The organism is Pseudomonas sp. p99-361 (genome assembly GCF_003935475.1).
In the GTDB taxonomy this organism is placed as follows: Bacteria; Pseudomonadota; Gammaproteobacteria; order Pseudomonadales; family Pseudomonadaceae; genus Aquipseudomonas; species Aquipseudomonas juntendi.
This window is the reverse complement of record NZ_RHQO01000006.1, coordinates 1-55713: the sequence shown is the minus strand read 5'-3', so window position 1 is coordinate 55713 and position 55713 is coordinate 1. Positions and strand designations below refer to the sequence as shown.

The window sequence follows — 55713 nt, the reverse complement described above, 5'->3', positions numbered from 1 at the left end:
TGGTCAAGGAAAAGAACCAGAGCCTGGCCGACGACGAACTGCGCCGCATCGGCGAAGTGGTGGGTATTGGCGCGGTGAAATACGCCGACCTGTCCAAACACCGCACCAGCGACTACAGCTTCAACTTCGAGCTGATGCTCAACTTCGAAGGCAATACCGCGCCTTACCTGCTGTACGCCTATACCCGTGTAGCTGGCGTGTTCCGCAAGCTGGGCAAGCGCTTTGACCAAGCCGATGGCAAGATCGTGCTGCAGGCCGCCCACGAGCAGGACCTGGCCGCACGCCTGGCGCAGTTTGGCGAAACCCTGAACAGCGTTGCCGAGAAAGGCACACCGCACGTACTGTGCAGCTACCTGTACGACCTCGCCGGCCTGTTCTCCAGCTTCTACGAGAACTGCCCGATCCTCGCCGCTGAAACTCCCGAGCAGCAACAGAGCCGCCTGCGCCTGGCCGCCCTGACTGGCCGCACCCTCAAACAAGGTCTGGAACTGCTCGGCCTGGAAACCCTGGAGCGCATGTAAGTTGGCTGCCAAGAAAAAACCCGCACCCAAACGCGGCGCCAGCCGCCAGACAGCGCCAGCCAAGCAGCCGATCCCCGGCTGGGTATGGCTGGCGGTCGGCCTGACCGTTGGCGCGTTCATCGTGTTCCTGATGAAGCTCGAACCCGGCGGCGATGACATCAAGCGGGCCAAACCCGACCAGCAGAAGGCCGACAAAGTGGCCGAAACCAGCAAGCCTGCCCAGGCCACACCGCAACAGCCGGTGAAACCGAAGTACGACTTCTACACCTTGCTGCCAGAGTCGGAAGTCATCGTGCCGCCAGAGGCCGTACCGGAGAAAACACCCCCGGTCCCGGCCCAGCCGGTCACACCGGTTACCCCCGCTGAAGCGGCGAAAATCGACACGGCGCGGGCCCAGGCAGCACTGCTTGGCCAAACCCCGCCTCCGGCCCCGCCAGTGATCAAGCCGGCAGCGACCACCCAGTACTTCCTGCAGGCGGGCTCGTTCCGCAAACAGGCCGACGCCGACAAGGTGCGGGCCCAGATCATTCTGCTGGGGCAGTCAGTGAAGGTGGAGTCGGGTACGGTCAAGGAAGAAACCTGGTACCGCGTGATGGTCGGCCCGTTCAGCAACCGCGAACAGCTGACCGGTGCGCAGAAACAGCTCGCCGGCGCTGGTTTTGCCAACCTGTTGCTGCAACAGCGCCAGACCCGCCAGTAACCTTTGAACGGGGCGCTGTGCGCCCCCCCGTCAGACTTGAGCCGCCCCGGTGCAGCGGCCTTGCCTAGCGACAGGGCTGCAAAGCAGCCCTTGCCCTCTCAGCCCCGCCCCGCGTTGCGCTCGGACACCTGGCTATTGAGTGTCCAGAAGTCGTACAACACCCCTACCAGGAACAGGCCACCGGTCAGGAAGTAGATGATCGCGGTCACCCACTTGCCCTGATACAGCCGGTGCAGGCCGAACACGCCGAGGAACGTCAGCAGGACCCAGGCGATGTTGTAGTCGATGCGCCCAGACTGGAACCTCAGGTCCGCCTCGCGGTCCATGGCCGGGATCAGAAACAGGTCGATCAGCCAGCCGATACCCAGCAGGCCGAAGGTGAAGAACCAGAGGGTGCCAGTTATCGGCTTGCCGTAGTAGAAACGATGCGACCCGGTGAAGCCGAAAATCCACAGCAGGTAGCCGATGGTCTTGCTGTGCGTGTCGTGGTAGGGCGTTCCCTGTTGATAACTGTTCATGCCTAGCCCTCGTGGGTTATGGAAAAATTTTCTAAGAAAAAATGTGACTTTTTTGTCACAGGCCGACGTATGGCACCCTGCCAATCGACCAACGGATCATAAATTGATCAAAAAGCTGTTATAAAGTTGCGCGCCCAACACATAACTATTCATAAGAGCTTCATCTATGCCGCCTTTACTCAAGACATGGCTGACCCTCTGCCTATTATTGCCCCTGGCCGCCCACGCCACCAATCGTGAGCAACGTCTTCCCAATGGCTTCACCGGCTACACCAGCAATGCCTCCGTGAGGCATGCAGCGGTCAAGCAGACTGCGCCCCATGCTCGCACTGTCAGCGCCGCCAGCACGCGCGGTGGCAAGGTGGCCGCGATGTCGCCCAAGCAGAGCAGCGATGTGCTCAGCCGCGCGGTCAATGTACTCGGTACCCCCTACGTTTGGGGTGGCAGCAGCCCGAAAAAGGGCTTTGACTGCAGTGGCCTGGTCAAGTACGCCTTCAACGACGTGGCCAACATAGACCTGCCACGCACCTCCAATGCCATGGCCCAGGGCCATGGGGTGAAAGTGGCCAAGGGCGAGTTGAAGCCAGGGGACCTGATCTTCTTCAACATCAAAAGCCGGCGCGTGAACCACGTGGCCATCTATCTGGGCAACGACCGTTTCATCCACGCGCCACGCCGCGGCAAGCGGGTGAGCATCGACAACCTGAGCAAACCTTACTGGCAGAAGCATTACGTGGTCGCCAAACGGGTGCTGCCGAAAGAGCAGCAGCTGAGCCTGGCCAAGCGCTAAGCTTTTTCCACCTGCAATGGCCCGATCGCCGGCAAGCCAGCTCCCCCACAAATCTGTAGAACTGTGGTGAACCTGTGGGAGATCACACAGCCCTACGGGCTGGGCTGTCGCACAGAGAACTCGATTCGTAACCGCGACGCGGCCTGTGTGGGAGCGGGCGTGCCCGCGAAGCAGGCGACGCGGTGGCAGGCACCGGCTATGCCGGTGTTCGCGGGCACGCCCGCTCCCACAAAGATCCCGCTAAATCAATAAGTTATGTACTGTTCTATGAGAGCTGGTTTGCTGGCGAGAGAGCCTGTAGAGGCACTATCAATCGTCAACCAGGCCCCTCTCTCGCAACCCACGCAATGCCCCTTCCATCGTCCGCATCCCTTGCGCACCACCCGCCTGCATCACCGAACACAACTGCGCCATCCGCCCCTCGCGCACCAGGTTGCGCACCGCCGGCGTCGCCACCAACACTTCCCGCGCTGCAACCCGCCCACCGCCCACGCGGCGTACCAGCACCTGCGCCACCACCATTTGCAACGACTCCGCCAGCATCGCCCGCACCAACGGCTTTTCATCGGCTGCAAATACCTCCACCAGCCGCTCGATGCTGCTGGCCGCCGAGCGCGCATGTACCGTCGCCAGCACCAGGTGCCCGGTCTCGGCCGCTTGCAAGGCCAGGCGAATGGTCTGCAGGTCGCGCAACTCGCCGATCATGATCACGTCCGGGTCCTGGCGCAGCGCGCTGCGTAGCCCCTGGGCAAAGCCGCTGCTGTGGCGGCCGACCTCGCGCTGGTTGACCAGGCTACGCTGGCTGCTGTGGATCACTTCAACAGGGTCTTCCAGGGTAATGATGTGCAGCGCCTGTTCGCGGTTCAGCTGGTCCAGCAACGTTGCCAGTGTGCTGGACTTGCCACTGCCGGTCGGCCCACCCACCAGCACCAGACCATCGCGGTACTGGACCACCGCCTGAAACACATCGGTCAGCGCTAGCTCATCCAGCGTGGCAATACGCCCTGGGATCAGGCGGAAGGTCGCCGCAGGCCCATTCAGCTGGCGAAACAGGTTCACGCGAAAGCGCCCTAGGGCAGGCAGCGCCAGCGCCAGGTCCAGTTCAGCCCCTTGCGCCCACTGCTCGCGCTGCGTGTCATCGAGCAGGGTTGCCATGCCCTCGACCAAGGTGCCCGCGGCGAGCGGCGGCATGGCCATGCGCTGCAGCTCACCGTCCAGGCGCAGCATGGGTGTCTGGCCGGCCGCCAGGTGCAGGTCCGAAGCCTGCACCGCCACGGCCCGTGCCAACAGGTCGGTCACATCCATGAGACTCCCCAAAGGCTTTCAAGTAGGTAGAATGCCGCAAACCCAACACTAGCCGGCCACCCTTCATGTCCACCCTAGCAGACAACCTTTCCGCGATTTCCGCCCGTATCGCCAGTGCTGCACAGGCAGCCGGGCGTGAGCCGGCCAGCGTCCAACTGCTGGCCGTGAGCAAGACCAAGCCAGCCGCTGCGATCCGCGAGCTGTACGCCGCTGGCGTGTGCGATTTCGGGGAAAATTACCTACAGGAAGCCCTGACAAAGCAGCAGGCACTCGGCGACTTGCCCTTGATCTGGCACTTCATTGGCCCCATTCAATCGAACAAGACCAAAGCCATTGCCGAGCATTTCGACTGGGTGCATTCCGTGGACCGCCTGAAAATCGCCCAACGCCTTTCAGAACAGCGCCCTGCCGGGCTGGCACCGCTGAACATCTGCCTGCAGGTGAACGTCAGTGGCGAAGACAGCAAGTCCGGCTGCGCCGCCGCCGAACTGCCGGCCTTGGCCAAGGCCGTGGCGGCCCTGCCCAACCTGCGCCTGCGCGGGCTGATGGCGATCCCCGAACCGACCGACGACCGCGCCGCTCAGGAGGCCGCCTTCGCCAGCCTGCGTAACCTGCTGGAACAGCAGCACCTGGGGCTGGACACCTTGTCCATGGGCATGAGCCACGACCTGGAAGCGGCCATTGCACAAGGTGCGACCTGGGTACGCATCGGTACCGCCCTGTTCGGCGCCCGCGCCCCACTCAACCCCGGCCAGGGCTGATTGCATGCTTTACTCACTCTTTTCCACAAGGACCTGACATGAGCAAGACTCGTATTGCCTTTATCGGCGCCGGCAACATGGCCGCCAGCCTGATCGGAGGTCTGCGTGCCCAGGGCCTGGACGCCTCGCAGATTCGCGCCAGCGATCCGGGCGCCGAGACCCGCAGCCGCATCCAGGCCGAACACGGCATCGAAACCTTCGAGGACAATGCCCAGGCCATCGACGGCGCCGACGTGATCGTGCTGGCGGTCAAGCCACAGGTCATGAAAGCGGTTTGCCAGGCCCTGCAACCCAGCCTGCGTGATGGCCAACTCATCGTTTCCATCGCTGCCGGCATCACCTGCGCCAGCCTGCAAAGCTGGGTGGGCGCGCGCCCCGTGGTGCGCTGCATGCCCAATACCCCCGCGCTCCTGCGCCAGGGCGTGAGCGGCCTGTACGCCACCGCCGAGGTGTCCGCCGCACAGCGCCAGCAGGCCGAGCAACTGCTGTCGGCGGTCGGCACGGCCCTGTGGCTTGAGCAGGAACAGCAACTGGACGCCGTGACCGCGGTTTCCGGCAGTGGCCCGGCCTACTTCTTCCTGCTGATCGAGGCCATGACTGCCGCAGGCGAAAAGCTTGGGCTGCCGCGTGAAACCGCCTCGCAACTGACCTTGCACACGGCCTTGGGCGCTGCACGCATGGCGGTCGCCAGCGATGTAGACGCCGCCGAACTGCGCCGCCGTGTCACCTCGCCCGCCGGCACCACTGAAGCGGCGATCAAGTCGTTCCAGGCCAGCGGCTTCGAGGCGATCGTCGAGCAGGCCCTGCAGGCTGCCGCGACACGCTCCGCCGAACTGGCCGAACAACTGGGCAAATAAGGAGTTATCGATGAATGCACTCTCCGGCGCCGCGATTTTCGTGGTGCAAACCTTGGTCAGCCTGTACCTGGTGATCGTGTTGCTGCGCTTCGTACTGCAGCTGGTCAAGGCCGATTTCTACAACCCGCTGTGCCAGTTCGCGGTGCGCGCCACCCAGCCGCTGCTCAAGCCGATCCGCCGCATCATCCCCAGCATTGGCGGCCTGGACACCTCGTCGCTGCTGCTGTCGGTGCTGATCCAGGCGCTGCTGATGGCCTTCGTGCTGATGGTCACCTATGGCACCTTCGGTGACGTCCTGCACCTGCTGATGTGGGCGATCATCGGCATTACCTCGCTGTTCCTGAAGATCTTCTGGGTGGCGATGATCGTGATGGTGATCGTTTCCTGGATTGCGCCCAACAGCCACAACCCCGCCGCCGAACTGGCCTACCAGATCAGCGAGCCGGTGCTGGCCCCCTTCCGCCGCATCGTGCCCAACCTGGGCGGCATGGACATTTCGCCGATCTTCGCCTTCCTGGCGATTCAGGTGATCCAGTCGTTCGTCATGCCGCCGCTGGCTGCCTATGCCGGCATGCCCCAGGAGCTATGGCGGATGATCTGACCCCGCATGCACCCAGCGGCAAGCCTTTGCTTGCCGCTGGGGGTAGCGCTCTTTAGACTTACGCCTCCGTCAAGCGTGAGCAGGGTCGATGTCCACTGTCTTTCCCGAAGATTCCGTCGGTCTGGTAGTACCGCAAACCGCCCGGTTCGATGAACCGCTGGCGCTGGCCTGCGGCCGCTCCCTGGCCAGTTACGAGCTGGTCTACGAGACCTACGGCACCCTCAATGCCAGCGCGAGCAATGCCGTGCTGATCTGCCATGCGCTGTCTGGCCACCACCATGCCGCCGGCTACCATGCTGCCACCGACCGTAAACCGGGTTGGTGGGACAGCTGCATCGGCCCTGGCAAGCCCATCGATACCAACCGTTTCTTCGTGGTCAGCCTGAACAACCTCGGCGGTTGCAACGGCAGCACCGGCCCCAGCAGCGTCAACCCGGCCACTGGCAAACCCTACGGCGCCGAGTTTCCGGTACTGACGGTTGAAGACTGGGTGCACAGCCAGGCGCGCCTGGCCGATCGCCTGGGCATCCAGCAGTGGGCAGCCATCGTTGGCGGCAGCCTGGGTGGCATGCAGGCGCTGCAGTGGACCATGACCTACCCGGAGCGCGTGCGCCACTGCGTCGACATCGCCTCGGCACCGAAACTGTCGGCGCAGAATATCGCCTTCAACGAAGTGGCACGCCAGGCCATCCTCACCGACCCCGAGTTCCACGGCGGTTCGTTCCAGGACCAGGGCGTGATCCCCAAGCGGGGCTTGATGCTGGCGCGCATGGTCGGCCACATCACCTACCTGTCCGATGACTCGATGGGTGAAAAATTCGGCCGCGAGCTCAAGAGCGACAAGCTCAACTATGACTTTCACAGCGTCGAGTTCCAGGTCGAGAGCTACCTGCGCTACCAGGGCGAGGAGTTTTCCGGGCGGTTCGATGCCAACACCTACCTGCTGATGACCAAGGCACTGGACTACTTCGACCCGGCTGCCGCCCACGGCGGCGACCTGGCAGCCACCCTGGCCAACGTCAAGGCGGACTACTGCATCATGTCGTTCACCACCGACTGGCGCTTCTCCCCGGCCCGCTCGCGGGAAATCGTCGACGCCCTGATGGCAGCGCGCAAGAACGTCTGCTACCTGGAGATCGACTCACCTTATGGGCACGATGCCTTCTTGATCCCCACACCTCGCTACATGCAGGGTTTCTCGAACTACATGAACCGCATTGCCATCTGAGGACAGCATGAGAGCCGATCTGGAAATCATCCACGACTGGATCCCCGCCGGCAGCCGGGTACTCGACCTGGGCTGCGGCAGCGGCGAACTGCTAGCCTCGCTACGTGACCGCAAGCAGGTCACCGGCTATGGCCTGGAGATCGACCCCGACAACATCGCCGCCTGCGTGGCCAAGGGCGTGAACGTCATCGAGCAAGACCTGGACAAAGGCCTGGGCAACTTCGCCAGCAACAGTTTTGACGTGGTGATCATGACGCAGGCCCTGCAGGCCGTGGAGTACCCCGATCGCATCCTCGACGAGATGCTGCGCGTGGGCCGCCAATGCATCATCACCTTCCCCAACTTCGGGCACTGGCGTTGCCGCTGGTACCTGGCGACCAAAGGCCGCATGCCGGTATCGGACTTCATGCCCTATACCTGGTACAACACACCGAACATTCACTTCTGCACGTTCGCCGACTTTGAAGAGCTGGTGCATGAGCGCCGGGCCAAGGTGCTCGACCGCCTGGCAGTCGACCACCTGCACCGCAATGGGTGGGGTGGCCGGCTTTGGCCTAATCTTCTGGGTGAGATCGGCATCTACCGCGTCAGCAGCCCGAGCTTGCAAGAGCACCAGCTCGCGGTCTGACACACACACCGGGAGGAAGCGCCCATGCGTCGCCCCGTGCGCAGCAGCCCGCTAGGGTTCAAGCAGATTATCGAAACCGGCGGCATCAGCAACTCCCTCAGTTTCAACCAGGAAGTGTTCCCAGGCGAATGATGAATTTCCAGCAACTCGTATTGGCCAGCCACAACGCCGGCAAACTCAAGGAACTCCAGGCCATGCTCGGCCACTCGGTGCAACTGCGCTCGATTGGCGAATTCAGCCAGGTAGAGCCGGAAGAAACCGGCTTGTCGTTCGTCGAGAACGCCATCCTCAAGGCGCGCAACGCTGCACGTATTTCCGGCCTGCCGGCCTTGGCCGACGATTCCGGCCTGGCCGTGGACTTCCTCGGCGGTGCGCCGGGTATCTACTCGGCGCGCTATGCCGATGGCAAGGGTGACGCGGCAAACAATGCCAAGCTGCTCGACGCGCTGAAAGACGTGCCAGAAGCCGAGCGCGGTGCACAGTTCGTCTGTGTGCTGGCACTGGTACGCCACGCGGATGACCCGCTCCCGATCCTCTGCGAGGGCCTGTGGCAAGGGCGCATTCTGCTCCAGGCCAGTGGGGAGCATGGCTTTGGCTATGACCCACTGTTCTGGGTGCCCGAGCGCAACTGCTCCAGCGCCGACCTGGCACCTGTGGACAAGAACCAGCTCAGCCACCGCGCCCGCGCCATGGCCCTGCTGCGCCAACGCCTGGGCCTGGCATGATCGCAACGCTGGCTACCCCTGGCGCGGCGGGCTTTACCAGCCTGCCGCCGCTGGCGCTGTACATCCACATTCCGTGGTGCGTGCGCAAATGCCCTTACTGTGACTTCAACTCCCACGCGGCCGGCCCTGAGCTGCCGGAAGACGCCTACGTCGCGGCGCTGTTGACCGACCTGGACCAGGAGCTGGCGGCGGTGCAAGGCAGGCCGATCAGCTCGATCTTCTTCGGTGGCGGTACGCCCAGCCTGTTCAGTGCAGCCGCCCTGGGCCGCCTGCTGCGCGGCGTGGAGCAGCGCATACCGTTCGCAGCGGACATCGAGATCACCCTGGAGGCCAACCCGGGCACCTTCGAGCAGGACAAGTTCAAGGCCTACCGGCAAACCGGCATCAACCGCCTGTCCATTGGCGTGCAGAGCTTCCAGCCGGCCAAGCTGCAGGCCCTGGGGCGCATCCACAATGGTGACGAAGCCGTCCGGGCAGCCGGCATGGCGCGCGCTGCCGGGTTCGACAACTTCAACATGGACCTCATGCACGGCCTGCCCGACCAGTCGCTGGAAGACGCCCTGGGCGACCTGCGCCAAGCCATGGACCTGGGACCCACGCACCTGTCGTGGTACCAACTGACCGTCGAGCCCAACACGGTATTCTGGAACCAGCCGCCGGAGCTGCCCGAGGACGACATTCTCTGGGACATCCAGGAAGCCGGCCAGGCGCTGATGGCCGGGCATGGTTTTCGCCAGTACGAGGTCTCGGCCTATGCTCAGGCCGGCCGCGCTGCGCGGCATAACCTCAACTACTGGCGTTTTGGCGACTTCATCGGCATCGGCGCCGGCGCCCACGGCAAACTGACCTTCGCTGACGGCCGTATCCTGCGCACCTGGAAGACTCGCTTGCCCAAGGACTACCTGAACCTGGCCAAACCGTACAAAGCCGGTGAGAAGCTGCTGCCAGTCGACGAGTTGCCGTTCGAGTTCCTGATGAACGCCCTGCGCCTGACCGATGGCGTGGAAGCCCAGCTGTTCACCCAGCGCACCGGCTTGCCGCTGGAGCAGTTGCGCGAAGCCCGTCGGGCAGCCGAACAAAAGGGCCTTTTGCAGGTCGAACCGGATCGACTGGTGGCCACGCCAAGGGGCCAGCTATTCCTCAATGACCTGCTGCAGTATTTCTTGACCTAAGGATGACCCATGGATCTGGTACTTGATCTGCTCGCGACGGTTTCCCGCTGGAGCCGCGGCAACCTGTCAGAAATTTCGCTGGCCTTGGTAGGCTGCCTGCTGGTGCTGTTCGGCAGCGACGTCAAAGGCTGGGCCGAACAACGACTGGGCAGCCTGGGTGGCGCCCTACGCGTACCGTTCATGGCGGTGATGGTGATGGTCGGCAGCGGCGCGGCACTGATCTATGCCACACCCTGGGTGGTGAAGGGGCTGAGCCAGTTCAACAACTACGCACTGGCGCCGGTGCTGCTGGTGGTCGTGGTGCTGATTGGCGTGGTGGCCGACCGGCGCGGCTGAGACACAGCCTGGGGCTGAACGCTTGTGGGACATTCTGTCTTGCCCAGTTTCTGGAAGCATGCGCGATCACTGTAGGAGCGGGTTTACCCGCGAAGAGGTCGGCACTGCCAGCAGAAGGCTTGAGATAGCCGGGGCTGCTTTGCAGCCCATCGCGACACAAGGCCGCTCCTACACCGATCGCGCTAGTCGATCAGCGCAGGAAACAAGCGGGGCACAGATTCTAAAAGCTGCCCCGGCAAACCAGGGCAGCCCTACCACTTGACTAGCCTTTAACGGGCGTCATCGAAGTGGTCGCGCATGCCTGCATTTCTACAGGCCTCAGCGTACCGAAAGGCCGATTCAGCCGATCAGTCCACCTTCTCGAACTTCAAATCCCACACCCCATGCCCCAGCCGCTCGCCGCGGCGTTCGAACTTGGTGATCGGGCGCTCTTCGGGGCGTGGCACGTAGGTACCGTCTGCTGCGCGGTTGCGGTAGCCCGGCGCAGCACTCATCACGTCCAGCATGTACTCGGCATACGGCTCCCAGTCGGTGGCCATGTGGAACACGCCACCGGGCTTGAGCTTGCGCCGCACCAGCTCGGCGAACTCCAGCTGCACGATACGGCGCTTGTGGTGGCGCGCCTTGTGCCAAGGGTCGGGGAAGAACAGCATCAGGCGGTCGAGGCTGTTGTCGGCCACGCAGCGGTTCAACACTTCGATGGCATCGCAGTCATACACCCGCAGGTTCTTCAAACCCTGGGTCAGCACACCGTTGAGCAGCGCACCAACACCGGGGCGGTGTACTTCCACACCAATGAAGTCCTGCTCCGGCGCGGCGGCGGCCATTTCCAGCAGGGAATGCCCCATACCGAAGCCGATCTCCAGGGTACGCGGCGCGCAACGGCCGAATACCTGGTCGTAGTCCACCGGGCTGTCGGCCAACGGCAGGATGTACAGCGGGCCGCCTTGGTCCAGGCCGCGTTGCTGGCCTTCGGTCATGCGCCCTGCACGCATCACGAAACTCTTGATGCGGCGGTGTGGGCGCTGGTCGCCGTCGGCGGCGATCGGCGTATCTTGCGAATCAGTCATCTGGGGCTCTTACTTGATCAGACCATCCAGCGGCGAAGAGGCGCTGGCATAGAGTTTTTTCGGCATCCGGCCGGCCAGGTAGGCCATGCGACCGGCGACGATGGCGTGCTTCATGGCTTCGGCCATCAACACCGGCTGCTGGGCGTGGGCAATGGCCGAGTTCATCAGCACCGCCTCGCAGCCCATTTCCATGGCGATGGTGGCGTCGGAAGCGGTGCCCACTCCGGCATCGACCAGCACCGGGACTTTCGATTCTTCCAGGATGATCTGCAGGTTGTACGGGTTGCAGATACCCAGGCCCGTGCCGATCAGGCCGGCCAACGGCATCACCGCGATGCAGCCCGCCTCAGCCAGCTGGCGGGCAATGATCGGGTCATCGCTGGTGTAGACCATCACGTCGAAACCATCCTTGACCAGCACTTCGGCGGCCTTGAGGGTTTCGATCACGTTGGGGAACAGGGTCTTCTGGTCCGCCAGCACTTCGAGCTTGACCAAGGTCCGCGACTCGTGGGACTTGTAGCCTTGCAGCAGCTCACGGGCCAGGCGGCAGGTACGCACGGCCTCGGTGGCGTCGAAGCAGCCTGCGGTATTGGGCAGGATGGTGTACTTGTCGGGCGACAACACGTCGAGCAGGTTCGGCTCACCCGCATTCTGGCCAAGGTTGGTCCGGCGCACGGCCACGGTGACGATCTCGGCACCCGAGGCCTCGGTGGCCAGGCGGGTCTCTTCCATGTCACGGTATTTGCCGGTGCCGACCAGCAGGCGCGACTGGAACGTGCGCCCGGCCAGAATGAAGGGCTTGTCGCTGCGAACGTTGCTCATCGTTGTTCCTCGGGAAAAGGTTGCAGGGCTTGCTTGTGAACCACCAGGCTGCTGTCAGCCGCCACCGATCGCGTGGACCACTTCGACCTGGTCGCCGTCGTTCAGCAGGGTGCTCTCGTGCTGGCTACGCGGCACGATATCCAGGTTCAGTTCCACGGCAATGCGGCGCCCACTGAGCTCCAGGCGCGTCAGCAGGGCTGCAACGCTCTCGCCGGCAGGCAGTTCGTAAGGTTCACCGTTCAGTTGAATGCGCATGCGCACGGCCACCATTATTCTTTGGGGCCCGCATTCTAGCGCCGAACCGCCCCGCAACCCAAGGGCGGTGCGCGCCATTAGTCGCGATTGTGGACCAGCTGGTCAGCCCAGCCGCCAGGCCGCCAACCCCAGGCATAGCCAGCCGGCGAGGAAGCACAGGCCGCCGATCGGGGTGATGATGCCCAGCTTGGTCAGGCCGCTGAGGGCCAGCAGGTACAGGCTGCCGGAGAACAGCACGATACCCACCGCAAACAGCCCACCGGCCCAGCCCACCAGGCGCCCGGGCAAGTGCGCCGAGAGCACGGCAACCGCAAGAATCGCCAGCGCATGCACCAGTTGGTAGGTCACGCCGGTGTGGAACACCGCCAGGTAGTCGGCCGTCAGCCGGTTTTTCAGGCCGTGGGCGGCGAAGGCACCCAGTGCGACTCCGGTAAAGCCGAAAAAGGCGGCAAGCATCAGGAAGCTGCGAAGCATGGGACGACTCCTTGGATCGGGTCTGTATAATGGCCCCTTCCACCCGTACGGCCAAGCCATCGTCATGCTGCCATCCCTTATTCGCCGCCTCTTCCGTGCCCTGCTCTGGTTCGCTGCCTGCAGCATCGTGCTGGTGCTGGTGTTCCGCTGGGTGCCCCCGCCCGGCACGGCGCTGATGGTCGAGCGCAAGGTGCAATCCTGGGTCAATGGCGACCCCATCGACCTGCAGCGCGAATGGGAGCCGTGGCAGAACATCTCCGATGAACTCAAGGTCGCGGTCATTGCCGGCGAAGACCAGAAGTTCGCCAGCCACTGGGGCTTCGACATCCCGGCTATCCAGGCTGCGCTGGCCTACAACGAGCGCGGCGGCAGCATTCGTGGCGCCAGCACCCTGACCCAGCAAGTGGCCAAGAACCTGTTCCTGTGGTCGGGGCGCAGCTGGTTCCGCAAAGGGCTGGAAGCCTGGTTCACGGCACTGATCGAACTGCTCTGGTCCAAGGAACGCATTCTCGAGGTTTACCTGAACAGCGCCGAGTGGGGCAAAGGCGTATTCGGCGCCCAGGCGGCGGCGCGCTATCACTTTGGTGTCGATGCCAGCCAGCTCACCCGCCAGCAGGCAGCGCAACTGGCCGCAGTATTGCCCAGCCCGATCAAGTGGAGTGCCAGCCGGCCGAGCGCCTACGTGGCAAGCCGTGCCGGGTGGATTCGCCGGCAAATGAGCCAGCTGGGTGGCCCCAGCTACCTGATGCAGCTCGACTCATCCAGAAAGCTTTGAATGCAGTGCCGGCACAAATGAAAAAGCCGCTCGCTCCGTCGGAGCCAGCGGCTTTTCTGTGCAACAAAGGCCCGATCAGGCTGCGATCAGTGCCTTGACCTTGTTCATCGCATTCTTCTCCAGCTGGCGAATCCGCTCAGCCGAAACGCTGTACTTGTCTGCCAGCTCATGCAGGGTGGCCTTCTCTTCAGCCAACCAGCGCTGGTAGAGAATGTCGCGGCTGCGCTCGTCCAGCCCTTGCAGCGCTTCGTGCAGGTTGCTGGTGGAGTTGTCGCTCCAGTCGGCATCCTCCAGTTGCACCGCCGGGTCGTACCGGTGGTCTTCCAGGTAATGCGCAGGGGACTGGAACGCGCTGTCGTCGTCAGCTTCCGCTGCCGGGTCGAACGCCATGTCCTGCCCGCTGAGGCGGCTTTCCATCTCGCGCACTTCACGCGGCTCGACGCCAAGGCTCTCCGCCACGCGATGCACTTCGTCGTTGTTCAACCAGGCCAGGCGCTTCTTCTGGCTGCGCAGGTTGAAGAACAGCTTGCGCTGGGCCTTGGTGGTAGCCACCTTGACGATGCGCCAGTTGCGCAGGATGAACTCGTGGATCTCGGCCTTGATCCAGTGCACGGCGAACGACACCAGGCGCACGCCCATTTCAGGGTTGAAGCGTTTGACGGCCTTCATCAGGCCAACGTTGCCTTCCTGAATCAGGTCGGCCTGGGCCAGCCCATAGCCAGCATAGCTACGGGCGATATGTACGACGAAACGCAGGTGGGCCATCACCATTTGACGAGCGGCCTCGACATCCTGCTGATAATAGAGACGCTCGCCCAGATCACGCTCCTGCTCGACCGTCAGCAGCGGGATGCTGTTGACCGTGTGCACATAGGCTTCCAGATTTGCACCGGGTACCAAGGCATAGGCAGGTTGCAACGATGTGGTCATTCAAGAACCTCCGACTTACTAGACTCGCGCTTTTTGGGCGCTGCCAACATTGACCTGGAACGACGGTACAAGTTCCATCGTGAACAAAATGTCAATGCTGGCCTGTAAAAACTATCGCGGTGCCAGCTCGTTCAAGTGGCGGGCGACTGCAATCCATGCACCGATATACCCCAACAACACCGCTCCGATCAAGAGCGACAGACCATCGGACCCCGGCACTCCGCCCAGGGCGAAGTCACTGCCGTATAGCCCGGAAAGCCCTACCACCGCCTCGTTCAGCCAGTTCAGGCCAAACGCCAGGATCCCCCACGCCAGCAGCCCTGCACCCAGGCCATACAATGCGCCCATGTACAGGAAAGGCCGGCGTACGTAGGCGTCGGTGCCGCCGACCAGCTTGATCACTTCGATCTCGATGCGGCGGTTTTCGATATGTAGACGAATTGTGTTACCGATTACTAACAGCAGCGCGGAAATAAGCATCACCGCCAGACCGAAGACGAACCGGTCACCCAGCTTGAGGATCGCCGCCAGCCGCTCGACCCAGACCAGGTCCAGTTGCGCCACATCCACCCGCGGCAGCTCCGCAAGGCGCTGACGCAAGGCTTCAAGGGCGGGCTTGTCGACCTCGGTCGGGGTGACTACCACCACACCAGGCAGCGGGTTTTCCGGCAGCTCGCGCAAGGCCTCGCCCAGACCGGACTGCTGCTGGAATTCCTCCAGCGCCTGCTCGCGGCTGACATACTGCGCGTCTGCCACGCCGGGCATGCCCTTGATCTCGTCACGCAGCGCCTCGCCATCACGGCTGCCGGCATCCAGCTTGAGGTACAGCGAAATCTGCGCCGCGCGCTGCCACGAACCGCCCAGTTGCTCGACGTTCTTCAGCAACAACGACAGGCCCATCGGCATGCTCAGCGCGACGGCCATCACCAGGCAGGTGAAGAAGCTGCCGATCGGCTGCTTGCCCAGCCGGCGCAGGCTGTCAGCCAGGCTGGCACGGTGGCTTTCCAGCCAGGCGTGCAACAACGTGCGGAAATCCGGGCCGTCATCGTCTTCGCCGCGTTTTTTCTTCGCCGACTGCGGGTCGGCTGGCTTCGGCGCAACGCGCTCGGAAACCTTTGGCGTACGTGTAGTGCTCATTGCCCGGCCTCCCCATCGCCGATCAAGCGGCCGCGCTGCAAGGTCAGCATGCGGTGACGCATGCGCGCAATCAGTGCCAGGTCGTGGCTGGCGATCAAAACCGTAGTACCCAGGCGGTTGATGTCCTCGAATACCCCCATGATTTCTGCGGCCAGCCGCGGGTCGAGGTTACCGGTGGGTTCATCGGCCAGCAGCAGCGCAGGCTGGTGGACGATTGCCCGGGCAATGCCGACCCGCTGCTGCTGCCCGGTGGACAGGTCAGCCGGGAACAGCTCGCCCTTGTCGGCCAGCGACACGCGCTCCAGGGCGGAATCGACGCGCTTGGCGATCTCGGCCTTGGACAAGCCCAGAATCTGCAGCGGCAGGGCAATGTTGTTGAACACCGTGCGGTCGAACAACAGTTGGTGGTTCTGGAACACCACGCCGATCTGCCGGCGCAGGAACGGGATCTGGGCGTTGCTGATCTGGCCCAGGTCCTGCCCGGCCAGCATCAGCTTGCCGCTGGTCGGGCGCTCCATGGCCAGCAGCAGGCGCAGCAAGGTGCTCTTGCCGGCGCCCGAGTGGCCGGTGACGAACAGGAACTCGCCCCGGCGCGCCCGGAAACTCAGCTCATGCAAACCGACATGACCATTGGGATAGCGCTTGGCAACCTGTTCGAATCGGATCATGGTCAGTCTCGCTCGGCGAACAGAGCCTTGACGAAAGGCTCCGCTTCGAAGGTGCGCAGGTCGTCGATGCCTTCGCCGACACCGATGAAGCGGATCGGCAACTTGAACTGCTTGGCCAGGGCGAAGATCACCCCGCCTTTGGCGGTGCCATCGAGCTTGGTCAGGGCCAGGCCGGTCAATTCGACACTCTGGTTGAAGTACTTGGCCTGGCTGATGGCGTTCTGCCCGGTACCGGCGTCGAGCACCAGCAGCACCTCGTGCGGCGCCTCGGCGTCGAGCTTGCCGATGACACGGCGCACCTTCTTCAGCTCCTCCATCAGGTTGTCCTTGGTGTGCAGGCGGCCGGCGGTGTCGGCGATCAGCACATCCACGCCGCGGGCCTTGGCGGCCTGCACGGCGTCGAAAATGACCGATGCGGAGTCGGCACCGGTATGCTGGGCGATGACCGGAATCTGGTTACGCTCACCCCACACCTGCAACTGCTCGACCGCTGCGGCGCGGAAGGTATCGCCGGCGGCCAGCATCACCTTCTTGCCTTCCTGTTGCAGTTTTTTCGCCAGTTTGCCGATGGTGGTGGTCTTGCCGGCGCCGTTCACGCCTACCACCAGGATCACGTAGGGCTTGTTCTGCGCCTGCACTTTCAGTGGCTGCTCGACCGGACGCAGCAATGCCGCCAGCTCTTCCTGCAGCGACTTGTACAGGGCGTCGGCATCGGCCAGTTGCTTGCGGGCGACTTTCTGGGTCAGGTTCTGGACGATGGTCGACGTGGCTTCCACGCCCACGTCGGCGGTCAGCAGGCGCGTTTCGATCTCGTCGAGCAAGTCGTCGTCGATGACTTTCTTGCCCAGGAACAGGCTGGCCATCCCCTCGCCAATGGAGGCACTGGTCTTCGACAGGCCCTGCTTGAGGCGGGCAAAGAAGCCAGGCTTGGCCTGTTCGGCCGGCGCTGCCGCTGGCTCTGGCGCGACCTCGACGGCTGTGGCAGCCACGGCCGGCGGGGCAACCACCTCAGGTGCAGGGCGCTCGGGGATCGCCGGTGGCGCCTTGGGTTCCAGGTCCGGCACCAGCGCTACCGGCTCTTCGGCCACCGGCAGTACCAGGTTGCTGACCGGCGCAGGCTCGGTACGGGCGACGTCCACCACAGCCGCTGGCACCGGCGCAGGGGCAACGGGTTGCGGCGCGGGCGCTACCGGCGGCGGGGAAACCAGCGGCTCGGGTTCAGCGGCCGGCGACGGCTGCACAGCGACCGGCGCCGGCGCTTCGGCTGCCGGGGCAGGCGCGGGCGCCTCAGGCTGCGGCGCTTCAGCAGCGGGGGCCTCGACCGGAGCGGCTACAGGTTGCTCGACAGCGGGGGCTTCACTGGCGGGAACGCCAGCGTCCACAGGTTGTTGCGGCTTCTTGCGAAACCAGCTGAACAGGCCTTTCTTTTCACCAGCCTCGGCCGGCGCTTTCTTGTCGTCGTTGGAACCAAACATGGAAGACGGCTATCTCAGGGTAGCGATGCGCCAGCTACGGCGGATCGGGAATTCTCTCTACGCAGAACAGACTATCTTGAAGCCGGCTGGTTCATGCGCAATGTTTTGTCTTAGTGTCCTGTGGGCCAGAACGGCGACAGGCATGGTCGCCAGGCAACCGGATCAGTATCCTAGCACCTCCTGGCCCGTCGACGCTAAACCCAGCGGGCCGCCGAACAGGTTAAACACCGTATGAATGCTCTAGCCCGCCGCGCCGCTGGCCTGTTGCTCGGCACGCTCTGCCTGCCGCTCGCGGCCTTCGCCGCCGATGTGCAACCCACCCACGAATTCATCCTCGACAACGGCCTCAAGGTCGTGGTGCGTGAAGACCACCGCGCCCCGGTGGTGGTCTCGCAGATCTGGTACAAGGTCGGTTCCAGCTACGAAACCCCGGGCCAGACCGGCCTGTCGCACGCCCTGGAGCACATGATGTTCAAGGGGAGCGCCAAGCTCGGCCCCGGCGAAGCTTCACGCGTGCTGCGCGACCTGGGCGCCGAAGAGAACGCCTTCACCAGCGACGACTACACCGCCTACTACCAGGTGCTGGCGCGTGACCGCCTGCCCGTAGCCCTGGAACTGGAGGCCGACCGCCTGGCCAGCCTGCGCCTGCCAGCCGACGAATTCAGCAAGGAAATCGAGGTCATCAAGGAAGAGCGCCGCCTGCGTACCGACGATCAGCCCACTGCAAAGGCCTTCGAGCTGTTCCGCGCCATGGCCTACCCTGCCAGCGGCTACCATACCCCGACCATCGGCTGGATGGCCGACCTGGAGCGCATGAAGGTCGAGGAACTGCGCCACTGGTACGAGTCCTGGTATGCCCCCAACAATGCCACGCTGGTAGTGGTCGGCGATGTCACCCCCGACGAGGTCAAAGGCCTGGCCCAGAAGTACTTCGGCAGCATTCCGAAGCGCACCGTGCCACCGGCCAAGCTGCCACTTGAGCTCGCAGAACCCGGCCAGCGCCAGCTGACCCTGCACGTGCGCACGCAACTGCCGAGCCTGATCTACGGGTTCAACGTGCCCGGCCTGGCCACGGCCAAGGACCCCCGCACCGTACACGCCCTGCGCCTGATCTCGGCGCTGCTCGACGGCGGCTACAGCGCCCGCATGCCGGCGCGCCTGGAGCGTGGCCAGGAGCTGGTGGCCGGTGCTTCATCCAGCTACAACGCCTTTACCCGTGGCGACAGCCTGTTCCTGATTTCGGCCACGCCGAACGTTCAGAAGCAGAAAACCCTGGCCGACGTCGAGAAGGGCGTGTGGCAACTGCTCGACGAACTCAAGACCACCCCGCCCAGCGCCGAAGAACTGGAGCGCGTACGCGCCCAGGTTATCGCCGGCCTGGTCTATGACCGCGACTCCATCAGCAGCCAGGCCACCACCATCGGCCAACTGGAAACCGTCGGCCTGTCCTGGAAGCTGATTGACAGCGAACTGGACGAGCTCAAGCGCGTTACCCCGCAGGACATCCAGAACGCCGCGCGCACCTATTTCACCCGCGAACGCCTGAGCGTTGCCCATGTACTGCCCGAGGAGTCCGCTCATGAGTGATCGTCGCGCACCACGCCCAACCCTGTTGGCCACCGGTATCCGCGCCCTGGCGCTGGCAGCGGTGCTGGCTGCCCCGGCCCTGGCCGACAACGCCGCCAAAGCCGACAACACCGCGGCCCGGCCGGCCAACACCCTGCAGTCGCTGGCCGAGCTGGACGGCAAGGCGCCGAGCCGGCGCCAGCTGAACATCCAGCACTGGAACACCGCCGAAGGGGCACGGGTGCTGTTCGTCGAGGCGCGCGAGCTGCCGATGTTCGACCTGCGCGTGACCTTTGCCGCCGGCAGCAGCCAGGACGGCGGCACGCCAGGCCTGGCTGCATTGACCAACGCCATGCTCAACGAAGGCGTGGCCGGCAAGGACGTGACCGCCATCGCCGAAGGCTTCGAGAGCCTGGGTGCAGACTTTGGCAACGGCTCCTACCGTGACATGGCCGTGGCCTCGCTGCGCAGCCTCAGCGCCAAGGACAAGCGCGAGCCGGCGCTCAAGCTGTTCACCGAGGTCGCCGGCAAGCCGAGCTTCCCTGAAGACGCGCTCAAGCGCATCAAGAACCAGATGCTGGCCGGCTTCGAGTACGAGAAGCAGAACCCTGGCAAAATCGCTGGCAAAGCGCTGTTCACCAACCTCTATGGCGACCACCCCTACGCCCACCCCAGCGATGGCACTGCCGAAAGCATCAACGGCATCGGCCTGGCCCAACTGCGCGCCTTCCATGCCAAGGCCTACACCGGTGGCAACGCCGTGATCGCCCTGGTCGGCGACCTCAGCCGCACCGAAGCCGAAGCCATCGCCGCCCAGGTGTCCGCCGGGCTACCCAAAGGCCCGGCGCTGCCCGCGCCGGCGCAGCCGGCCGAAGCCAAGCCCGGCCTGACCCACATCGATTTCCCGTCCAAGCAGACCCACCTGATGCTGGCCGAGCTTGGCATCGACCGCCAGGACCCGGACTGGCCTGCACTGTCGCTGGGTAACCAGATCCTCGGCGGCGGTGCTTTCGGTACCCGGCTGATGAGCGAAGTGCGGGAAAAACGCGGCCTGACGTACGGCGTTTACTCGGTATTCAGCCCGATGCAGGTGCGCGGCCCGTTCATGATCAACCTGCAAACCCGTGCCGAACTCAGCGAGGGCACGCTCAAGCTGGTGCAGGGCATTCTCGCCGATTACCTCAAGACCGGCCCCACCCAGCAGGAGCTGGACGATGCCAAGCGCGAACTGGCCGGCAGCTTCCCGTTGTCCAATGCCAGCAATGCCAGCATCGTCGGCCAGCTGGGCGCCATCGGCTTCTACAACTTGCCGCTGACCTGGCTGGAGGACTTCATGCAGCAGTCCCAGGCCCTCACTGTCGAGCAGGTCAAGGCCGCCATGAACAAACACCTGTCAGCCGATAAACTGGTGATCGTCACCGTTGGCCCGAAAGTGCCACAGAAACCGCTGCCAGCACCCACTGACAAGCCCTCCGAGCAGCCGCTCGGGGTACCGGAGCACTAATGCCAAGATCCACCCCTCCCGCCCGCCCACAAACCGGGCAAAGCAAGGGCCAGGGCCACCTGCGCATCATCGCCGGCGAGTGGCGCAGCCGTCGCCTGGCGGTGCCGGAAGGTGAAGGCCTGCGGCCAACGCCCGACCGTGTGCGCGAAACCGTCTTCAACTGGCTGGCGCCCTACATCGAGGGCGCTCGGGTACTGGACGCCTTCACCGGCAGTGGCGCCCTCGTGCTCGAAGCCCTGTCCCGCGGCGCCGCAGACGCCGTGGCACTGGACAGCAACCCGGCGGCCATCGCCAACCTGAAAAACAACCTGGAAATCCTCCGCTGCCCGCGCGGGCAAATCCTGCAAACCGATGCCCTGCGCTACCTGCAGCACCCGGCCAAGCAGCAGTTCGACGTGGTGTTCCTCGACCCGCCATTCCACCAGGGCCTGCTGGCCAACACCTGCAACCTGCTGGAGCAGCACCAGTGGCTCAGCGAGCAAGCCTGGGTCTACACCGAGAGCGAAGCCGCGCCGTCGGCCCTGCAACTGCCCGGCAACTGGCGTTTGCATCGCGAGAAAAAAACCGGCCAGGTGTATTACGCGCTGTGGCAGCGGGGCTAACTATGTAGCGCTGCCTAGGGTGCCATTTCGCTGAAGCTGTTGCGGTTCACACAACCGGAGCACTTCAGCGATGACTTCACCTGCGCCCGTCACCCTCGACCAGGTCTCGGCAGGACTGGCATCTGTGGCTTCAGCCGCCCCTTTGCCACTGCAGCACTTCACCCTGAGCAACGGTTTGTCCGTCTACCTGCGGCCAGACCACACCAGCCAGCTGGCCGCCGTGCAACTCTGGTATCACGTGGGTTCCAGCGATGAGCCCGCGGGCCACAGCAACCTGTCCCACCTCCTGGAACACCTGATTTTCGAAGGCAGCAGCAAACTTGCCGCCGGCCAATACTCGCGAGTGATCGCCCGCCTGGGCGGCAACGCCAATGCCAGCACCCATGGAGAGGCGACGGCGTATGAGATAACGCTGCCGGTCGCTCGACTGCCAATCGCATTGGAGATCATGGCCGATGCCATGAACAGCGCGACCTTCGGCCAGGCAGAACTGGACCGGGAAAAGAAAGCCGTCGAGGACGAAAGGCGCCTCAAGTTGGACAACCACCCAGACCAACAGGCGTACGACCTTCACCTGGCGCTGGCCCATGGCGGCAATGCCTACGGGCAACCGAGCTTCGGTTCCCTGGCCGACCTTGCCGATATAGGACTGGAAACGCTGCGAACCTGGTATGCAACCTGGTACCGGCCCAACAACGCCACGCTGGTGGTGGTTGGCGGCATCGATCTGGCAACCCTGCGCACCCAGGTAGAGCAGCACTTCGCCGGCCTGCCGAGCGCGCCAGTGCCGAAGCGCCCCGTACCACGGCAAGACCAGCCGCTGCAGGCGCGCACGCAAACCGTGAGCCTGCCCGGGTTACGCGAAGGGCTGTTCATGTCGTTCAACGTTCCGAGCAGGGCCACCGCAGCGGATGCAGTCACCGCCCCTGCCCTCGCGTTGATCCGCGAGGTGCTGGCCGAGGGGTTCAGCGCCAGGCTCTACAGTGACCTGGTGCGCGACAAACGCCTGCTCACCGGCATCAGCATCACCTATCAGCCCTTGTTGCAGGGTGACACGCTGCTGACCCTGTCAGCGTACGTGAACAGCATGAACAGCACGCCAGAACAGGCTGCACACGCTGTTTGCCAGCACCTCGAAGCACTGCGCAACACTGCGGTGCCCACTGCTGAGCTTGAACGCGCGAAATTGCGCATGCTTGCCCGCCGCCTGTTCACTGACAGCCAGGTGGCCCAAGCCGAGCGAATCGGCGAGGCCGCCGCTGCCGGCATCGCCGTCGCGGCCGTGGACCAAGACATCCAGATCATCCGCGACCTCGACAGCCAACAGGTGCAGCAAGTGGCACTTGCCTACCTGGGGCGCGAACGGTTGACCACCAGCTACCTTCAGCCAGGAGCAACAGCATGATCCAGGTACCCTCCCCAACCCCCTTGCCGCTGACGTGCAACGGCCCGGCTGACGACACCGCCTTGGCGGCCATGGCCAACCTGCGCTCGGCACAGGGTATCGACCTTGGCCACATTCCAGACCTGCAGGCCCACCCTGAGCACTGGCGAACGGCAGAAGGCACCCGCGTCAGCTTCCTCGCACGCCATGACCGGCCCATGTTCGACCTGGCATTACGCTTTCGCGCAGGCAGCGTACTCGACGGCGCCCACCCTGGGCTTGCGGCACTTGTGCTGTACAGCCTCGACCAAGGCACCGGGCAACTCGACGCCACGCGGTTCGCCGAGGATATGGCCGGTTTCGGCGCCATCCTGGGCAGGAGGATCAGCGACGACAGCGCCCTTGTCACCCTGCGCGCCCTGAGCCTGCCGGCACTGCGCGACAGCGCGATGCAACTGCTGACCGAGATGCTGGCCCGCCCGGCATTGCGCGCGGGCGATGTGGCCAAAATCGGCGAACGGCTCGTATTCAGCCAGGCCAGGTATGGCAACCATCCGCTGCTGCGGATTACCAAGGCGGCCACCGCGCATATCTTCAGCGGCCACCCCTACGCGGCCACCCTGACAGCGCAGACTATCGCCAGCATTGGCGATGACCAGATCCGGGCGTTCCACCAACAGGCGTATTCGGCCAACAACCTCGACATCGGCCTGGTGGGCAACCTGACCCGCGAGGAAGCACGGCAGCTTGTCGACGACCTGGTCCGGGCCCTGCCGCAAGGCTGGGCGGCGCAACGCACGCCATCGGTTCCCGACTACCAGGCATTGGACCTGAATCTCGCTGCGGCCAGCAGTACCACCCAGGCAACGCTCACCCTTGCAACGAACGTATCGGCCCAGGATCCGGTGTTCCCGGCCCTGTATCTGCTCAACGCAATCCTGGGCAGTAGCTACGAGTCGCGCCTTACCCAGGAATTGCGCACCCTGCGCAACCTCACCTACGCCATCTCCTGCGACCTGAGGCCGCTGGATGCCGCCAGCCAGTTGCAGATCCACTGGGATATCGCCCCCCAGTACCGGGATGCCTCTGGCGCGCTGGTGTCGGCGATTCTGGCATGCCTGCGTGAACACGGCCCCAGCCAGGCCGAATGCGACATGGCGGTGAACCAGATCGCCGGTAAACTGCACGACAGCCTGGCAGACCGCGCGAGAATGGCCCAGGCCTTGGCCACCTACAGCCACCAGGGCTTGGCGCCAGACCACCTGGGCACCTTCCTCGCTAGACTGTCGGCGCTTACGCCTGCCAACCTGCGTGAAGCGGCGCAAGTCTGGTTGCAGGCCCCACAGGTATTCGTCACCAGCGGCCCGGTTACCGAGCAATTGCCATTACCCAAACCGACCGCGCTCGACCAATAGCGCAGGTACAAAGGCGCTGTTTCGTGGCACTCTAGGCCGGCACATCACGAGTCGCCCAGCATGCCTAGCTTCAGCGCCCCTTTCCGTCCGGCCATCGGCCTGTCCAACCCGCATCTGCAAACATTGTGGGGCCCCCTGTGGCGCAAGCTGCCAGCGCTTGCGCGCAACCGCGAGCGCCTGTGGCTGGCTGATGGCGACTTCATCGACCTGGACTGGCATGGCCCGCACCAGCCGCAGGCGCCGCTGGTACTGGTGTTGCACGGGCTGACCGGTTCCTCTGACTCACCCTATGTGAAGGGCTTGCAGCAAACCCTGCAAGCGCGGGGCTGGGCCAGCGTGGCGGTGAACTGGCGCGGCTGCTCGGGCGAACCCAACCTGTTGCCCCGAAGCTATCACTCCGGCGCCAGCGAAGACCTGGCGGAGATCATCGGCCACCTGCGCGCCCAGCGCCCACTGGCACCGCTGTATGCGGTGGGTTATTCGCTGGGCGGCAATGTGTTGTTGAAATACCTGGGTGAAAGCGGCGTCGCCAGCCAGCTGGAGGCTGCGGTAGCGGTCTCGGTACCGTTTCGTCTGGACCACTGCGCAGACCGCATCGGCCAGGGATTTTCCAAGGTGTACCAGGCGCACTTCATGCGCGAAATGCTGGCGTATGTACAACTCAAGCAGCGGCACTTCCATGCCCAGGGCCAGCATGACCGGTTGGCCGAACTCGAACGCCTGGGCCAGCTGAGCAACCTGCGCACGTTCTGGGAGTTCGACGGCAAGGTCACGGCACCCTTGAACGGTTTTCGCGATGTGCACGACTACTATCGCCGCTCATCGAGCCACTTCTTTCTTGGCCAGAACCGCACGCCAACGCTGATCATTCAGTCCAGTGACGACCCGTTCGTGTCCAGCCACAGCTTGCCGACCGCGCGGGAACTGGCCCCCCAGACCCGTTTCGAGCTGCACCGCCGCGGCGGCCATGTGGGCTTTGTCGATGGCAGCCTGCGCAGGCCCGGGTACTACCTGGAACGGCGGATTCCGCAGTGGCTGGTGGAGGGCCAGTAACGTCCCTCCATGCCCTGCTCGCGGCAGACGTACCTATTCGCCGGTGGCCACCCCATGCTCCGGATCAGTGATCCACTCACTCCACGACCCGGCATACAGCTTGCCCAGCGGGTAGCCTGCCAGCGCCAGTGCAAACAGGTTGTGACATGCCGTCACCCCCGAACCGCAGTAAGACACCACGTGCTCCGGTGCCCGCCCGGCCAGCTTTTCGGCAAAGCGCTGCCTGAGCTGATCGGCCGGCAAAAAGCGCCCGTCAGGCCCCAGGTTGTCAGTAAACGCCGCGCACTGCGCGCCGGGGATATGCCCTGCCACCGGGTCGATGGGCTCCACCTCGCCGCGAAAACGCGGCAATGCCCGCGCATCGATCAGGGTCAGGTCTGCATTGCCCAAGCGCTTGGCCAGGTGGTCGGCATCGATCAGCAGCGCGGGGTCTGGCTTGCCGCTGAACGTGCCTTGGCGCTTGGGTGCAGGGTCCAGGCTCAGGGGCAGGTGCGCTGCATGCCAGGCCTTCAGGCCACCGTCGAGGATCGCCACGCCGCTGCGCTTGCCCAACCAGACCAGCAGCCACCAGGCACGGGCAGCAAAGGCGCCGGGGCCGTCGTCGTACAGCACCACTTCGCTGTCGTTGTCCACACCCCACTCACGCAAGCGCTCGACCAGCCGCTGCGCATCGGGCAACGGGTGGCGCCCGGTACGCCCCTTGCTCACCGGCCCGCTGAGATCGCGGTCCAGGTCGGCAAAATGCGCACCGGCTATATGCCCTTGCGCATAGCTGCGTTGACCATAGTCGACATCTTCAAGGGCAAAGCGGCAGTCGAGGATCACCGATTTGGGCGAGCCCAGACGCTCGGCCAATTGTTGCGGGGTGATCAATTGCGCAAGGGGCATGACAATCTCCTGATCAATGGCACAAAGCAATGACACTGGCGCCCCGGGCTACAGCTCCAGGGCCTGGTTGAACGGTACCTGAAATTCCTGGCACAGCGCGTCCACCGCGTGGCGGGCACTGTCGGTGACGAAACCCAGCTCTAGCACCAGTACCTGGTAGACGCCGCGCATGAAGGCTTCTTCACCCAGGTGCGCGGAGTGCTCGCGGGTGGTGCTGAGAAAGCGTACCCAAGAGGTCAGCACGATCCAGGCGTTGATGGTCAGCGATTCGATCTGCGCCGGCGCCATGGCCAGGATGCCTGCCTCGACGAAGCCGCGATAGATCGCCTGGCCCTGGCGCAGGCAGCGCTCGGAGAAGCGCCGGTAGCGGGCGGCCAGTTCGGCATCGCTGTCCAGCAGATGCTCCAGGTCGCGGTGCAGGAAGCGGTAGTTCCACATCGCCGCCAATAGCGCCTTGAGGTAGAACCGCTTGTCTTCCACGGTCGCCGCACGCCCCTGCGGCGGGCGCAGGAAACTGTCCACCAGTTCTTCGTACTGGCTGAACAACACCGCGATGATCGCCTGCTTGTTAGGGAAGTGGTAATACAGGTTGCCGGGCGAAATTTCCATGTGTGCGGCAATGTGGTTGGTACTGACGCATCTCTCGCCCTGCTGGTTGAACAGCTCCAGGCTGTTCTGCACGATGCGCTCTCGGGTCTTCATGCGCGGGGCCATGCTCAAGCTCCCAGTCTGCAGGCGTTGATAAAGGTTCATCTTACGGCGATTCACCCGGCTGATACACCGGTCTCTGCAAGGGTAATACTCGCGCCAACGCAGAAATTAGAGTATAGACTCTAGAAACCTCAAGCTCAGCCAGGAGACCGCCGTGACCTCGCCCATCGCCTTGCCTGCCGTGCATGCCGACCACGCCCTGGAGGCGACATTCAGCGCCCAGCGCCAGGCGTTCGCCGGCAACCCTCTGCCGCCGGCAACACAACGGCGGCAGTGGCTGAAAAGCTTGCGCGAGGCCCTGCTGGCCAACCAGCAGCAGCTGATCGCAGCAATCGATGCCGACTTCAGCGGGCGCAGCGCCGATGAAACGTTGCTGGCCGAGCTTCTACCCTCGGTGCAGGGCATACGCCATGCCGAGCGCCACCTGCAACGCTGGATGCGCCCTTCCAGGCGGGCCGTGGGGCTGGCATTCCAGCCGGCCAGCGCACGCGTGCTTTACCAGCCGCTAGGCGTGGTCGGCATCATCGTGCCGTGGAATTACCCGCTGTTTCTGGCCATCGGCCCGCTCACCTGTGCCCTGGCCGCTGGCAACCGGGTCATGCTCAAGCTCAGCGAGGCCACCCCGGCTACTGGCCAGGCCTTGCAGGCCCTACTGCAACGGGTGTTTCCCGAGGACCTGGTCAGTGTGGTGCTTGGCGAGGTCGAGGTCGGCCAGGCGTTCGCCCGCCTGCCGTTCGATCACTTGCTGTTCACCGGGGCCACCAGCATAGGCCGCCTGGTTATGCTGGCGGCCGCGCAAAACCTGACGCCGGTGACCCTGGAACTGGGCGGCAAATCCCCAGCCATCGTGTCGGCCAGCGTACCGCTGGAAACAGCCGCCGAGCGCATCGCCTTCGGCAAGACGCTCAACGCCGGCCAGACCTGCGTCGCCCCCGACTACGTGCTGGTGCCGCACGAGCGCCTGAATGCTTTCGCCGATGCCTACGGCACCGCCGTACGGCGCATGTACCCTCGCATTGCCGACAACCCTGACTACAGCGCCATCATCAACCCCCGGCAACTGGCACGCCTTGAGCACCTGCTGCAGGACGCGCGCGGCAAAGGTGCGCAGGTGACCGACCTGTACGCCCACGAGACACGCCAAGGGCGGCGCCTGCCGCCACACGTGCTGACCAAAGTGAACGACACCATGCAGGTCATGCAGGACGAAATATTCGGCCCGCTGCTGCCGCTGGTGCCCTACGACACGCTCGATGACGCGCTGGCCTACATCAACCAGCGCCCGCGGCCCTTGGCGCTGTACTACTTCGGCTACGACCGCGGCGAACAGCAACAGGTGTTGCAGCACAGCCATTCCGGCGGGGTATGCCTGAACGACACCTTGCTGCATGTGGCTCAGGACGACCTGCCGTTCGGTGGCATAGGCCCCTCGGGCATGGGGCACTACCACGGCCACGAAGGCTTCCTGACCTTCAGCAAGGCCAAGGCGGTACTGGCCAAGCAACGCTTCAACGCCGCACGGCTGATTTACCCGCCTTACGGCAAAGCCCTGCAGCGCCTGGTCTACAAGTTGTTCATCCGCTGAGGCCCGGGCCATGCACCGTCGTGACCTGCTGCGTTTCAGCGTTGCCGCGAGCACCTTCCTGGCCGGTGCCAGCCTGGTGGGCTGCAGCGCACAAACGGCCGCGCCGGGGTTTCAGGCGCTGCGCCACGATGACCTGCCACTGCTGCGTGCGCTGATACCGGTGTTGCTCAGCGGCACGCTGGCCACCGATACGCTGGTGCTGCGCAGCCTCGATTACAAGCTGGCAGCGCTGTCGCCGGAGATGCTCAAACTCACCCGGCAATTGTTCGACGTGCTCAGCCTGCCGCTGACCCGCGGCCCACTGACCGGCATCTGGGGGGCCTGGGCCCAGGCCGCGCCCGCCCAGGTCGAGGCTTTCCTGCAGCGCTGGCAGGGCAGCTCGCTGAACCTGCTGCGCATGGGCCATGCCTCGCTGCTGCAACTGCTGCAAATGGCCTGGTACGAGCGCCCCGAGTCCTGGGCCGCCTGCGGCTACCCCGGCCCACCGAAAATCTGAACACGACAAGAGCATCGCCAATGCCTGTGCCTGACCCGTTTCGCCAAGGCCTCGACCGCGGCTGGATCACCCACGACGCCTCACGCCTGGAACACGACCTGCAACTGCACGCCGATATCGCCGTGATCGGCAGCGGTGCCGGCGGCGCCACCAGCGCACAGCGGCTCAGCGCCGCGGGCTTCAAGGTCTTGCTGATCGAAGAAGGCCCGTTGAAGACCAGCAGCGACTTCAAGCTGCTGGAGCACGAAGCCTATGCCAGCCTCTATCAGGAGGGCCTGGGGCGCATGAGCAAGGATGGCGCCATTACCATCCTGCAAGGCCGTGCCGTAGGCGGCACCACGCTGGTGAACTGGACGTCGAGCTTTCGCACCCCGCCGCAGACCCTGGCGCACTGGGCCTCGACCCATGGCGTACAAGGGCTCGGCGAAGATGAGCTGCGCCCTTGGTTCGAGCGCATGGAACTGGAGCTGGGGATCACACCCTGGGCCTTGCCACCGAATGCCAACAACGACGTGCTGCGCCGTGGCTGCGAACAACTGGGTTATCGCTGGGCAGTCATCCCGCGCAACGTGCGCGGCTGCTGGAACCTGGGTTACTGCGGCATGGGTTGCCCGGTGAATGCCAAGCAATCGATGCTGGTGACGCGCATTCCCGCCACCCTCGAACAGGGCGGCGAGCTGCTTTACCTGGCCCGGGCCGAGCGCTTCAGCCACAACGGCGAGCGCATCCAACACCTGACCTGCCAGGCCCTGGATACGCAAGGCATCCACCCGACAGGTCGGCAAGTGACAGTACACGCGCGCCATTACATCCTGGCAGGCGGCGGCATCAACAGCCCGGCCCTGCTGCTGCGCTCCAATGCCCCCGACCCGCATGGCCGCTTGGGCAAACGCACCTTCCTGCACCTGGTCAACTTCAGCGCCGCACGCTTCAACGAGCGCATCGACCCCTACTACGGCGCGCCGCAGTCGATCTACAGCGACCATTTCCAGTGGCAGCACGGCACGGAGGGGCCGGTGGGCTACAAGCTCGAAGTACCGCCGCTGCACCCGGCCCTGGCCAGCACCCTGCTGGGTGGCCATGGCCAGGACAATGCCCGGCGCATGGCCGCACTGCCCAATACCCATGTCATGCTGGCCTTGCTGCGCGACGGGTTTCACCCGCAAAGCCAGGGCGGCAGCGTTGAACTGCGCGGCGACGGCTCCCCCGTGCTCGATTATCCGGTCACCGACTACCTGCGTGACGGCTTGCGGCGCGCCTACCGCAGCATGGCGCAGGTCCAGTTCGCCGCCGGCGCGGCCGAGGTAACCCCGGTGCACAGCGATGCCAGCGCCGCTGCCAGCCTGGAACAGGCCTTGGCCATGATCGACCGCCTAGCTTTGGAGCCTTTCCGTACGCGCCTGGGCAGCGCCCATGTGATGGGTGGTTGCGCCATGGGCGAAGACCCGCGCCAGGCGGTGTGCGACAGCCTGGGCCGCCATCACCAGCTGGAAAACCTGTCGGTTCACGACGGCTCGCTGTTCCCCACCAGCATCGGCGCCAACCCGCAGCTGTCGGTGTATGCCATCAGCGCCAGGTTCAGCGAAGCGTTGGCTACCCGCCTGGCACACAACGCATGACAACGAATACACGCCCTGTCTATAGTGCCATCAGCCGGCCGCATGACTTGGCCGGGGCGCCATCGCTGCGCTACCATCCGACTCCCCAACGCACTCCAGCCAGGATGACGCGATGAACCGAGTGTTGTACCCGGGTACTTTCGACCCCATTACCAAAGGCCACGGCGACCTGGTCGAACGCGCTTCGCGCCTGTTCGACCACGTGATCATCGCAGTGGCGGCCAGCCCGAAGAAAAACCCGCTGTTCCCGCTGGAGCAACGTGTCGCGCTCGCCCGTGAGGTCACCAAGCACCTGCCCAATGTCGAAGTCATCGGCTTCTCTTCGCTGCTGGCGCATTTCGCCAAGGAACAGGGCGCCAATGTGTTGCTGCGCGGCCTGCGTGCGGTTTCCGACTTCGAATACGAGTTCCAGTTGGCGAACATGAACCGGCAACTGGCACCCGATGTCGAGAGCCTGTTCCTGACGCCTTCGGAGCGCTATTCGTTCATTTCCTCGACCCTGGTCCGGGAAATCGCCGCATTGGGCGGTGATATCAGCAAATTCGTCCACCCTGCGGTGGCCGAGGCACTGACCGAGCGTTTCAAGAAGCAAGCCTGACCGCCTGATTGTCGCGCCCGCGTGCACTGCGGGCGCGAATGCGGCACAATTGTGCCCATTGCGTTGAACATGCCCGGGCGCTGAGCCCCGGCCGGAGTCCCCATGTCCCTGATCATTACCGACGATTGCATCAATTGCGACGTCTGCGAACCCGAGTGCCCGAACGAGGCCATCTCCCAAGGCGAAGAGATCTACGTGATCGACCCCAACCTGTGCACCCAGTGCGTGGGTCATTACGACGAGCCGCAGTGCCAGCAGGTCTGCCCGGTCGATTGCATCCCGCTGGATGAGGCGCACCCGGAAACCGAAGAGCAATTGATGGCCAAGTACCGGCGTATTACCGGCAAGGCCTGAACCCTTCGCCCTGCGCGGTTTCTGTAGGAGCGGCCTTGCGTCGCGATGGGCCGCACAGCGGCCCCGGCGGTTTCCGCGCTAAAGCCGAAGTTTCTGTGCAGACGCTGAAATTTTGGGGGCGCTTCGCACCCCATCGCGACACAAGGCCGCTCCTACAGGACGGCAATCACCTGTAGCCTCAGCGCTGGCAGCGTGGGCAGAACACGCTCGCACGCTGCCCCAGCTTCACTTCGCGCAGCTCCGTACCGCATACCTTGCACGGCTGCCCGGCCCGCCCGTACACGAACAGGGTCTGCTGGAAGTACCCCGGCTGCCCGTCACCGCCGATGAAATCGCGCAAGGTGGTACCGCCCTGCTCGATCGCCGCCGCCAGTACCCGCTTGATCTCGATCGCCAGCTTCAGGTAACGCGCCCGGGAAATCCCCCCGGCCGCACGGCGTGGATCGATGCCGGCAGCGAATAGCGCCTCGCTGGCGTAGATGTTGCCCACCCCCACCACCACCGCGTTATCCATGATGAACGGCTTGACCGCCATCGAGCGCCCACGGGACAGCTGGAACAGCCGCTCGCCGTCGAACAGGTCGGTCAACGGCTCCGGCCCCAGGCGCAGCAGCAGCTCGTGGCGCAACGGGTCCTGGCTCCAGAGCATGGCACCAAAACGGCGAGGGTCGGTGTAGCGCAGCATCAGCCCCGACTCCAGCTCGATATCGACATGCTCATGCTTGGCCGCCGGCAAGCCCTGCTCGACCAGGCGCAAGTTGCCCGACATGCCCAGATGGCTGATCAGGGTGCCGACTTCGGCATTGATCAGGAGGTACTTGGCGCGCCGTTCGACAGTGACGATGCGCTGCCCCGACAGGCGCACATCGAGGTCTTCGGGAATGGGCCAGCGCAAGCGCCGGTCACGCACCACCACGCGGCTGACGCGCTGGCCTTCCAGGTGCGGCGCAATACCGCGCCGGGTGGTTTCTACTTCGGGTAATTCCGGCATGTGTCAGTGCCCGCCCAACTCACGAATGTTCTGCTTGAGGTTTTCGAAATCGTAATCCGACAGGCCAATGTAATCGAGCACCAGCGGGCCGACCACACGCCATTCGTGGTCGACTGCCTGGTTGCCCAGCACCCGGTAGGAGGCACAGATATGCTCGGCCATCTTCAGCACCGCCAGCAGGTTTTTCAGCTGGCTCTGGGTGTTGCGCGCGGTGTCGTCGCGGAACACTGCCAGGGCATTGTGGTGGTTGGCGATGGCGGCAGTGAGGTGCTCCGGCAGGCGCCAGGACTTGGCGGTGAAGTAGCCGACCACCGAATGGTTGGTATTGAAGGCGCGGTTTTCGGTATCCACCACCCGCGTTTCGCCGCCGGCCTTGGCATAGGCTTCTTCCAGCACCTCCATGTAGCTGGGGAAGCGCTTGAGCATCAACGGCACGCCACAGTCGTGGAACAGGCCCAGGGTGTAGGCCTCGTCCGCGGGCTGGATACCGGTGCGCTTGGCCAGGGTCAGGCAGGTCATCGCCACGTCCTGGGCGGTATCCCAGAAGCGGTTGAGGGTAACGATGGTCTCGTCGCTCATCTCGCCTTTGATCGACTGGGCGTTGATCAGGTTGATGATCGAACGGCTGCCCAGCAGGTTCACCGCACGCTGGATCGAACCGATCTTGTTGGACAGGCCAAAATGCGGCGAATTGACCAGCTTGAGCAAGGCGCCGGACAGCCCTGGGTCCTGGGAAATCAACTTGGCGATGGTTTCCAGGTCCGGGTCAGGCATGTACTGCTCGAACTGCAGGTCAACCATGATCTGCGGTTGCGGCGGGATGGTGATGCCTTGCAAGGCTTGCTGGATCTGTTCGGCGCTGAGTTCTTGGGACATACGTGCACACTCGTTTAGGACGGTGGATTCTAACCCAGTTGGCCGTGCCGGCGCTTTGTCGTACCTCGAACCGAAGTGCCGGCCAACAGGGTATAATCCCGCTCTTTTTTCCCGGAGCGACGTCATGTCCCTGCCCAGCCTTCGCCTCAAAGCCAATGCCGACCGCCGCCTGCGCGCCGGCCACCTGTGGGTCTACAGCAACGAAGTCGATGTCAGCGCGACCCCACTGCAAGGCTTCCAGGCCGGCCAGCAGGCCATTCTCGAGGCGGCCAACGGCAAACCGTTGGGCATCGTCGCACTCAGCCCGAACAACCTGATCTGCGCACGCCTGCTGTCGCGCGACATCAAGCTGCCGCTGGACAAGTCGCTGCTGGTGCACCGCCTCAATGTCGCCCTGTCGCTGCGCGAGCGCCTGTTCGACCAGCCGTGCTACCGCCTGGTCTATGGCGATTCCGACCTGCTGCCAGGGCTGGTGGTCGACCGCTTCTTCGACATCCTCGTGGTTCAGCTGGCCTCGGCCACCATGGAAGCGCACAAGGACGACGTGATCGCTGCCCTGGTGCAAGTACTCAAACCAAGCGGCATTCTGTTCAAGAACGATTCCGCCGCCCGTGACGCCGAAGGCTTGCAGCGCTATGTGGAGACCGTCTACGGCGAGGTGCCGGACTGGGTGCCGCTGGAAGAGAACGGCGTCAAGTTCGAAGCCCCGGTGCGTGAAGGCCAGAAGACCGGCTGGTTCTACGACCACCGCATGAACCGTGCGCGCCTGGCGCCGTACGTCAAGGGCAAGCGTGTGCTCGACCTGTTCAGCTACATCGGTGGCTGGGGCGTGCAGGCAGGTGCTTTCGGCGCCAGCGAAGTGTTCTGCGTCGATGCCTCGGGCTTTGCCCTGGATGGCGTGGAGCGTAACGCGGCGCTGAACGGCATCGGCGAAAAGCTGACCTGCATCGAAGGCGATGTGTTCGAAGCCCTGCGCGAACTGAAGGCTGCCGAAGAACGCTTCGACGTGATCATTGCCGACCCACCCGCGTTCATCAAGCGCAAGAAAGACCTGAAAAACGGCGAGGCGGCCTACCGCCGGCTGAACGAACAGGCCATGCGCATGCTGAGCAAGGACGGCATCCTGGTCAGCGCCTCGTGCTCCATGCACCTGCCCGAGGACGACCTGCACAACATCCTGCTGACCAGCGCCCGCCACCTGGACCGCAACCTGCAGCTGCTCGAGCGCGGCGGCCAGGGCCCCGACCACCCGGTGCACCCGGCCATTGCCGAAACCCGCTACATCAAGAGCATCACCTGCCGGTTGCTGCCCAACAGCTAGCGGCAAGCTGCAAGCTGCAAGCGCGCCAAGTCGGCTCTGTCTTGTAGCTTGTAGCTTGTAGCTTGTAGCTAGCCACTTGTATCTGAAGCATTCCCTCGCCGCGCCAGGGGTGTAGAATCGGCCTATTCATCGCCAGTCATCCCCGGCGGGTTTATGAGCTCTGGTCAAGCCCGCGGCGATCCCGCGCAGTCTTCGGCCTCATCCGTGCCAGTGGCAACCGGCCTGCGGTACAAAGGACAAGAGAAGCTCACTCCCCTTTTTGTGACCTGATTAAGCCGCCAGGAGTGTTTCATGCCTGATTATCGTTCCAAGACTTCCACCCAGGGCCGCAACATGGCCGGCGCCCGTGCCCTGTGGCGCGCCACCGGCATGAAGGACGAAGACTTCAAGAAACCGATCATCGCCATCGCCAACTCGTTCACCCAGTTCGTCCCGGGCCACGTGCACCTGAAGGACTTGGGCCAGCTGGTCGCCCGCGAAATCGAACGCGCCGGTGGCGTGGCCAAGGAATTCAACACCATCGCGGTCGACGACGGCATCGCCATGGGCCACGACGGCATGCTGTACTCGCTGCCCAGCCGCGAGATCATTGCCGACGCCGTGGAATACATGGTCAACGCCCACTGCGCCGATGCCATCGTGTGCATCTCCAACTGCGACAAGATCACCCCCGGCATGCTGATGGCCGCCCTGCGCCTGAACATCCCGGTGATCTTCGTCTCGGGCGGCCCGATGGAAGCCGGCAAGACCAAGCTGGCCAGCCACGGCCTGGACCTGGTCGACGCCATGGTCATCGCCGCCGACTCCAGCGCATCCGACGAGAAAGTCGCCGAGTACGAGCGCAGCGCCTGCCCGACCTGCGGTTCGTGCTCCGGCATGTTCACCGCCAACTCGATGAACTGCCTGACCGAAGCCCTGGGCCTGGCCCTGCCGGGCAACGGCTCGACCCTGGCCACCCACTCGGACCGCGAGCAGCTGTTCCTGACGGCCGGGCGCACCATCGTCGAACTGTGCAAACGCTACTACGGCGAAAACGACGAGTCGGTACTGCCACGCAGCATCGCCAACTTCAAGGCGTTCGAGAACGCCATGATGCTCGACATCGCCATGGGCGGCTCGACCAATACCATCCTGCACCTGCTGGCCGCGGCCCAGGAAGGCGAGGTGGCCTTCGACCTGCGCGACATCGACCGCCTGTCGCGCAAAGTGCCGCAGCTGTGCAAAGTGGCGCCCAACATCCAGAAGTACCACATGGAAGACGTGCACCGCGCTGGCGGCATCTTCAGCATCCTCGGCTCGCTGGCGCGTGGCGGCCTGCTGCACACCGACCTGCCGACCGTGCACAGCCGCAGCATGGAAGAAGCCATCGCCAAATGGGACATCACCCAGACTGACGACGAAGCCGTGCACACCTTCTTCAAGGCCGGCCCAGCCGGGATTCCGACCCAGACCGCGTTCAGCCAGTCGACCCGCTGGGAAACCCTGGACGACGACCGCGAGAACGGCTGTATCCGCAGCTTTGAGCACGCCTATTCGCAAGAAGGCGGCCTGGCCGTGCTGTACGGCAACATCGCGCTGGATGGTTGCGTGGTGAAGACCGCCGGTGTCGACGAGTCGATCCACGTGTTCGAGGGTACCGCGAAGATCTTCGAAAGCCAGGACAGTGCCGTGCGCGGCATCCTCGCCGACGAAGTGAAGGCCGGCGACATCGTGATCATCCGCTACGAAGGCCCGAAAGGCGGCCCGGGCATGCAGGAAATGCTCTACCCGACCTCGTACCTGAAGTCCAAAGGCCTGGGCAAGGCCTGCGCCCTGCTGACCGATGGCCGCTTCTCGGGTGGCACCTCGGGGCTTTCCATCGGCCACGCCTCGCCGGAGGCTGCTGCAGGCGGCGCCATCGGCCTGGTGCGCGACGGTGACAAGGTACTGATCGACATTCCCAACCGTTCGATCAACCTGCTGGTCAGTGATGAAGAGCTGGCTGCGCGCCGTGTAGAGCAGGACAAGAAAGGCTGGAAACCGGCTGAAGTCCGCCCGCGCAAGGTGACCACCGCACTGAAGGCTTATGCGTTGCTGGCGACCAGTGCCGACAAGGGTGCTGTGCGTAACAAGGCGATGCTCGAAGGGCTGTAAGGCTTCGAAAGCATGAAAGGAAAACCGGCGCACTGTGCGCCGGTTTTTTTATGCCTGCACCGGCCTGTTCGCGAGCTCGCCCGCTCCCACAGGGACCGCACAGCATCTGAAAGTCATGCAATGCAAGTGGGAGCGGGCGAGCCCGCGAAAAGGCCGGCCCACTCTACACAAGCCTTACTGGATCTGCTCCGGCGTCACGATCACCCAGTTCTTGTCCGCCGTCACCGGCAACCCTTCCTTGGCCTGCGCCGCCGCCTGCTTGGCAATCATGCCGTTCAACTGGTCCATGTACTTGGCCTTGCGGTTGATCCACAGGTGGATACCGCCCTTGCCGACGTCTACCCCATGAAACTGCATGTAGCCATCACTGGTTGGCGTGTCGCCGCCCACCAGCACCGGCTTCTTCCACTCATCGATGTAAGTCAGGATCGCCGCCTGCTTGCCCGCCATCCAGGTGGCCGGGGTCCACAGGTACGGGGTCAGTTCCAGCCCTTCGTTGGCTTTGGCGTCGTAGTGCCCGGCACTGATCTGCTTGCGCGCGGTGGTCAACTGGCCATTGGCGCGGTCCTTGAGCAGCAGGCTCACGCCAATCACATTCTGCGGCTTCACGTTGTAGCCGTATTTGGGGTCCGAAGCGACCATGCGCACCAACTCTTCAGAGGCGGCCGAAACCACATAGACCTCGATGCCGTTTTCCATCAGCTTGTTGTACAGCTCGGCCTGGCCCTTGAATACCTTGGGCGGCTGCACGTCGATCGCCTTCACCTGGTCGCCATCGTAATAGGTGCTGGGAATCGGCTGGGTCGAAGCCATCAGTTCGTCCACCTGCACCTTCAACTCCTTGAGGGTGAAGCCGGAAAACACCTGGGCGACCCACGGGTAGCACACCATGTCGTCGATTTCGCACAACCGGTAGTAGTAGCTGAACAGGCTTTCCTTGTGCTCGGCGGTGTCCTTGAACGGTATCAGCTTCAGCGACGGGTCAAGCTTGTCACGGCTCAGCAAGCCTTTGTTTTCCATGAACGGCAGCAAGGCTTCTTCCAGGTCATAGCGGTAACTGGTGTTGTCCATGTCGAACACCGCATAGTTACCTTTGTTGGCATTGGCAGCGATCATGCTGTCGAGCTGCCTGGCTGCATCGGCAGGCCAGTGCTTGAGCTCGGTGGCGAAGGTTTCGATACTGAACAGCAGGGACAAGCCGATAGCGGCAGCTTTCACGGCGACTTTCATGTACGAATCTCCTGAAATGATCTGCCAACGCTAGTGCAACCCGACCGATGGGCGGCAGTCCACACCGACCTTCAGGCAGCAGTAAACGCCGTGTTCATTGCAATTTGCGACATGGCGTTATTCCATAAACGACTATGCACATTCCATTTGGGTATAAAGTCGTTTGTTTTCAGGCTGTTAGCATTTCAGTTCGCAATCGCTCACAGACGCGATGCCACCCTTTGCTTTCTCTGCTGGAGCTTCAATGAACCTGCCGCTGTCACTCAACCTGCTGGCATTCCTGGCCCTGTTGCTGGGCCTGGCACAAACCCGCCGCACCGACTGGAGCCTGGCCAAGAAGGTCTTGCTGGGCCTGGCGCTGGGGGTACTCTTCGGCCTGGCCCTGCACACCGTGTATGGCGCCGGTCACCCGGTGCTCAAGGCCACCATCGCCTGGCTCGACCTGGTCGGCAATGGCTATGTGGGCCTGTTGCAGATGATCGTCATGCCGCTGATCTTCGCCTCGATCCTCAGTGCCGTCGCGCGCCTGCACAACGCCTCGTCGCTGGGCCGTATCAGCGTGCTGAGCATCGGCACCCTGCTGCTGACCACGGCCATTGCCGCGTTGATCGGCATCGTGCTGACCAACCTGTTCGGCCTCAGCGCCGAGGGCCTGGTGGCCGGCGCCCAGGAAAGCGCCCGCATGCAGGTCATCCACAGCGACTATGCAGGCAAGGTCGCCGACCTCAATATCCCGCAGTTGCTGTTGTCGTTCATTCCCAGCAACCCGGTAGGCGACCTGGCGCGGGCCAAGCCGACGTCGATCATCAGCGTGGTGATTTTTGCCGTGTTCGTCGGCCTGGCGGCCCTGCAACTGATCAAGGACGACGCCGAGAAAGGCGCACGTGCGCTGTCGGCCATCGACACCCTGCAAGCCTGGGTCATGCGCCTGGTGCGGGTGGTGATGAAACTGACCCCATATGGCGTGCTGGCCCTGATGACCAAGGTGGTAGCCAGTTCGAACATGGAAGACATCCTCAAGCTGGGCAGCTTCGTGGTGGTGTCCTACCTGGGCCTGGCGCTGATGTTCGTGGTTCACGGCATCATTCTCGCCGCCACCGGCGTCAGCCCGCTGCGTTTCTTCCGCAAGGTGTGGCCGGTGCTCACCTTCGCCTTCACCAGCCGCTCCAGCGCAGCCAGCATTCCGCTGAACATCGAAGCGCAAACCCGCCGCCTGGGCGTGCCGCAGTCGATTGCCAGCTTCAGCGCCTCGTTCGGCACCACCATCGGCCAGAACGGCTGTGCGGGGCTCTACCCCGCCATGCTGGCGGTCATGGTCGCGCCTGCGGTAGGCATCGATACCTTCGACCCGCTGTGGATCGCCACCCTGGTGGCCATCGTCACGCTGAGTTCGGCAGGGGTTGCCGGCGTGGGCGGCGGCGCCACCTTCGCCGCGCTGATCGTGTTGCCGGCCATGGGCTTGCCGGTGGAACTGGTGGCGTTGCTGATTTCGGTCGAGCCGCTGATCGACATGGGCCGTACAGCGTTGAACGTGAATGGCTCGATGACTGCCGGGGTGGTCACCAGCCAGTTGCTGAAAGAGACCGACAAGGACGTGCTGGCCGACGATGAACATGCCGAGCTGAGCCATACCTGACAGATTGCCGGGGCCCACAGGGATTGCATCAGGGCTGACAGGTGTTTGCCACAAGATATGCGGCGCCTGTGAGATCGAGCGCCGCCCGCGCGGCGCTCGATCTCACAGGCACTGCATATCTTGTGGCGACCACCTGTCAGCCCTGATGCGATCCCTGTGGGAGCTGGCTTGCCGGCGATGGGCCGCCAAGCGGCCCCCAGAAATCTCAAACCCTGTCCCAAACCTCGAAGTGATACCCAGGCTTGCCTTCTTCACCCTGTGCCTCGCTCGACACCAGCTTCCACTGCCCCTGGTCGAACTCGGGAAACCAGGCATCCCCCTCTGGCGCCAATTCCACCCGCGTCAGGTACATCCGGCTGACCAGCCCTTTCTCCAGCGCCTGCCCATAGAGCTGCGCCCCGCCAATCAGCATCAGCTCATCGACGCCTTTTTCTCGCGCCCACTGTTCGGCCCGCACCAGCGCCTGTTCCAGCGAACCGAAGACTTCGGCGCCCTGCAGCTGCAGCCCAGGCTGCCGGCTGACCACGATATTCAACCGCCCGGGCAGCGGCCGGCCCAGTGAGTCCCAGGTCTTGCGCCCCATGATGATCGGCTTGCCCAGGGTGGTGGCCTTGAAGTACTTGAAGTCCCCCGGCAGATGCCAGGGCATGGAATTGTCGATGCCGATCACACGGTTCTCGGCGTGAGCCGCGATCAGGCTGAGGGGGAGTGATGTATTCATGCCAGCGAGGATAGCACCGGGCGTGTGGGTTATGCTTCTGCCCTGACCTGTGCAATGGAAGACCTTGTGACCGCACCGACTCCACTGGACAAACGCTGGCTGACCGAAGCGGTCCGCCTGCGCGAAGAACACGCCGGCCTGCTGGAAGACCAGGCAGCCAACCGTCATGCGCGCCAGCGCGGCGGCGACTTGGCGGCGCGCATCGAAAGCCGGGCGCTGTTCCTGGCCGAACGCGACGGCATGGCCACGGCCCTGCGCCACTGGAAGCAGGGCGCACGCCTGGCGGTGCTGGCCCTGCTGCTGCTAGCCGTGCTCAGCGGCGCCGGCCTGGCCCTGGCGGCGCTTGGCGACGGCCAGCGCCCGGTCAACGTCTTCTGGGCGTTGGGCAGCCTGCTGGGGCTGAACCTGCTGACACTGCTGGGCTGGGCCATTGGTTTTGCCCTCAGCGGCGAACACGGTGCGGGGTTGGGCCGTTTGTGGCTATGGCTGAGTGAGCGCTTCGCCCGCGATGCCAAGGCCGCGCACCTGGGCCCGGCACTGCTGGTACTGCTGCAGCGCCAGCGCCTCAACCGCTGGCTGCTAGGCCTGCTGGTACACAGCCTGTGGCTGCTGGCGATGCTCTGCGCGCTGGGCATGCTGCTGGCTCTACTGGCCACCCGTCGCTATGGCTTCGTGTGGGAAACCACCCTGCTCGCCGCCGACCCGTTCATCCAACTCACCCAGGCGCTGGGCGCGCTGCCTTCGCTGCTGGGCTTTGCCGTGCCCGACGAGGCCATGATCCGCGCCAGTGGCGACAGCCAGCCGGCCCTCGACGTGGCGCGCCAGGCCTGGGCCAGCTGGCTGCTCGGCGTGGTGCTGGTATATGGCCTGTTGCCCCGCGTGCTGCTGGCCGGATTGTGCCTGTGGCGCTGGCGCCAGGGCCGTCAGCGCCTGACCCTGGACCTGAGCCTGCCGGGTTACGCCCAACTGCGCGAAGCGCTGATGCCGCGCAGCGAGCGCATCGGCGTGCAGGACGCGGCCCCCGAGGCGTTGCCAGGGTTCGCCGCCGAGCAGTTGCAAAGCGCCAGCAGCGGCGCCCTGCTGGTGGGCCTGGAACTGGACGACCAGCGGCCCTGGCCACCCCGCCTGCCCCCAAGCGTGACCGATGCCGGTGTGCTCGACAGCCGCGAGTCGCGCAACCGCCTGCTCGAGCAACTCAGCCGCTTTCCGCCGGCACGCCTGGCCATCGCCTGTGACCCGCGCCGCTCGCCCGACCGCGGTAGCCTGGCGCTGCTCGCCGACCTGGCACGCAATGCTGGCGCCACGAGGGTCTGGCTGCTGCAGGCAGCACCCGGCCAGGCGCTGGACGCTCGGCGCCTGGGCGACTGGCATGAAGCCCTTGAGCGGCTGGGCCTGCCCTATGCCGACACCTCACCGCTGACCTGGCTGGAGCATGGCCATGACTGAGCCGCTGAAATTGGCCGTGGTCGGCCACACCAACGTTGGCAAGACCTCGCTGCTGCGCACCCTGACCCGCGACGTGGGCTTCGGCGAGGTGTCCCACCGCCCCAGCACCACTCGCCATGTCGAAGGCGCGCGGCTGTCGGTGGACGGCGAACCGTTACTGGAGCTTTACGACACGCCAGGGTTGGAGGACGCCATCGCCTTGCTCGACTACCTAGAGCGGCTGGAGCGCCCGGGCGAGCGCCTGGACGGCCCTGCCCGCCTCGAGCGGTTCCTGCAAGGCAGCGAAGCGCGCCAGCGTTTCGAGCAGGAAGCCAAGGTGCTGCGCCAGTTGCTGGCCAGCGACGCCGGCTTGTATGTGATCGATGCCCGCGAGCCAGTGCTGGCCAAGTACCGCGACGAACTGGAGGTGCTGGCCAGTTGCGGCAAGCCACTGTTGCCGGTGCTCAACTTTGTCGCCAGCCACCAGCACCGCGAGGCGCAATGGCGCGAAGCCCTTGCCCGGCTTGGCCTTCACGCGTTGGTACGGTTCGACAGCGTAGCCCCACCCGAGGACGGCGAACGCCGCCTGTACGAAAGCCTGGCCCTGCTGCTGGAAAGCGCCCGCCCGGCCTTGCAACGGCTGATCGACGACCAGCAGGCCCAACGCCTGGCCCGCCAGCACAGCGGCAAGCGCCTGATTGCCGAACTGCTGCTGGACTGCGCTGCCTGCCGGCGCAGCGTCGATGCCGAACCGGCGGCCGAAGCCCGGGCCATCGAAGCGCTGCGCCAGGATATTCGTCAGCGTGAGCAACGGTGTGTCGAAGCCCTGCTCAAGCTGTATGCCTTCCGCCGCGACGATGCCCACGCCAGCGACCTGCCGCTGCTGGATGGGCGCTGGGGCGATGACCTGTTCAACCCCGAAACCTTGAAGCTGCTGGGCGTACGCCTGGGCAGCGGCGTAGCCGCCGGCGCAGCGGCAGGTGCCGGGGTCGACTTGCTGGTTGGCGGGCTTACCCTGGGGGCAGCGGCACTGGCCGGGGCGCTGGCCGGCGGTGCGTTGCAGACGGCGCGCAACTATGGCGCGCGCTTGCTGGGCAAACTCAAGGGCAAGCGCGAGTTGACCGTGGACGATACGGTGTTGCGCTTGCTGGCCTTGCGTCAGCAGCAGTTGATGGTGGCCCTGGACAGCCGCGGGCATGCAGCGCAGGACAGCATCAGGCTGGGTGAACTGGATGAAAAGGCCTGGCGTGAGGGCAAGCTGCCAGAGGCACTGGTCAGGGCGCGGGCGCATCCACAGTGGTCCACCCTGAACCCGGGGGCGAAGCTGAACCAGGCCGAGCGCCAGGAACAGCTGGAGGCGCTGGTGTCTCAGTTCTGAACGGGCGGCGAGCCTGAACCGCCCCATACGCACCAGGCAGGCCCTTATTTGCGCAGCAGGCGCAAACCGTTGAACACCACCAGAAGGCTCACGCCCATGTCGGCAAATACCGCCATCCACAGGGTGGCCATGCCGGCAAAGGTGATCGCCAGGAATATGGCCTTGATGCCCAGCGCCAGAACGATGTTCTGCAGCAGGATCGCCCCGCTTTGCCGCGACAACCGAACGAAGGCCGGGATTTTCCGCAAGTCATCGTCCATCAGCGCCACATCGGCGGTTTCGATGGCGGTATCGGTGCCGGCCGCGGCCATAGCGAAACCGATCTCGGCACGGGCCAGTGCCGGCGCATCGTTGATGCCGTCACCGACCATACCCACCCGGTGGCCCTGGGCGTACAAGGCTTCAATGCTTTGCAGTTTGTCGGCCGGCAGCAGGTTGCCCTCGGCGCGGTCGATGCCTACCACGGCGGCAATGGCCTGGGCGGTGTGCGGGTTGTCACCGGTCAGCATCACCGTCTTGATGCCCAGCTCATGCAGTTCGGCAATCGCCTGACGGCTGCTTTCCTTGACCGTGTCGGCCACTGCAAACAGCGCCAGCGGGCCGCTGGGGTCGAGTAGCAGGACCACGGTCTTGCCCTGGCGCTCCAGCCCATCCAGGCGGGCCTCCAACTCGGGCGAACACAGCCCCAGTTCCTCGACCAGGCGGTGATTGCCCAAGTGGTAGACCTGGCCGTCGATGGTGCCACGCACGCCCCGCCCGGCCAGGGCGGCAAAGTCGTCTACCTCGCTCAAGGCCAGGCCTTGCTGCCTGCCGAACTGGGCGATGGCTCGCGACACCGGGTGGTCCGAACGCTCGCCCAGGCTGGCGGCCAAGGCCTGGGCGCGGCCTTCGAACAGCGGCGCCAGCACCTCGGCGTCGGTCTGGGCAGGTTTGCCATGGGTGATGGTGCCGGTCTTGTCCAGGGCCAGGAAGTCCAGGTGGCGGCCGCCTTCCAGGTAGATGCCCCCCTTGACCAGAATACCCTTGCGCGCAGCGGCGGCCAGGCCACTGACGATGGTCACCGGGGTGGAGATCACCAGGGCGCACGGGCACGCCACCACCAGCAGCACCAAGGCGCGGTACACCCAGTCGAACCAGGCACCGGCCATGAACAGCGGCGGCACCACCGCCACGGCCAAGGCGATGGCGAACACCACCGGCGTGTAGATGCGCGAGAAGCGGTCGACGAAGCGCTGGGTCGGCGCCCGTGCCCCTTGCGCCTGCTCCACAGCCTTGATGATCCGGGCCAGGGTCGACTGCCCGGCAGCAGCGGTCACGCGGAACTCCAGCGCCCCTGCCTGGTTGATGGTGCCGGCAAACAACTTGTCGCCGACCGCCTTCTCCACGGGCAGGCTTTCGCCGGTGATCGGCGCCTGATCGACGCTGGATTGCCCACTGGTCACTTCACCGTCCAGGCCAATGCGCTCGCCAGGGCGCACCCGCACCTGTGCACCGATGGCTACCTCACGCACTGGCACCTCACGCCACTGGCCATCGGCTTGCTGCACCGTCGCCATGTCCGGCGTCAGTTGCATCAGGCCGCTGATGGCATTGCGCGCACGGTCCAGCGAGCGGGCCTCGATCAGCTCGGCGATGGTGAACAGCACCATCACCATGGCTGCCTCCGGCCACTGCCCGATCAATACCGCACCCGTGACGGCGATGCTCATCAGGGCGTTGATGTTGAGGTTGCGGTTTTTCAGGGCGATCCAGCCCTTTTTATAGGTGCCCAGACCGCAGCCGAGTATGGCTGCGAGTGCCAGCGCGGCCACCACCCACTCCGGCGCAAGCGCAGAAAAGTGCACGATTTCCGCGGCGATTGCCGCAGTACCCGCCAACGCCAGTGGCCACCAACGGGTTTTCGCCGGTGCCGATGCGCTGGCGCTGCCGTCGTCTTCGGCGCCCAGCGGCTCGGCTTTCATGCCCAGGCTGTCGATAGCCCGCTCGATTTCGGCGGTACCACCCAGGGTGTGGCGCACGCCAAGCACGCGGTTGATCAGGTTGAATTCCAATTGCTCGACGCCAGCCAGCTTGCCGAGCTTGTCCTGGATCAAGGTCTGCTCGGTGGGGCAGTCCATGGCATCGATGCGGAAGCGGCTGAGGTGCGCGTGGCCACTGGCCTGCTCGCTCAACTGCACCAGCGCCGGCGCAGCTTCGGCACTGCAGCAGCTGTGCCCATGGGCATGATCGTGGTGGTGACCGTGCTTGTGTTCGTGGCTGACAGGCTGGTTCATGGGGGGTCCTTAAAGTGAGCCTGTTGCCAAGTGAACACCCTGTAGCCACTATAGGGTCAAGCCATTAGCGGGGAATTTGGTAATGAAGATCGGTGAACTGGCCAAAGCCACTGACTGCGCGGTGGAAACCATCCGCTACTACGAGCGGGAAAACCTGCTGCCCGCACCTGCGCGCAGCGACGGCAACTACCGCCTCTACACCCAGGCGCATGTCGAGCGGCTGACGTTCATCCGCAATTGCCGCACGCTGGACATGACCCTCGATGAAATCCGCAGCCTGCTAAGCCTGCGCGACAGCCCGGCTGACGCGTGCGGCAGCGTCAACGCGCTGATCGACGAGCATATCGAGCATGTGCAGGCGCGCATCGACGGGCTGGTAGCGTTGCAGGCGCAGTTGATAGAACTGCGCCGGCGCTGCAGCGCACAGGGGGCAGAATGCGCGATCTTGCAGCAACTGGAGACGAATGGTGCGGTAACGGTGCCGGAAACCGAGCATTCGCACGTGGGGCGCAGCCACGGGCATTGAGGAACACGATCTCCCGTGGGAGCGGCTTCAGCCGCGAACACCGGCAAAGCCGGTGCCAGCCACCGCGTCGCCTGCTTCGCGGGCACGCCCGCTCCCACAGGTTAGGGTGCTGGCTTCAAGCTCACGCTGCAGATGTAGGAGCGGCCTTGTGTCGCGAAAGGGGCGCAAAGCGCCCCCGGCCATCCCAGGACCTACACCGCCATCGGCGCTGTCATCGGCGCATGGTGCTCATAGCCTTCCAGCCAGAAATCACTCGGCTCGATCTTCTCCAGCCACTCGGGCTCGTACTTGCCCGTTTCGGCAAACGCCGGCACCCGGTCACTGATCACCAGCTTCGGCGCTTCCAGCGGCTCGCGCTTGAGCTGCTCGTTGAGCATGTCCAGGTGGTTTTCATACACGTGGGCATCGCCGATGAAGTAGGTGAACCAGCGCGGGGTGTACCCGGTCAGGCGGCCGAACAGGGCCAGCAGCGCCGCACCTTCGGTAAGGTTGAACGGCGTCCCCAGGCCCAGGTCGTTGGAACGGATGTAAAGCGTCAGGGAAATTTCCCTGGTCTCGACATTCGGATGGAACTGGTACAGCAGGTGGCACGGCGGCAGCGCCATCTCGTCGAGCTGCGCGCAGTTCCAGCCGTGGAACAGGATGCGCCGGCTGCCCGGGTCGTTGGCGATGGTGTCCAGGCACTGGCGCACCTGATCGATAGCCTTGTACAGGATGACGAAGGCGACACCGTCTTCCTCGTCCTGGGCAATGCGGCGGAAGCCCGCCTGCTCGGCCATGGCGATAGCGGCAGGGTTGCCCAGCGGGATGCGCTTGTAGCCAGGCCACTGGCGCCATTGCACGCCATAGATTTCACCCAGGTCATCATGGCCCTGGCGGAACGGGTTGGCCAACCACTGGGCGTTTTCGTTGGCATTCTGGTCCCACACCTTGCAGCCCAGCTCGCGGAACTCACCGGCGTTCTTCACGCCGCGCAGGAAGCCGACCATCTCGCCGATCGCCGACTTGAACGCCAGCTTGCGCGTGGTAATGGCCGGGAAGCCCTTCTGCAGGTCGAAACGCAGCATCGCACCCGGCAGGCTGATGGTGCGGATGCCGGTGCGGTTGCCCTGCAGCGTGCCGTTTTCGATAACGTCGCGGACCAGGTCCAGATACTGTTTCATGGCTTACCTGTAGCAGATACGGCAGGGGGATCGCCCCTGCCGTGGGATTAATCAGGCGGGATTCGCCGTGGGCTTGCGATTATAAGCCCACCAGATCAGGCCGAGGCCAGCAAGGATCATCGGCACGCAGAGAATCTGACCCATGGTCAGCCAGCCCCACGCCAGATAGCCCAGCTGGGCGTCCGGTACGCGAACGAACTCGACGATGAAACGGAAAATGCCATAGAACAGCGCGAACATGCCGGACACGGCCATGGTCGGCCGCGGCTTGCGCGAGAACAGCCAGAGGATCACGAACAGAGCCACGCCTTCCAGCGCAAATTGATAGAGCTGCGACGGGTGGCGCGGCAGTTGCGCGGGGTCGCTGAAGGGCGGGAAGATCATCGCCCACGGCACGTCGGTCGGCTTGCCCCACAATTCGGCGTTGATGAAGTTGCCGATACGCCCGGCGCCCAGCCCGATCGGCACCAGCGGCGCGACAAAGTCCATCAGCTCGAAGAACGACTTGTTGTTGCGCTTGCCGAACCACAGGGCTGCCAGCATCACCCCAATGAAGCCGCCGTGGAACGACATGCCACCCTTCCACACCTCGAAGATCAAGGTCGGGTTGGCCAGGTAGGCGTGCAGGTCGTAGAACAGCACGTAGCCCAGGCGGCCACCGACGATTACCCCCATCGACAGCCAGAACACCAGGTCGGAGAGCTTTTCACGGGTCCAGGTCGGGTCGAAACGGTTCAGCCGACGCGAGGCCAGCAACCAGGCGCCACCGATGCCGATCAGGTACATCAGGCCGTACCAGTGAATTTTCAGCGGGCCAATGGCCACGGCCACGGGGTCTATCTGCGGGTAAGGCAGCATGGAACTTCCTCTCGATTCAAATCAAAAAGCTGAGGCCAACACAGAACAGCAGGGCTGCGAACAGGCGTTTCAACAGGCGCGGCGACAGCTTGTGCGCCAGGCGCGCGCCAAAGCGGGCGAAAAACATGCTGGTCACGGCAATGCCGACCAGCGCTGGCAGGTACACGTAACCCAGGCTGTGGGGCGGCAGGTGCTGCTCATGCCAACCTAGCAGCATGAAGCTCAAGGCACTGGCCATGGCGATCGGCAGGCCGCAGGCAGAGGATGTGGCCACTGCCTGTTGCATGGGCAGGCTGCGCGAGGTCAGGAAAGGCACGGTCAGCGAGCCACCCCCAATGCCGAAAATGGCCGAGGCCCAACCGATCACCCCACCCGCGCCGACCAGCACAGGCTTGCCAGGCACACCATGGCTGGCCTTGGGCTTGAGGTCCAGGGCCATTTGCGCGGCGATGACCAGGGCGAAGACACCAATGATCTTTTGCAGGAGCGGGCCCTGGATCAGCGAGGCGGTCTTGGCGCCGACACCGGCCCCCAGGAGGATGCCCAGGGTCATCCAGGCGAATATCGGCCATTGCACCGCGCCCTTGCGGTGGTGTTCGAGCACGGCGTTGATCGAGGTGAACACGATGGTCGCCAACGACGTACCCACCGCCAGGTGGGTCAGTACCGAGGCGTCGAAACCCTGCAGGCTGAAGCTGAACACCAGCACCGGCACGATGATGATGCCGCCGCCCACGCCGAACAGCCCCGCCAGCACGCCGGCACAGGCGCCCAACAGCAGATAGAGCACGAATTCCATTCGGCATCCCCGAGAAATCAATCCGGCATGGTAACGGAAGCCGGGTTCGAGGCTCTAGTGAAGTCTGTGTCAGGATGGATCCTGCCCGCAGCTGTGGGTACAGTGGCAGAAAACACAGAGGCCTGACCGATGTGCCTGATCGTATTCGCCTGGCGGCCGGGGCACGCCCTGCCGCTGATCGTCGCGGCCAACCGCGATGAATTCTACGCCCGCCCTGCCCAGGCCCTGGCGGCCTGGGAGGATGCGCCCGGGGTGCATGCCGGGCGGGACCTGGAGGCCGGTGGCACCTGGCTGGGCGTGGGCCCACAGGGGCGCTTTGCGGCGCTGACCAATATCCGTGACCCGCGGCAGGCGCAGGGCCCCCGCTCGCGCGGCGAGTTGGTGGCGGGGTATCTACGGGGTGAGCTGGGGGTTGAGGCTTACCTGGACGAGGTGGCCAGCCGTAGCGGGCAGTATTCGGGGTTCAACCTGCTGGTGGGTGATGGGCGCCAGCTGGGTTACCTGCATGGCCCAGACGTGGCGCCGCGCCTGCTGGAAGCCGGGGTGTACGGGCTGTCCAATGCCGGGCTGGATACCCCATGGCCGAAACTGGTAAAGGCCCGAAGCGGGCTGCAGAGCTTGCTGGAAAGGCCGGAGCCGCCACAGTTGCTGGCGCTGCTGGCCGATGGCGAGCCTGCAACTGACGGTGAGCTACCAGACACAGGCGTGGGAATGGCGACCGAGAAGCTGCTGTCGAGTGTGTTTATTGCCAGCCAGAGTTATGGGACACGCGCGAGTACTGTGCTGATTATGGATGATCAGGGCAGAAGGCGCCTGATCGAGCGCAGTTTCGGGCCGCTTGGTGGGCACCTGGGGGAGGTTGAGCTGTCGGTCTGAACAGCGCCTTTCGTGGGAGCGGGCGTGCCCGCGAAGAGGCCCGAACAGGCAACCCCCCCCTTACAGGGTTTTATTGGCCCCAGGCCCGATCATCCGCGCCAGCCCCAGGTTTTTCAGCGCCAGCTGCAACGAGCTGTGGATAACTTGCGGGTTGTCGTGGCTCAAGGCTTCGACCAGCAGCTCCTTGGCCTTGCCCATGTTCACCTGGCGCAGCATCCACTTCACCTTGGGCAGGTTGGTGGCGTTCATCGAAAGGCTGTCGAAACCCATCGCCATCAACAGGATCGCTGCCGCGGGGTCACCCGCCATCTCGCCGCAGATGCTGACCGGTTTGCCCTCGCCATGGGCATCACGCACCACGGTGTTCAGCGCCTGCAGCACCGCCGGGTGCAAGTAGTCGTACAGGTCGGCGACCCGTGGGTTGTTGCGGTCCACGGCCAGCAGGTACTGGGTAAGGTCGTTGGAACCGACCGACAGGAAATCCACCTGCCGCGCCAACTCCTTGGTCTGGTACACCGCCGCAGGGATCTCCACCATGACGCCAACCGGCGGCATCGGCACGTCGGTGCCTTCGTCGCGCACCTCGCCCCAGGCCCGGTGAATCAGGTGCAGCGCCTCTTCCAGCTCGTGAATACCGGAAATCATCGGCAGCAGGATGCGCAGGTTGTTCAGGCCCTCGCTGGCTTTGAGCATGGCGCGGGTCTGCACCAGGAAGATTTCCGGGTGGTCGAGGGTCACACGGATGCCGCGCCAGCCGAGGAACGGGTTGTCTTCTTTGATCGGGAAATACGACAGCGCCTTGTCGCCACCAATGTCGAGGGTGCGCATGGTCACCGGCAGTGGGTGGAAGGCCGCCAACTGCTCACGGTAGATGGCCAGCTGCTCTTTTTCGCTGGGGAAGCGCTGGTTGATCATGAACGGCACTTCGGTGCGGTACAGGCCCACCCCTTCGGCACCGCGTTGCTGGGCCCGGGCCACATCGGCCAGCAGGCCGGTATTGACCCACAACGGCATGCGGTGGCCGTCAGGGGTGATGCAGGGCAGCTCGCGCAGGGCATCCAGGCCCTGGGCCAACTGGCGCTCTTCCTCGACCACGTCGCTGTACTGCTTGCGCAGCACTTCGCTCGGGTTGGTGAACACCTCGCCCTTGTAACCGTCGACGATCAGCTCGATGCCGTCGACCTTGGAGTAAGGCAGGTCGACCAGGCCCATTACCGTGGGGATACCCATGGCACGGGCCAGGATGGCAACGTGGGAGTTGCCCGACCCCAGTACCGACACCAGGCCGACCAGCTTGCCTTCCGGCACTTCGCCGAGCATTGCCGGGGTCAGCTCTTCACTGACCAGGATGGTGTTGTCGGCGTAGACCAGCGACTGCGAGCGGGCCTCTTGCAGGTAGGCCAGCAAACGCCGGCCCAGGTCCTTCACGTCGGAGGCACGCTCGCGCAGGTAGTCGTCGTCCATCAGCTCGAAACGGTTGACGTGCTCGCCGACCACCTGGCGCAGGGCGCCCTGGGCCCACTGGCCGGTCTTGATGACCGCGGTCACCTCGCCGCCCAGCGCTGCGTCTTCGAGCATCATCAGGTACACATCGAACAGGGCGCGCTCTTCCGGGCGCAGTTGCGTCGCCAGTTTGGCCGACAGTTTGCGCATGTCTTCGCGCACGCCTTCAAGGGCGTTTTCGAACAGCTTGAGCTCGGCGTCGATGTCATCGACGGCCTTGTCGGGCACCACTTCGAGGTCGGCAGGCGGCAACATGACCACGGCACGCCCTACGGCAGCGCCTGGCGAGCCAGGCACGCCAACGAAACGCGCTTCCTGGATGCCCTTGCCCTGCCGGCCCAGGCCACGGATCGAGCCGGTGGCCTCGGCGTGGGCGATAACCCCGGCAAGCTGGGCGCTCATGGTGACCAGGAACGCTTCTTCGCCCTCGTCGAACTGGCGACGCTCCTTCTGCTGGATGACCAGTACCCCGACCACGCGGCGGTGGTGAATGATCGGTGCACCCAGGAACGAGGCGAATCGCTCTTCGCCAGTTTCTGCAAAGTAGCGGTAACGCGGGTGGTCGGCGGCGTTTTCCAGGTTCAGCGGCTCTTCGCGGGTACCGACCAGGCCGACCAGGCCTTCGTTGGGCGCCATGCTGACCTTGCCGATGGAGCGTTTGTTCAGGCCTTCGGTGGCCATCAGCACGAAGCGATTGGTTTCCGGATCAAGCAGGTACACCGAGCAGACTTGGCTGCCCATGGCCTCCTTGACGCGCAAGACAATGATCCCCAACGCCGACTTGAGATCTTTGGCGGAGTTTACTTCCTGGACGATCTTGCGCAGCGTATTGAGCATGGCTCGGGGTCGAACTCCGTCGTCAGTCGCGCGTCAGAAGACGCGGTGCTAGCTCTTTCAGGGCGCGCCGGTATACCTCGCGCTTGAATGTCACAACCTGGCCCAGCGGGTACCAATAGCTCACCCAACGCCAGCCGTCGAACTCCGGCTTGCCGGTGAGGTCCATTCTTACCCGTTGTTCGTTGCTGACCAGGCGCAGCAGGAACCACTTCTGCTTCTGGCCGATGCACAGCGGCTGGCTGTGGGTCCGCACCAAGCGCTGCGGTAAACGATAACGCAACCAGCCACGGGTGCAGGCAAGAATTTCCACATCATCGCGTTCAAGGCCAACTTCTTCGTTCAGCTCGCGGTACAGGGCATCTTCCGGCGTTTCGTCAGGGTTGATTCCACCCTGGGGAAATTGCCAGGCATCCTGGTTGATCCGTCGAGCCCATAGCACCTGCCCGGCATCATTCGTGAGAATGATCCCGACATTGGGGCGAAAACCATCCGGGTCGATCACGGCAGCAACCTCGCAAACGCATGTCACCGCATTGTTCCACAAAGCTTGCGAGCGCAGCAACGCGCCCGCCACGCTTATGTGCCGCGACGTGACAACTCCTTGTTCGGTGAAAGCAAGGTGATGCAGGCAAGCGTTGGCCGCTGCTTCGTCAGACTGGCTTGGCGCCCATCAGCCCGGCGATGGACAGCAGGCAGACGCCACTGAACACCGCCAGCGCCAAGGTGAAGCGCAACCCTACCGGCTCGGCCTTGCGCAGCCGGTTCAGCCGCACCAGCAGCCACCACACGGCAAACGCACCAAGCGTATAGATGACGCTGGACGCCAGCACCCAGGTCTGGCCCAGCGGCCAACCGACCAGGTGCACCAGCCACCAGCCGGTGAACGGCATGCTTACCAGGCACAGCACCATTACCAGCCACACGAACACCAGCGGCCGGCGCACCAGCTTGGCATAGGCCTGCGCATCGCCCTGGCGGCGGGCGCGCACGGTCCACACCGCCAGGCCCAGGGCACCCAGCAGCAGGAGTGCAGTGGCGATGATGTGCAGCGTTTTCAGGGTGGTCAGATGTTCCATGTGTGCGTTGTCCTTGAGCAGGCCTTCAGCCCAGCTTAGCCGCTCAGCCGAGGAACAGCTTGTAAGCCGGGTTCTCGGTTTCGTCCCAGTAGGGGTAACCAATCTTGGCCAGTGCCGCTGGCACCAGGTGACGCTCGTCTTCCGGCACCTGCAGGCCCGCCACCACACGCCCGTCTGCCGCGCCGTGGTTACGGTAGTGGAACATCGAGATATTCCAGCGCCCACCCAGCTTGTCGAGGAAATTGAACAGCGCCCCTGGCCGTTCCGGGAACTCGAAGCGCAGTACCATTTCATCGCTGGCACCGGCCGAGTGGCCGCCGACCATATGACGAATGTGCAATTTGGCCAGCTCGTTGTCGGTCAGGTCCGTTACCGGGAAGCCCTGCTCGCTCAAATGCTGCACCAGGGCTGCGCGCGGGTCGTTTTCCGGGTGGGTCTGCACGCCCACGAAGATATGCGCCTCGTCCGAGGTGTGCTTGCGGTAGTTGAACTCGGTGATCTGGCGTTTGCCAATCGCCTGGCAGAACGCCTTGAAGCTGCCCGGGCGTTCAGGAATGGTAACGGCGATGATCGCCTCGCGCTTTTCACCCAGTTCGGCACGCTCGGCCACATGGCGCAAGCGGTCGAAATTGACATTGGCGCCGGAGTCGATTGCCACCAGGGTCTGGCCGGTCACGCCGTACAGTTCGACGTAACGCTTGATGCCCGCCACACCCAACGCGCCGGCAGGCTCGGTGATCGAGCGGGTATCGTCGTAGATATCCTTGATTGCGGCACAGATTTCATCGGTGCTGACCGTGACCACTTCATCCACATGGTGGCGGCAGATATCGAAGGTGTGCTGGCCGATCTGCGCCACCGCCACGCCGTCGGCGAACAGCCCGACCTGCGGCAGCACCACGCGCTCACCCGCGGCCATGGCCGCCTGCAGGCAGTTGGAGTCATCCGGTTCTACACCAATGACCTTGATTTCCGGGCGCAGGTACTTCACGTAGGCGGCAATACCGGCGATCAGGCCACCGCCGCCCACCGGCACGAAGATCGCGTCCAGCTGGCCAGGGTGCTGGCGCAGGATTTCCATGGCCACGGTGCCCTGCCCGGCGATGGTGTGCGGGTCATCGTAAGGGTGGACATAGACCAGGCCCTTTTCATCCACCAGCTTCAGCGAATAGGCCAGCGCCTCGGGGAACGAGTCGCCATGCAGCACCACCTTGCCGCCACGCGAGCATACGCCTTCGACCTTGATCTCCGGGGTGGTCTTGGGCATCACGATGGTGGCCTTGATGCCCATTTCCCGCGCGGCCAGGGCCAGGCCCTGGGCGTGGTTGCCGGCCGAGGCAGTGACCACGCCGCGGGCCAGTTCTTCCGGGGGCAGCTGGGCCAGCTTGTTGTACGCCCCGCGGATCTTGAACGAGAACACCGGCTGCAGGTCTTCGCGCTTGAGCAGAATCTGGTTGCCCAGGCGCTTGCTCAGTTGCCCGGCGCTCTGCAACGGGGTTTCGACGGCAACGTCATAGACGCGCGAGGTGAGGATCTTCTTGACGTACTGTTCGAGCATCGGGAAAGCATCACTGGGCCGCGGGACAAGGGCTGGAAGTCTACCCCAGCGCTACGTCGGGCGACCACAGCAAAGCCGTGCGAGCCGTTATACTAGGCAACTTTGAAACCGCCCTGCCCCTTCCGGAGCCCGCATGACCCAGGACCAACTCAAACAGGCCGTCGCCCAGGCCGCTGTCGACTTCATTCTGCCCAAGCTGGATGACAAGAGCGTCGTCGGCGTCGGTACCGGTTCGACCGCCAACTTCTTCATCGATGCCCTGGCTCAGCACAAGACCGCCTTCGACGGTGCCGTCGCCAGCTCCGAGGCCACGGCCCAGCGCCTGAAGGGGCATGGTATTGCGGTGTACGAACTGAACAGCGTCAGCGAGCTGGAGTTCTACGTGGACGGCGCCGATGAAAGCGACGCACACCTGAACCTGATCAAGGGCGGCGGCGCAGCCCTGACCCGCGAGAAGATCGTTGCAGCAGTGGCCAAGACCTTCATCTGCATCGCCGATGCCAGCAAGCTGGTGCCGGTGCTGGGCGCCTTCCCACTGCCGGTCGAGGTGATCCCGATGGCCCGCAGCCACGTGGCCCGCCAACTGGTCAAGCTGGGCGGCGACCCGGTGTACCGCGAGGGTGTGGTGACCGACAACGGCAACGTGATCCTCGATGTGTACAACCTGCAGATCACCAACCCGGTGGAGCTGGAAGCACAGATCAACGCCATTGTTGGCGTGGTGACCAACGGCCTGTTCGCGGCGCGGCCGGCGGACCTGCTGTTGCTGGGTACTGCCGAAGGTGTGAAGACCCTGACGGCCAATTAAACCGCTTCGCGGGTAAACCCGCTCCTACAGCGATCGCCACTGGCCTGGAGCCTGGCGAGCTATCTGTGGGAGATTCTATGGTTTCTGGCAAGGGTAGCCGCTGCATCTTCAGTGCCTGTGAGATTGAGCGCCGCCCGCGCGGCGCATCGCGAGCTGCGCTCGCTCCTACGTTTGTTTCGGGCCAGTAACCCCTGTGCCAGAT

Annotated in this window: 55 protein-coding genes and 1 pseudogene (1 of these 56 only partly in view); 32 read left to right on the top strand and 24 right to left on the bottom strand. The window is 64.3% G+C overall.

The window, feature by feature from the left end:
* Nucleotides 1-521 carry the 3' portion of an arginine--tRNA ligase gene (gene argS / locus EGJ22_RS04675; protein ID WP_029886155.1) on the top strand. 1216 nt of this gene lie to the left of the window's left edge, so only the last 521 of its 1737 coding nucleotides appear in the window; its start codon lies beyond the left edge, outside the window; the stop codon is at nt 519-521.
* Between the two features lies 1 nt (nt 522).
* Nucleotides 523-1221 carry an SPOR domain-containing protein gene (locus EGJ22_RS04670; RefSeq protein ID WP_029886156.1) on the top strand — a complete coding sequence of 233 codons (699 nt, stop codon included), beginning with the start codon at nt 523-525 and terminating at the stop codon, nt 1219-1221.
* Between the two features lie 98 nt (nt 1222-1319).
* On the opposite strand, the gene EGJ22_RS04665 is transcribed toward EGJ22_RS04670, so the two are convergent.
* Complete coding sequence (locus EGJ22_RS04665; RefSeq protein ID WP_009684937.1) at nt 1320-1739, bottom strand: NINE protein; 420 nt, start codon at nt 1737-1739, stop codon at nt 1320-1322.
* Between the two features lie 166 nt (nt 1740-1905).
* Between EGJ22_RS04665 and EGJ22_RS04660 the strand changes: the two genes are divergently transcribed.
* Entirely contained in the window at nt 1906-2529 is a 624-nt protein-coding gene (locus EGJ22_RS04660; protein ID WP_029886157.1) for a C40 family peptidase, read from the top strand.
* A 309-nt stretch (nt 2530-2838) separates the two neighbouring features.
* On the opposite strand, the gene EGJ22_RS04650 is transcribed toward EGJ22_RS04660, so the two are convergent.
* On the bottom strand, nt 2839-3834 hold the full coding sequence (locus EGJ22_RS04650) for a type IV pilus twitching motility protein PilT (RefSeq protein WP_029886158.1): 996 nt from the start codon (nt 3832-3834) through the stop codon (nt 2839-2841).
* A gap of 65 nt (nt 3835-3899) precedes the next feature.
* On the opposite strand from EGJ22_RS04650, the gene EGJ22_RS04645 reads away from it, so the two are divergent.
* From EGJ22_RS04645 to EGJ22_RS04605, 9 genes and pseudogenes are all read left to right on the top strand, one after another.
* Nucleotides 3900-4595, top strand: coding sequence for a YggS family pyridoxal phosphate-dependent enzyme (locus EGJ22_RS04645; protein ID WP_009684933.1), 696 nt, complete (start codon nt 3900-3902; stop codon nt 4593-4595).
* A 38-nt stretch (nt 4596-4633) separates the two neighbouring features.
* Nucleotides 4634-5452 (top strand): pyrroline-5-carboxylate reductase, encoded by an 819-nt coding sequence (proC, locus tag EGJ22_RS04640; RefSeq protein ID WP_029886159.1) that lies wholly within the window; start codon nt 4634-4636, stop codon nt 5450-5452.
* Between the two features lie 10 nt (nt 5453-5462).
* Entirely contained in the window at nt 5463-6053 is a 591-nt protein-coding gene (locus EGJ22_RS04635) for a YggT family protein (protein ID WP_029886160.1), read from the top strand.
* 88 nt (nt 6054-6141) lie between these two features.
* On the top strand, nt 6142-7281 hold the full coding sequence (locus EGJ22_RS04630) for a homoserine O-acetyltransferase (RefSeq protein ID WP_009684929.1): 1140 nt from the start codon (nt 6142-6144) through the stop codon (nt 7279-7281).
* A 7-nt stretch (nt 7282-7288) separates the two neighbouring features.
* Nucleotides 7289-7909, top strand: a complete 621-nt coding sequence (gene metW / locus EGJ22_RS04625) for a methionine biosynthesis protein MetW (RefSeq protein WP_009684928.1) — start codon at nt 7289-7291, stop codon at nt 7907-7909.
* A gap of 39 nt (nt 7910-7948) precedes the next feature.
* Nucleotides 7949-8041, top strand: a pseudogene (locus tag EGJ22_RS26860) (DUF4426 domain-containing protein); the annotation flags it as partial.
* A complete protein-coding gene (gene rdgB, locus EGJ22_RS04615) occupies nt 8038-8634 on the top strand; it encodes an RdgB/HAM1 family non-canonical purine NTP pyrophosphatase (protein WP_029886161.1) in 597 nt (198 codons plus the stop codon). The pseudogene EGJ22_RS26860 and the gene rdgB, both read left to right, overlap by 4 nt.
* Nucleotides 8631-9806: a radical SAM family heme chaperone HemW gene (gene hemW, locus EGJ22_RS04610; protein ID WP_029886162.1), complete on the top strand. Its 1176-nt coding sequence runs from the start codon at nt 8631-8633 to the stop codon at nt 9804-9806. The genes rdgB and hemW overlap by 4 nt, the downstream gene beginning before the upstream one ends.
* A 9-nt stretch (nt 9807-9815) precedes the next feature.
* Nucleotides 9816-10142 carry a DUF3392 family protein gene (locus tag EGJ22_RS04605; protein ID WP_009684924.1) on the top strand — a complete coding sequence of 109 codons (327 nt, stop codon included), beginning with the start codon at nt 9816-9818 and terminating at the stop codon, nt 10140-10142.
* Between the two features lie 347 nt (nt 10143-10489).
* Here the strand turns inward: EGJ22_RS04605 and trmB are convergent, their stop codons facing one another.
* The 4 genes from trmB to EGJ22_RS04585 all read right to left on the bottom strand — a co-directional run bounded on the left by trmB (nt 10490) and on the right by EGJ22_RS04585 (nt 12763).
* Complete coding sequence (trmB, locus tag EGJ22_RS04600) at nt 10490-11212, bottom strand: tRNA (guanosine(46)-N7)-methyltransferase TrmB (protein WP_029886163.1); 723 nt, start codon at nt 11210-11212, stop codon at nt 10490-10492.
* A gap of 9 nt (nt 11213-11221) precedes the next feature.
* Nucleotides 11222-12034, bottom strand: a complete 813-nt coding sequence (locus EGJ22_RS04595) for a thiazole synthase (RefSeq protein WP_009684921.1) — start codon at nt 12032-12034, stop codon at nt 11222-11224.
* Between the two features lie 54 nt (nt 12035-12088).
* Nucleotides 12089-12289, bottom strand: coding sequence for a sulfur carrier protein ThiS (gene thiS / locus EGJ22_RS04590; protein WP_009684920.1), 201 nt, complete (start codon nt 12287-12289; stop codon nt 12089-12091).
* A gap of 102 nt (nt 12290-12391) precedes the next feature.
* Entirely contained in the window at nt 12392-12763 is a 372-nt protein-coding gene (locus tag EGJ22_RS04585; RefSeq protein ID WP_009684919.1) for a DUF423 domain-containing protein, read from the bottom strand.
* Nucleotides 12764-12827: 64 nt separating this feature from the next.
* Here EGJ22_RS04585 and mtgA point away from each other — a divergent pair, with 64 nt between their 5' ends.
* Nucleotides 12828-13538: a monofunctional biosynthetic peptidoglycan transglycosylase gene (mtgA, locus tag EGJ22_RS04580; RefSeq protein ID WP_029886165.1), complete on the top strand. Its 711-nt coding sequence runs from the start codon at nt 12828-12830 to the stop codon at nt 13536-13538.
* A 75-nt stretch (nt 13539-13613) separates the two neighbouring features.
* Here mtgA and rpoH read toward each other — a convergent pair whose 3' ends face one another.
* The 4 genes from rpoH to ftsY form a co-directional block, all read right to left on the bottom strand.
* Entirely contained in the window at nt 13614-14468 is an 855-nt protein-coding gene (gene rpoH, locus EGJ22_RS04575; RefSeq protein WP_009684917.1) for an RNA polymerase sigma factor RpoH, read from the bottom strand.
* Between the two features lie 111 nt (nt 14469-14579).
* Nucleotides 14580-15605, bottom strand: a complete 1026-nt coding sequence (gene ftsX / locus EGJ22_RS04570; RefSeq protein WP_125920152.1) for a permease-like cell division protein FtsX — start codon at nt 15603-15605, stop codon at nt 14580-14582.
* A complete protein-coding gene (gene ftsE / locus EGJ22_RS04565; protein WP_009684915.1) occupies nt 15602-16273 on the bottom strand; it encodes a cell division ATP-binding protein FtsE in 672 nt (223 codons plus the stop codon). Before ftsE ends, ftsX begins: the two co-directional genes overlap by 4 nt.
* A 2-nt stretch (nt 16274-16275) precedes the next feature.
* Entirely contained in the window at nt 16276-17748 is a 1473-nt protein-coding gene (ftsY, locus tag EGJ22_RS04560) for a signal recognition particle-docking protein FtsY (RefSeq protein WP_029886167.1), read from the bottom strand.
* A gap of 231 nt (nt 17749-17979) precedes the next feature.
* Between ftsY and EGJ22_RS04550 the strand changes: the two genes are divergently transcribed.
* The 6 genes from EGJ22_RS04550 to EGJ22_RS04525 all read left to right on the top strand — a co-directional run bounded on the left by EGJ22_RS04550 (nt 17980) and on the right by EGJ22_RS04525 (nt 25272).
* The gene (locus tag EGJ22_RS04550; RefSeq protein WP_029886168.1) at nt 17980-19335 is read left to right on the top strand and encodes a pitrilysin family protein; all 1356 of its coding nucleotides are present in this window, start codon (nt 17980-17982) and stop codon (nt 19333-19335) included.
* On the top strand, nt 19328-20818 hold the full coding sequence (locus EGJ22_RS04545; RefSeq protein ID WP_029886169.1) for a pitrilysin family protein: 1491 nt from the start codon (nt 19328-19330) through the stop codon (nt 20816-20818). The genes EGJ22_RS04550 and EGJ22_RS04545 overlap by 8 nt, the downstream gene beginning before the upstream one ends.
* Nucleotides 20818-21420: a 16S rRNA (guanine(966)-N(2))-methyltransferase RsmD gene (gene rsmD, locus EGJ22_RS04540; protein WP_029886170.1), complete on the top strand. Its 603-nt coding sequence runs from the start codon at nt 20818-20820 to the stop codon at nt 21418-21420. Before EGJ22_RS04545 ends, rsmD begins: the two co-directional genes overlap by 1 nt.
* Nucleotides 21421-21490: 70 nt before the next feature.
* On the top strand, nt 21491-22825 hold the full coding sequence (locus EGJ22_RS04535) for a pitrilysin family protein (protein WP_029886171.1): 1335 nt from the start codon (nt 21491-21493) through the stop codon (nt 22823-22825).
* Nucleotides 22822-24219 carry a pitrilysin family protein gene (locus EGJ22_RS04530; RefSeq protein ID WP_029886172.1) on the top strand — a complete coding sequence of 466 codons (1398 nt, stop codon included), beginning with the start codon at nt 22822-22824 and terminating at the stop codon, nt 24217-24219. Before EGJ22_RS04535 ends, EGJ22_RS04530 begins: the two co-directional genes overlap by 4 nt.
* 60 nt (nt 24220-24279) lie before the next feature.
* Nucleotides 24280-25272, top strand: coding sequence for a hydrolase (locus EGJ22_RS04525; protein WP_104148220.1), 993 nt, complete (start codon nt 24280-24282; stop codon nt 25270-25272).
* 33 nt (nt 25273-25305) lie between these two features.
* Here EGJ22_RS04525 and EGJ22_RS04520 read toward each other — a convergent pair whose 3' ends face one another.
* A complete protein-coding gene (locus EGJ22_RS04520; protein ID WP_064314825.1) occupies nt 25306-26160 on the bottom strand; it encodes a sulfurtransferase in 855 nt (284 codons plus the stop codon).
* A gap of 48 nt (nt 26161-26208) precedes the next feature.
* Nucleotides 26209-26874 carry a TetR/AcrR family transcriptional regulator gene (locus EGJ22_RS04515; protein ID WP_029887460.1) on the bottom strand — a complete coding sequence of 222 codons (666 nt, stop codon included), beginning with the start codon at nt 26872-26874 and terminating at the stop codon, nt 26209-26211.
* Between the two features lie 151 nt (nt 26875-27025).
* On the opposite strand from EGJ22_RS04515, the gene EGJ22_RS04510 reads away from it, so the two are divergent.
* From EGJ22_RS04510 to EGJ22_RS04490, 5 genes are all read left to right on the top strand, one after another.
* Nucleotides 27026-28456: a coniferyl aldehyde dehydrogenase gene (locus EGJ22_RS04510; RefSeq protein ID WP_125920151.1), complete on the top strand. Its 1431-nt coding sequence runs from the start codon at nt 27026-27028 to the stop codon at nt 28454-28456.
* 10 nt (nt 28457-28466) lie between these two features.
* On the top strand, nt 28467-28952 hold the full coding sequence (locus EGJ22_RS04505; protein WP_029887462.1) for a hypothetical protein: 486 nt from the start codon (nt 28467-28469) through the stop codon (nt 28950-28952).
* A 20-nt stretch (nt 28953-28972) separates the two neighbouring features.
* Nucleotides 28973-30571: a GMC family oxidoreductase gene (locus EGJ22_RS04500; protein ID WP_029887463.1), complete on the top strand. Its 1599-nt coding sequence runs from the start codon at nt 28973-28975 to the stop codon at nt 30569-30571.
* A gap of 112 nt (nt 30572-30683) precedes the next feature.
* Entirely contained in the window at nt 30684-31169 is a 486-nt protein-coding gene (gene coaD, locus EGJ22_RS04495; protein ID WP_009683358.1) for a pantetheine-phosphate adenylyltransferase, read from the top strand.
* A 102-nt stretch (nt 31170-31271) separates the two neighbouring features.
* Nucleotides 31272-31523 (top strand): YfhL family 4Fe-4S dicluster ferredoxin, encoded by a 252-nt coding sequence (locus EGJ22_RS04490; protein WP_009683359.1) that lies wholly within the window; start codon nt 31272-31274, stop codon nt 31521-31523.
* 178 nt (nt 31524-31701) lie between these two features.
* Here EGJ22_RS04490 and mutM read toward each other — a convergent pair whose 3' ends face one another.
* Both mutM and EGJ22_RS04480 read right to left on the bottom strand, forming a co-directional pair.
* Nucleotides 31702-32514 carry a bifunctional DNA-formamidopyrimidine glycosylase/DNA-(apurinic or apyrimidinic site) lyase gene (gene mutM, locus EGJ22_RS04485; protein WP_009683360.1) on the bottom strand — a complete coding sequence of 271 codons (813 nt, stop codon included), beginning with the start codon at nt 32512-32514 and terminating at the stop codon, nt 31702-31704.
* Nucleotides 32515-32517: 3 nt separating this feature from the next.
* Complete coding sequence (locus tag EGJ22_RS04480; protein WP_172828440.1) at nt 32518-33336, bottom strand: HDOD domain-containing protein; 819 nt, start codon at nt 33334-33336, stop codon at nt 32518-32520.
* 178 nt (nt 33337-33514) lie between these two features.
* Between EGJ22_RS04480 and EGJ22_RS04475 the strand changes: the two genes are divergently transcribed.
* Both EGJ22_RS04475 and ilvD read left to right on the top strand, forming a co-directional pair.
* Nucleotides 33515-34711 carry a class I SAM-dependent rRNA methyltransferase gene (locus EGJ22_RS04475; RefSeq protein WP_009683362.1) on the top strand — a complete coding sequence of 399 codons (1197 nt, stop codon included), beginning with the start codon at nt 33515-33517 and terminating at the stop codon, nt 34709-34711.
* Nucleotides 34712-35002: 291 nt separating this feature from the next.
* Nucleotides 35003-36844, top strand: coding sequence for a dihydroxy-acid dehydratase (gene ilvD, locus EGJ22_RS04470; protein WP_009683363.1), 1842 nt, complete (start codon nt 35003-35005; stop codon nt 36842-36844).
* Between the two features lie 174 nt (nt 36845-37018).
* On the opposite strand, the gene EGJ22_RS04465 is transcribed toward ilvD, so the two are convergent.
* Nucleotides 37019-38074: a phosphorylcholine phosphatase gene (locus EGJ22_RS04465; protein ID WP_009683364.1), complete on the bottom strand. Its 1056-nt coding sequence runs from the start codon at nt 38072-38074 to the stop codon at nt 37019-37021.
* 244 nt (nt 38075-38318) lie between these two features.
* Between EGJ22_RS04465 and EGJ22_RS04460 the strand changes: the two genes are divergently transcribed.
* Nucleotides 38319-39710 carry an L-cystine transporter gene (locus EGJ22_RS04460; RefSeq protein ID WP_029887465.1) on the top strand — a complete coding sequence of 464 codons (1392 nt, stop codon included), beginning with the start codon at nt 38319-38321 and terminating at the stop codon, nt 39708-39710.
* A gap of 205 nt (nt 39711-39915) precedes the next feature.
* On the opposite strand, the gene EGJ22_RS04455 is transcribed toward EGJ22_RS04460, so the two are convergent.
* Nucleotides 39916-40431, bottom strand: a complete 516-nt coding sequence (locus EGJ22_RS04455) for a dihydrofolate reductase (protein ID WP_029887255.1) — start codon at nt 40429-40431, stop codon at nt 39916-39918.
* A gap of 54 nt (nt 40432-40485) precedes the next feature.
* On the opposite strand from EGJ22_RS04455, the gene EGJ22_RS04450 reads away from it, so the two are divergent.
* Together EGJ22_RS04450 and EGJ22_RS04445 are read left to right on the top strand one after the other, a co-directional pair.
* Entirely contained in the window at nt 40486-41877 is a 1392-nt protein-coding gene (locus EGJ22_RS04450; protein WP_029887256.1) for a DUF2868 domain-containing protein, read from the top strand.
* Nucleotides 41870-43234 carry a GTPase/DUF3482 domain-containing protein gene (locus EGJ22_RS04445; protein WP_029887257.1) on the top strand — a complete coding sequence of 455 codons (1365 nt, stop codon included), beginning with the start codon at nt 41870-41872 and terminating at the stop codon, nt 43232-43234. The genes EGJ22_RS04450 and EGJ22_RS04445 overlap by 8 nt, the downstream gene beginning before the upstream one ends.
* Before the next feature lie 44 nt (nt 43235-43278).
* Here EGJ22_RS04445 and EGJ22_RS04440 read toward each other — a convergent pair whose 3' ends face one another.
* On the bottom strand, nt 43279-45507 hold the full coding sequence (locus EGJ22_RS04440) for a heavy metal translocating P-type ATPase (RefSeq protein ID WP_029887258.1): 2229 nt from the start codon (nt 45505-45507) through the stop codon (nt 43279-43281).
* Between the two features lie 82 nt (nt 45508-45589).
* On the opposite strand from EGJ22_RS04440, the gene cadR reads away from it, so the two are divergent.
* Nucleotides 45590-46033 carry a cadmium resistance transcriptional regulator CadR gene (gene cadR, locus EGJ22_RS04435; protein ID WP_029887259.1) on the top strand — a complete coding sequence of 148 codons (444 nt, stop codon included), beginning with the start codon at nt 45590-45592 and terminating at the stop codon, nt 46031-46033.
* A 191-nt stretch (nt 46034-46224) separates the two neighbouring features.
* On the opposite strand, the gene EGJ22_RS04430 is transcribed toward cadR, so the two are convergent.
* From EGJ22_RS04430 to EGJ22_RS04420, 3 genes are read right to left on the bottom strand one after another with little or no spacing between them, the layout of a single operon-like run.
* Complete coding sequence (locus tag EGJ22_RS04430; protein WP_029887260.1) at nt 46225-47196, bottom strand: thymidylate synthase; 972 nt, start codon at nt 47194-47196, stop codon at nt 46225-46227.
* 51 nt (nt 47197-47247) lie between these two features.
* Nucleotides 47248-48054 (bottom strand): prolipoprotein diacylglyceryl transferase, encoded by an 807-nt coding sequence (gene lgt / locus EGJ22_RS04425; RefSeq protein WP_009685084.1) that lies wholly within the window; start codon nt 48052-48054, stop codon nt 47248-47250.
* A gap of 16 nt (nt 48055-48070) precedes the next feature.
* A complete protein-coding gene (locus tag EGJ22_RS04420; RefSeq protein WP_029887261.1) occupies nt 48071-48853 on the bottom strand; it encodes a sulfite exporter TauE/SafE family protein in 783 nt (260 codons plus the stop codon).
* 129 nt (nt 48854-48982) lie between these two features.
* On the opposite strand from EGJ22_RS04420, the gene EGJ22_RS04415 reads away from it, so the two are divergent.
* Nucleotides 48983-49729, top strand: a complete 747-nt coding sequence (locus EGJ22_RS04415) for an NRDE family protein (protein ID WP_029887262.1) — start codon at nt 48983-48985, stop codon at nt 49727-49729.
* A 60-nt stretch (nt 49730-49789) separates the two neighbouring features.
* Here EGJ22_RS04415 and ptsP read toward each other — a convergent pair whose 3' ends face one another.
* The 4 genes from ptsP to ilvA form a co-directional block, all read right to left on the bottom strand.
* Nucleotides 49790-52069, bottom strand: coding sequence for a phosphoenolpyruvate--protein phosphotransferase (ptsP, locus tag EGJ22_RS04410; protein WP_009685081.1), 2280 nt, complete (start codon nt 52067-52069; stop codon nt 49790-49792).
* A gap of 22 nt (nt 52070-52091) precedes the next feature.
* The gene (locus EGJ22_RS04405; protein WP_003249017.1) at nt 52092-52571 is read right to left on the bottom strand and encodes an RNA pyrophosphohydrolase; all 480 of its coding nucleotides are present in this window, start codon (nt 52569-52571) and stop codon (nt 52092-52094) included.
* Nucleotides 52572-52719: 148 nt separating this feature from the next.
* On the bottom strand, nt 52720-53145 hold the full coding sequence (locus EGJ22_RS04400) for a DUF2269 domain-containing protein (protein WP_064314774.1): 426 nt from the start codon (nt 53143-53145) through the stop codon (nt 52720-52722).
* A gap of 43 nt (nt 53146-53188) precedes the next feature.
* Nucleotides 53189-54703 carry a threonine ammonia-lyase, biosynthetic gene (gene ilvA, locus EGJ22_RS04395; RefSeq protein ID WP_125920150.1) on the bottom strand — a complete coding sequence of 505 codons (1515 nt, stop codon included), beginning with the start codon at nt 54701-54703 and terminating at the stop codon, nt 53189-53191.
* Nucleotides 54704-54836: 133 nt separating this feature from the next.
* Between ilvA and rpiA the strand changes: the two genes are divergently transcribed.
* The gene (gene rpiA, locus EGJ22_RS04390) at nt 54837-55511 is read left to right on the top strand and encodes a ribose-5-phosphate isomerase RpiA (protein WP_029887812.1); all 675 of its coding nucleotides are present in this window, start codon (nt 54837-54839) and stop codon (nt 55509-55511) included.
* The last annotated feature ends 202 nt before the right edge of the window (nt 55512-55713 follow it).

Coding starts and splice junctions, on each gene's coding strand:
- EGJ22_RS04665 (WP_009684937.1), bottom strand. CDS start 1,739: ATGAACAGTTATCAACAGGGAACGCCCTACCACGACACGCACAGCAAG.
- EGJ22_RS04660 (WP_029886157.1), top strand. CDS start 1,906: ATGCCGCCTTTACTCAAGACATGGCTGACCCTCTGCCTATTATTGCCC.
- EGJ22_RS04650 (WP_029886158.1), bottom strand. CDS start 3,834: ATGGATGTGACCGACCTGTTGGCACGGGCCGTGGCGGTGCAGGCTTCG.
- EGJ22_RS04645 (WP_009684933.1), top strand. CDS start 3,900: ATGTCCACCCTAGCAGACAACCTTTCCGCGATTTCCGCCCGTATCGCC.
- proC (WP_029886159.1), top strand. CDS start 4,634: ATGAGCAAGACTCGTATTGCCTTTATCGGCGCCGGCAACATGGCCGCC.
- EGJ22_RS04635 (WP_029886160.1), top strand. CDS start 5,463: ATGAATGCACTCTCCGGCGCCGCGATTTTCGTGGTGCAAACCTTGGTC.
- EGJ22_RS04630 (WP_009684929.1), top strand. CDS start 6,142: ATGTCCACTGTCTTTCCCGAAGATTCCGTCGGTCTGGTAGTACCGCAA.
- metW (WP_009684928.1), top strand. CDS start 7,289: ATGAGAGCCGATCTGGAAATCATCCACGACTGGATCCCCGCCGGCAGC.
- rdgB (WP_029886161.1), top strand. CDS start 8,038: ATGATGAATTTCCAGCAACTCGTATTGGCCAGCCACAACGCCGGCAAA.
- hemW (WP_029886162.1), top strand. CDS start 8,631: ATGATCGCAACGCTGGCTACCCCTGGCGCGGCGGGCTTTACCAGCCTG.
- EGJ22_RS04605 (WP_009684924.1), top strand. CDS start 9,816: ATGGATCTGGTACTTGATCTGCTCGCGACGGTTTCCCGCTGGAGCCGC.
- trmB (WP_029886163.1), bottom strand. CDS start 11,212: ATGACTGATTCGCAAGATACGCCGATCGCCGCCGACGGCGACCAGCGC.
- EGJ22_RS04595 (WP_009684921.1), bottom strand. CDS start 12,034: ATGAGCAACGTTCGCAGCGACAAGCCCTTCATTCTGGCCGGGCGCACG.
- thiS (WP_009684920.1), bottom strand. CDS start 12,289: ATGCGCATTCAACTGAACGGTGAACCTTACGAACTGCCTGCCGGCGAG.
- EGJ22_RS04585 (WP_009684919.1), bottom strand. CDS start 12,763: ATGCTTCGCAGCTTCCTGATGCTTGCCGCCTTTTTCGGCTTTACCGGA.
- mtgA (WP_029886165.1), top strand. CDS start 12,828: ATGCTGCCATCCCTTATTCGCCGCCTCTTCCGTGCCCTGCTCTGGTTC.
- rpoH (WP_009684917.1), bottom strand. CDS start 14,468: ATGACCACATCGTTGCAACCTGCCTATGCCTTGGTACCCGGTGCAAAT.
- ftsX (WP_125920152.1), bottom strand. CDS start 15,605: ATGAGCACTACACGTACGCCAAAGGTTTCCGAGCGCGTTGCGCCGAAG.
- ftsE (WP_009684915.1), bottom strand. CDS start 16,273: ATGATCCGATTCGAACAGGTTGCCAAGCGCTATCCCAATGGTCATGTC.
- ftsY (WP_029886167.1), bottom strand. CDS start 17,748: ATGTTTGGTTCCAACGACGACAAGAAAGCGCCGGCCGAGGCTGGTGAA.
- EGJ22_RS04550 (WP_029886168.1), top strand. CDS start 17,980: ATGAATGCTCTAGCCCGCCGCGCCGCTGGCCTGTTGCTCGGCACGCTC.
- EGJ22_RS04545 (WP_029886169.1), top strand. CDS start 19,328: ATGAGTGATCGTCGCGCACCACGCCCAACCCTGTTGGCCACCGGTATC.
- rsmD (WP_029886170.1), top strand. CDS start 20,818: ATGCCAAGATCCACCCCTCCCGCCCGCCCACAAACCGGGCAAAGCAAG.
- EGJ22_RS04535 (WP_029886171.1), top strand. CDS start 21,491: ATGACTTCACCTGCGCCCGTCACCCTCGACCAGGTCTCGGCAGGACTG.
- EGJ22_RS04530 (WP_029886172.1), top strand. CDS start 22,822: ATGATCCAGGTACCCTCCCCAACCCCCTTGCCGCTGACGTGCAACGGC.
- EGJ22_RS04525 (WP_104148220.1), top strand. CDS start 24,280: ATGCCTAGCTTCAGCGCCCCTTTCCGTCCGGCCATCGGCCTGTCCAAC.
- EGJ22_RS04520 (WP_064314825.1), bottom strand. CDS start 26,160: ATGCCCCTTGCGCAATTGATCACCCCGCAACAATTGGCCGAGCGTCTG.
- EGJ22_RS04515 (WP_029887460.1), bottom strand. CDS start 26,874: ATGGCCCCGCGCATGAAGACCCGAGAGCGCATCGTGCAGAACAGCCTG.
- EGJ22_RS04505 (WP_029887462.1), top strand. CDS start 28,467: ATGCACCGTCGTGACCTGCTGCGTTTCAGCGTTGCCGCGAGCACCTTC.
- EGJ22_RS04500 (WP_029887463.1), top strand. CDS start 28,973: ATGCCTGTGCCTGACCCGTTTCGCCAAGGCCTCGACCGCGGCTGGATC.
- coaD (WP_009683358.1), top strand. CDS start 30,684: ATGAACCGAGTGTTGTACCCGGGTACTTTCGACCCCATTACCAAAGGC.
- EGJ22_RS04490 (WP_009683359.1), top strand. CDS start 31,272: ATGTCCCTGATCATTACCGACGATTGCATCAATTGCGACGTCTGCGAA.
- mutM (WP_009683360.1), bottom strand. CDS start 32,514: ATGCCGGAATTACCCGAAGTAGAAACCACCCGGCGCGGTATTGCGCCG.
- EGJ22_RS04475 (WP_009683362.1), top strand. CDS start 33,515: ATGTCCCTGCCCAGCCTTCGCCTCAAAGCCAATGCCGACCGCCGCCTG.
- ilvD (WP_009683363.1), top strand. CDS start 35,003: ATGCCTGATTATCGTTCCAAGACTTCCACCCAGGGCCGCAACATGGCC.
- EGJ22_RS04465 (WP_009683364.1), bottom strand. CDS start 38,074: ATGAAAGTCGCCGTGAAAGCTGCCGCTATCGGCTTGTCCCTGCTGTTC.
- EGJ22_RS04460 (WP_029887465.1), top strand. CDS start 38,319: ATGAACCTGCCGCTGTCACTCAACCTGCTGGCATTCCTGGCCCTGTTG.
- EGJ22_RS04455 (WP_029887255.1), bottom strand. CDS start 40,431: ATGAATACATCACTCCCCCTCAGCCTGATCGCGGCTCACGCCGAGAAC.
- EGJ22_RS04450 (WP_029887256.1), top strand. CDS start 40,486: ATGGAAGACCTTGTGACCGCACCGACTCCACTGGACAAACGCTGGCTG.
- EGJ22_RS04445 (WP_029887257.1), top strand. CDS start 41,870: ATGACTGAGCCGCTGAAATTGGCCGTGGTCGGCCACACCAACGTTGGC.
- EGJ22_RS04440 (WP_029887258.1), bottom strand. CDS start 45,507: ATGAACCAGCCTGTCAGCCACGAACACAAGCACGGTCACCACCACGAT.
- cadR (WP_029887259.1), top strand. CDS start 45,590: ATGAAGATCGGTGAACTGGCCAAAGCCACTGACTGCGCGGTGGAAACC.
- EGJ22_RS04430 (WP_029887260.1), bottom strand. CDS start 47,196: ATGAAACAGTATCTGGACCTGGTCCGCGACGTTATCGAAAACGGCACG.
- lgt (WP_009685084.1), bottom strand. CDS start 48,054: ATGCTGCCTTACCCGCAGATAGACCCCGTGGCCGTGGCCATTGGCCCG.
- EGJ22_RS04420 (WP_029887261.1), bottom strand. CDS start 48,853: ATGGAATTCGTGCTCTATCTGCTGTTGGGCGCCTGTGCCGGCGTGCTG.
- EGJ22_RS04415 (WP_029887262.1), top strand. CDS start 48,983: ATGTGCCTGATCGTATTCGCCTGGCGGCCGGGGCACGCCCTGCCGCTG.
- ptsP (WP_009685081.1), bottom strand. CDS start 52,069: ATGCTCAATACGCTGCGCAAGATCGTCCAGGAAGTAAACTCCGCCAAA.
- EGJ22_RS04400 (WP_064314774.1), bottom strand. CDS start 53,145: ATGGAACATCTGACCACCCTGAAAACGCTGCACATCATCGCCACTGCA.
- ilvA (WP_125920150.1), bottom strand. CDS start 54,703: ATGCTCGAACAGTACGTCAAGAAGATCCTCACCTCGCGCGTCTATGAC.
- rpiA (WP_029887812.1), top strand. CDS start 54,837: ATGACCCAGGACCAACTCAAACAGGCCGTCGCCCAGGCCGCTGTCGAC.